The organism is Ferrovibrio sp., assembly GCF_046297895.1.
Lineage (GTDB): Bacteria > Pseudomonadota > Alphaproteobacteria > Ferrovibrionales > Ferrovibrionaceae > Ferrovibrio.
Genome location: NZ_JBKBHC010000011.1, coordinates 1 through 56,460, shown reverse-complemented (window position 1 = coordinate 56,460; position 56,460 = coordinate 1). Strand labels below are relative to the sequence as shown.

At 65.4% G+C, this 56,460-nt stretch carries 53 protein-coding genes (1 of these 53 only partly in view); 26 read left to right on the top strand and 27 right to left on the bottom strand.

All coding sequences use genetic code 11. From position 1 onward, the window contains the following. On the bottom strand, positions 1-597 hold the 5' end (the start) of the coding sequence (locus ACK4FK_RS17895) for a UbiH/UbiF/VisC/COQ6 family ubiquinone biosynthesis hydroxylase (RefSeq protein WP_409746736.1). Its footprint begins 651 nt before the window's first position; the window shows 597 of its 1,248 coding nt (coding positions 1-597); it begins with the start codon at positions 595-597; its stop codon lies off the left edge, out of view. 102 nt (positions 598-699) lie between these two features. Between ACK4FK_RS17895 and ACK4FK_RS17890 the strand changes: the two genes are divergently transcribed. From ACK4FK_RS17890 to ACK4FK_RS17870, 5 genes are all read left to right on the top strand, one after another. Beyond that, a complete protein-coding gene (locus ACK4FK_RS17890; RefSeq protein WP_409746733.1) occupies positions 700-1,551 on the top strand; it encodes a DUF1194 domain-containing protein in 852 nt (283 codons plus the stop codon). 131 nt (positions 1,552-1,682) lie between these two features. Next, positions 1,683-2,642, top strand: a complete 960-nt coding sequence (glpX, locus tag ACK4FK_RS17885; RefSeq protein ID WP_409746731.1) for a class II fructose-bisphosphatase — start codon at positions 1,683-1,685, stop codon at positions 2,640-2,642. 19 nt (positions 2,643-2,661) lie between these two features. Next, the gene (locus ACK4FK_RS17880; RefSeq protein ID WP_409746728.1) at positions 2,662-4,299 is read left to right on the top strand and encodes an alpha-D-glucose phosphate-specific phosphoglucomutase; all 1,638 of its coding nucleotides are present in this window, start codon (positions 2,662-2,664) and stop codon (positions 4,297-4,299) included. Between the two features lie 25 nt (positions 4,300-4,324). Next, entirely contained in the window at positions 4,325-5,980 is a 1,656-nt protein-coding gene (gene pgi / locus ACK4FK_RS17875) for a glucose-6-phosphate isomerase (RefSeq protein WP_409746725.1), read from the top strand. Between the two features lie 66 nt (positions 5,981-6,046). Next, complete coding sequence (locus ACK4FK_RS17870; protein WP_409746722.1) at positions 6,047-7,201, top strand: hypothetical protein; 1,155 nt, start codon at positions 6,047-6,049, stop codon at positions 7,199-7,201. 11 nt (positions 7,202-7,212) lie between these two features. Here ACK4FK_RS17870 and ACK4FK_RS17865 read toward each other — a convergent pair whose 3' ends face one another. From ACK4FK_RS17865 to ACK4FK_RS17855, 3 genes are all read right to left on the bottom strand, one after another. Continuing rightward, complete coding sequence (locus ACK4FK_RS17865) at positions 7,213-8,628, bottom strand: hypothetical protein (protein ID WP_409746719.1); 1,416 nt, start codon at positions 8,626-8,628, stop codon at positions 7,213-7,215. Beyond that, positions 8,625-9,734, bottom strand: a complete 1,110-nt coding sequence (locus ACK4FK_RS17860) for a hypothetical protein (RefSeq protein WP_409746716.1) — start codon at positions 9,732-9,734, stop codon at positions 8,625-8,627. The genes ACK4FK_RS17865 and ACK4FK_RS17860 overlap by 4 nt, the downstream gene beginning before the upstream one ends. 82 nt (positions 9,735-9,816) lie before the next feature. Further along, the gene (locus ACK4FK_RS17855; protein WP_409746713.1) at positions 9,817-10,245 is read right to left on the bottom strand and encodes an NUDIX hydrolase; all 429 of its coding nucleotides are present in this window, start codon (positions 10,243-10,245) and stop codon (positions 9,817-9,819) included. Between the two features lie 72 nt (positions 10,246-10,317). Here ACK4FK_RS17855 and ACK4FK_RS17850 point away from each other — a divergent pair, with 72 nt between their 5' ends. After that, the gene (locus ACK4FK_RS17850; protein ID WP_409746710.1) at positions 10,318-11,541 is read left to right on the top strand and encodes a cytochrome P450; all 1,224 of its coding nucleotides are present in this window, start codon (positions 10,318-10,320) and stop codon (positions 11,539-11,541) included. Here ACK4FK_RS17850 and ACK4FK_RS17845 read toward each other — a convergent pair. From ACK4FK_RS17845 to ACK4FK_RS17820, 6 genes are all read right to left on the bottom strand, one after another. Then, positions 11,526-13,859, bottom strand: a complete 2,334-nt coding sequence (locus tag ACK4FK_RS17845) for a xanthine dehydrogenase family protein molybdopterin-binding subunit (RefSeq protein WP_409746707.1) — start codon at positions 13,857-13,859, stop codon at positions 11,526-11,528. The genes ACK4FK_RS17850 and ACK4FK_RS17845 overlap by 16 nt on opposite strands. Positions 13,860-14,009: 150 nt before the next feature. Further along, positions 14,010-15,260, bottom strand: coding sequence for an MFS transporter (locus ACK4FK_RS17840; protein ID WP_409746704.1), 1,251 nt, complete (start codon positions 15,258-15,260; stop codon positions 14,010-14,012). 3 nt (positions 15,261-15,263) lie between these two features. After that, a complete protein-coding gene (locus tag ACK4FK_RS17835; protein WP_409746701.1) occupies positions 15,264-16,424 on the bottom strand; it encodes an acyl-CoA dehydrogenase family protein in 1,161 nt (386 codons plus the stop codon). Positions 16,425-16,489: 65 nt separating this feature from the next. Then, positions 16,490-17,266: a TIGR02186 family protein gene (locus ACK4FK_RS17830; protein ID WP_409746698.1), complete on the bottom strand. Its 777-nt coding sequence runs from the start codon at positions 17,264-17,266 to the stop codon at positions 16,490-16,492. Then, on the bottom strand, positions 17,263-18,189 hold the full coding sequence (locus ACK4FK_RS17825) for a sulfite exporter TauE/SafE family protein (RefSeq protein WP_409746695.1): 927 nt from the start codon (positions 18,187-18,189) through the stop codon (positions 17,263-17,265). Before ACK4FK_RS17825 ends, ACK4FK_RS17830 begins: the two co-directional genes overlap by 4 nt. A gap of 150 nt (positions 18,190-18,339) precedes the next feature. Beyond that, positions 18,340-18,774: an Mpo1-like protein gene (locus ACK4FK_RS17820; protein ID WP_409746692.1), complete on the bottom strand. Its 435-nt coding sequence runs from the start codon at positions 18,772-18,774 to the stop codon at positions 18,340-18,342. Between the two features lie 165 nt (positions 18,775-18,939). Here ACK4FK_RS17820 and ACK4FK_RS17815 point away from each other — a divergent pair, with 165 nt between their 5' ends. The 13 genes from ACK4FK_RS17815 (at position 18,940) to ACK4FK_RS17755 (ending at position 35,310) form a co-directional block, all read left to right on the top strand. Continuing rightward, positions 18,940-19,404, top strand: a complete 465-nt coding sequence (locus ACK4FK_RS17815) for a MerR family transcriptional regulator (RefSeq protein WP_409746689.1) — start codon at positions 18,940-18,942, stop codon at positions 19,402-19,404. 112 nt (positions 19,405-19,516) lie between these two features. Then, positions 19,517-20,653: a thiolase family protein gene (locus tag ACK4FK_RS17810; protein ID WP_409746686.1), complete on the top strand. Its 1,137-nt coding sequence runs from the start codon at positions 19,517-19,519 to the stop codon at positions 20,651-20,653. Positions 20,654-20,672: 19 nt separating this feature from the next. Continuing rightward, positions 20,673-22,991 (top strand): 3-hydroxyacyl-CoA dehydrogenase/enoyl-CoA hydratase family protein, encoded by a 2,319-nt coding sequence (locus tag ACK4FK_RS17805; protein WP_409746683.1) that lies wholly within the window; start codon positions 20,673-20,675, stop codon positions 22,989-22,991. Positions 22,992-23,030: 39 nt separating this feature from the next. Further along, positions 23,031-24,824 (top strand): acyl-CoA dehydrogenase C-terminal domain-containing protein, encoded by a 1,794-nt coding sequence (locus ACK4FK_RS17800; RefSeq protein WP_409746680.1) that lies wholly within the window; start codon positions 23,031-23,033, stop codon positions 24,822-24,824. Positions 24,825-24,875: 51 nt separating this feature from the next. Beyond that, positions 24,876-26,024 carry an acyl-CoA dehydrogenase family protein gene (locus ACK4FK_RS17795; protein ID WP_409746677.1) on the top strand — a complete coding sequence of 383 codons (1,149 nt, stop codon included), beginning with the start codon at positions 24,876-24,878 and terminating at the stop codon, positions 26,022-26,024. A gap of 43 nt (positions 26,025-26,067) precedes the next feature. Further along, positions 26,068-27,276 (top strand): acetyl-CoA C-acetyltransferase, encoded by a 1,209-nt coding sequence (locus tag ACK4FK_RS17790; RefSeq protein WP_409746674.1) that lies wholly within the window; start codon positions 26,068-26,070, stop codon positions 27,274-27,276. Positions 27,277-27,306: 30 nt separating this feature from the next. Beyond that, complete coding sequence (locus ACK4FK_RS17785) at positions 27,307-29,436, top strand: 3-hydroxyacyl-CoA dehydrogenase NAD-binding domain-containing protein (protein WP_409746671.1); 2,130 nt, start codon at positions 27,307-27,309, stop codon at positions 29,434-29,436. 288 nt (positions 29,437-29,724) lie between these two features. Next, positions 29,725-30,879, top strand: a complete 1,155-nt coding sequence (locus tag ACK4FK_RS17780) for a TRAP transporter substrate-binding protein (RefSeq protein WP_409746668.1) — start codon at positions 29,725-29,727, stop codon at positions 30,877-30,879. A gap of 105 nt (positions 30,880-30,984) precedes the next feature. Continuing rightward, a complete protein-coding gene (locus ACK4FK_RS17775) occupies positions 30,985-31,593 on the top strand; it encodes a TRAP transporter small permease subunit (protein ID WP_409746665.1) in 609 nt (202 codons plus the stop codon). 3 nt (positions 31,594-31,596) lie between these two features. After that, positions 31,597-32,952 (top strand): TRAP transporter large permease subunit, encoded by a 1,356-nt coding sequence (locus ACK4FK_RS17770; RefSeq protein ID WP_409746662.1) that lies wholly within the window; start codon positions 31,597-31,599, stop codon positions 32,950-32,952. A 20-nt stretch (positions 32,953-32,972) separates the two neighbouring features. Beyond that, positions 32,973-34,316 (top strand): amidase, encoded by a 1,344-nt coding sequence (locus tag ACK4FK_RS17765; protein WP_409746660.1) that lies wholly within the window; start codon positions 32,973-32,975, stop codon positions 34,314-34,316. Between the two features lie 17 nt (positions 34,317-34,333). Continuing rightward, a complete protein-coding gene (locus tag ACK4FK_RS17760; protein ID WP_409746658.1) occupies positions 34,334-34,516 on the top strand; it encodes a hypothetical protein in 183 nt (60 codons plus the stop codon). Between the two features lie 14 nt (positions 34,517-34,530). Next, positions 34,531-35,310, top strand: coding sequence for a class II aldolase/adducin family protein (locus tag ACK4FK_RS17755; protein ID WP_409746656.1), 780 nt, complete (start codon positions 34,531-34,533; stop codon positions 35,308-35,310). Here the strand turns inward: ACK4FK_RS17755 and ACK4FK_RS17750 are convergent. Continuing rightward, the gene (locus ACK4FK_RS17750) at positions 35,298-36,443 is read right to left on the bottom strand and encodes an aminotransferase class V-fold PLP-dependent enzyme (protein WP_409746654.1); all 1,146 of its coding nucleotides are present in this window, start codon (positions 36,441-36,443) and stop codon (positions 35,298-35,300) included. The two genes, ACK4FK_RS17755 and ACK4FK_RS17750, sit on opposite strands and share 13 nt — an antisense overlap. Positions 36,444-36,519: 76 nt before the next feature. On the opposite strand from ACK4FK_RS17750, the gene kynA reads away from it, so the two are divergent. Beyond that, positions 36,520-37,338 (top strand): tryptophan 2,3-dioxygenase, encoded by an 819-nt coding sequence (gene kynA / locus ACK4FK_RS17745; RefSeq protein WP_409746652.1) that lies wholly within the window; start codon positions 36,520-36,522, stop codon positions 37,336-37,338. 10 nt (positions 37,339-37,348) lie between these two features. Here kynA and ACK4FK_RS17740 read toward each other — a convergent pair whose 3' ends face one another. From ACK4FK_RS17740 to ACK4FK_RS17700, 9 genes are all read right to left on the bottom strand, one after another. Beyond that, positions 37,349-38,287: an AEC family transporter gene (locus ACK4FK_RS17740; RefSeq protein ID WP_409746650.1), complete on the bottom strand. Its 939-nt coding sequence runs from the start codon at positions 38,285-38,287 to the stop codon at positions 37,349-37,351. 25 nt (positions 38,288-38,312) lie between these two features. Further along, positions 38,313-39,677 (bottom strand): acyl-CoA thioesterase, encoded by a 1,365-nt coding sequence (locus tag ACK4FK_RS17735; protein WP_409746648.1) that lies wholly within the window; start codon positions 39,675-39,677, stop codon positions 38,313-38,315. Between the two features lie 51 nt (positions 39,678-39,728). Further along, positions 39,729-40,394 carry a TetR/AcrR family transcriptional regulator gene (locus ACK4FK_RS17730; RefSeq protein ID WP_409746646.1) on the bottom strand — a complete coding sequence of 222 codons (666 nt, stop codon included), beginning with the start codon at positions 40,392-40,394 and terminating at the stop codon, positions 39,729-39,731. Continuing rightward, entirely contained in the window at positions 40,384-41,235 is an 852-nt protein-coding gene (locus tag ACK4FK_RS17725; RefSeq protein ID WP_409746644.1) for a crotonase/enoyl-CoA hydratase family protein, read from the bottom strand. The genes ACK4FK_RS17730 and ACK4FK_RS17725 overlap by 11 nt, the downstream gene beginning before the upstream one ends. Before the next feature lie 54 nt (positions 41,236-41,289). Then, positions 41,290-41,775, bottom strand: coding sequence for a GNAT family N-acetyltransferase (locus ACK4FK_RS17720; protein ID WP_409746642.1), 486 nt, complete (start codon positions 41,773-41,775; stop codon positions 41,290-41,292). 136 nt (positions 41,776-41,911) lie between these two features. Beyond that, positions 41,912-42,703 carry a PhzF family phenazine biosynthesis protein gene (locus ACK4FK_RS17715; protein ID WP_409746640.1) on the bottom strand — a complete coding sequence of 264 codons (792 nt, stop codon included), beginning with the start codon at positions 42,701-42,703 and terminating at the stop codon, positions 41,912-41,914. Positions 42,704-42,713: 10 nt separating this feature from the next. Next, on the bottom strand, positions 42,714-43,322 hold the full coding sequence (locus ACK4FK_RS17710) for a LysE family translocator (RefSeq protein ID WP_409746638.1): 609 nt from the start codon (positions 43,320-43,322) through the stop codon (positions 42,714-42,716). Then, positions 43,319-43,675: a cupin domain-containing protein gene (locus tag ACK4FK_RS17705; protein WP_409746636.1), complete on the bottom strand. Its 357-nt coding sequence runs from the start codon at positions 43,673-43,675 to the stop codon at positions 43,319-43,321. Before ACK4FK_RS17705 ends, ACK4FK_RS17710 begins: the two co-directional genes overlap by 4 nt. Before the next feature lie 90 nt (positions 43,676-43,765). Further along, complete coding sequence (locus tag ACK4FK_RS17700) at positions 43,766-44,032, bottom strand: DUF1127 domain-containing protein (protein ID WP_409746634.1); 267 nt, start codon at positions 44,030-44,032, stop codon at positions 43,766-43,768. Between the two features lie 106 nt (positions 44,033-44,138). On the opposite strand from ACK4FK_RS17700, the gene ACK4FK_RS17695 reads away from it, so the two are divergent. Beyond that, complete coding sequence (locus ACK4FK_RS17695; RefSeq protein WP_409746632.1) at positions 44,139-45,563, top strand: PLP-dependent aminotransferase family protein; 1,425 nt, start codon at positions 44,139-44,141, stop codon at positions 45,561-45,563. Here ACK4FK_RS17695 and thiD read toward each other — a convergent pair. The 3 genes from thiD to folP form a co-directional block, all read right to left on the bottom strand. Further along, positions 45,560-46,378 (bottom strand): bifunctional hydroxymethylpyrimidine kinase/phosphomethylpyrimidine kinase, encoded by an 819-nt coding sequence (gene thiD / locus ACK4FK_RS17690; protein WP_409746630.1) that lies wholly within the window; start codon positions 46,376-46,378, stop codon positions 45,560-45,562. The genes ACK4FK_RS17695 and thiD overlap by 4 nt on opposite strands. Then, complete coding sequence (glmM, locus tag ACK4FK_RS17685) at positions 46,375-47,727, bottom strand: phosphoglucosamine mutase (protein ID WP_409746809.1); 1,353 nt, start codon at positions 47,725-47,727, stop codon at positions 46,375-46,377. The genes thiD and glmM overlap by 4 nt, the downstream gene beginning before the upstream one ends. A gap of 80 nt (positions 47,728-47,807) precedes the next feature. Further along, a complete protein-coding gene (gene folP, locus ACK4FK_RS17680; protein WP_409746628.1) occupies positions 47,808-48,608 on the bottom strand; it encodes a dihydropteroate synthase in 801 nt (266 codons plus the stop codon). Between the two features lie 315 nt (positions 48,609-48,923). Between folP and ACK4FK_RS17675 the strand changes: the two genes are divergently transcribed. The 5 genes from ACK4FK_RS17675 to ACK4FK_RS17655 all read left to right on the top strand — a co-directional run bounded on the left by ACK4FK_RS17675 (position 48,924) and on the right by ACK4FK_RS17655 (position 51,486). Further along, positions 48,924-49,139, top strand: a complete 216-nt coding sequence (locus ACK4FK_RS17675; protein WP_409746626.1) for a type II toxin-antitoxin system RelE/ParE family toxin — start codon at positions 48,924-48,926, stop codon at positions 49,137-49,139. Between the two features lie 143 nt (positions 49,140-49,282). Continuing rightward, on the top strand, positions 49,283-49,636 hold the full coding sequence (locus tag ACK4FK_RS17670) for an XRE family transcriptional regulator (RefSeq protein WP_409746624.1): 354 nt from the start codon (positions 49,283-49,285) through the stop codon (positions 49,634-49,636). A 22-nt stretch (positions 49,637-49,658) separates the two neighbouring features. Beyond that, positions 49,659-50,294 carry a LysE family translocator gene (locus ACK4FK_RS17665; protein ID WP_409746622.1) on the top strand — a complete coding sequence of 212 codons (636 nt, stop codon included), beginning with the start codon at positions 49,659-49,661 and terminating at the stop codon, positions 50,292-50,294. After that, complete coding sequence (locus ACK4FK_RS17660; RefSeq protein ID WP_409746620.1) at positions 50,294-50,758, top strand: hypothetical protein; 465 nt, start codon at positions 50,294-50,296, stop codon at positions 50,756-50,758. Before ACK4FK_RS17665 ends, ACK4FK_RS17660 begins: the two co-directional genes overlap by 1 nt. Positions 50,759-50,781: 23 nt before the next feature. Further along, positions 50,782-51,486 carry a type 1 glutamine amidotransferase gene (locus ACK4FK_RS17655; RefSeq protein WP_409746618.1) on the top strand — a complete coding sequence of 235 codons (705 nt, stop codon included), beginning with the start codon at positions 50,782-50,784 and terminating at the stop codon, positions 51,484-51,486. 190 nt (positions 51,487-51,676) lie between these two features. Here the strand turns inward: ACK4FK_RS17655 and ACK4FK_RS17650 are convergent, their stop codons facing one another. From ACK4FK_RS17650 to ybgF, 4 genes are all read right to left on the bottom strand, one after another. Continuing rightward, positions 51,677-52,342: a glutathione S-transferase family protein gene (locus tag ACK4FK_RS17650; protein ID WP_409746616.1), complete on the bottom strand. Its 666-nt coding sequence runs from the start codon at positions 52,340-52,342 to the stop codon at positions 51,677-51,679. Between the two features lie 339 nt (positions 52,343-52,681). Next, on the bottom strand, positions 52,682-54,610 hold the full coding sequence (gene ftsH / locus ACK4FK_RS17645; RefSeq protein WP_409746614.1) for an ATP-dependent zinc metalloprotease FtsH: 1,929 nt from the start codon (positions 54,608-54,610) through the stop codon (positions 52,682-52,684). A 157-nt stretch (positions 54,611-54,767) separates the two neighbouring features. Further along, on the bottom strand, positions 54,768-56,036 hold the full coding sequence (tilS, locus tag ACK4FK_RS17640; protein WP_409746611.1) for a tRNA lysidine(34) synthetase TilS: 1,269 nt from the start codon (positions 56,034-56,036) through the stop codon (positions 54,768-54,770). A gap of 10 nt (positions 56,037-56,046) precedes the next feature. Next, positions 56,047-56,460 (bottom strand): tol-pal system protein YbgF (gene ybgF / locus ACK4FK_RS17635; RefSeq protein ID WP_409746609.1); only part of this gene is annotated, 414 nt, incomplete at its 5' end.

The following is a 56,460-nucleotide window of genomic DNA, read 5'->3' as shown; positions in this document are numbered from 1 at the left end:
GTGCCCCACGGTGCAGACGATGCCGGTCTGCTCGTACGACCAGTTCAGCGTGCGGATGCCGGCCTGCTGCCGGATCGCCGACGGCCGACCATCGGCGCCGATCACCAGCCGCGCCTCGATCAGTCGGCCATCGGCCAGAGCGAGCCGGGCCGGCGCGCCGGAACCGGCCGCACCGTATTCGATCTGCGTCGCCGTCATCGGCGCCATCAGGTGCAGGTCGGGCAACTCGGCAATGGCGCCCTGCTGGGCGTGCCGCATCACGCGGTTCTCGACCAAGTAGCCAAACGGCCGGTCGCCCAGTTCTCGATGGTCGTAATGCACGAAGAGCAGCGAGTCGCCATCGGAGACGCGGATGTCCCACATCGGCTGGGACTCGGAAACATGCGCCCACAGGCCGATCGCCTCCAGCATCCGCTGGGATGCCAGCGCGATGGCCGAGACCCGGCCGTCGAAACCGGCGCCGAGCGCCCGCGCCGGGTCTTCGCGGTCGATCACAGCCACCGAAAGACCGTGCCGCGCCAAGGCGATAGCCTGGGTCAGGCCGGCCAGGCCGCCGCCGACCACGGCTACATCATAGAGGCGGGTAACGCTGTTCATGGCCGTAACATCGGCAGGTGCGGCCGGCTTGTCCAGCCCCGGACGCCGACCGGTCCGCAGTCTGCGATGGACGCGATGTCGCAGCCGTACTAGCCTCGCCCCATGCAGTTCAGGCTCCCGGTCCTTCTGGTGCTGGCGTGGCTTGCGGGTTTGGGTCCGGCGGTGACGGCGTCGAATGCCGGTGCAGCGGACAAGATCCCGGTCGATCTGGAATTGCTTCTGGCCGTCGACATCTCGGGCAGCATCGACCCCGACGAGGCGCGGCTGCAGCGCGACGGCTATGCCAGGGCGATCATGCATCCGAGCGTCGTGAAGGCGATCCGCGGCGGCATCCACGGCAAGATCGCGCTGGCCTACTTCGAATGGGCCGACAGCACCACCCAGGGCGACATCCTCGACTGGACGCTGGTTTCCGACCAGGCCAGCGCCGAGGCGGTGGCGCGGCGGCTGCTGGACCATCCGATCCGCACTGCACGGCGCACCAGCATCACCGGCGCCATCCTCCATGCCATTCCGCGCTTCGGCAGCGGCCCCTACAAGGGCATGCGGCAGGTGCTGGACATCTCGGGCGACGGGCCGAACAACGATGGCGGGCCGGTGGACCTGGCGCGCGACCGCGCGCTTGCCGCCGGCATCGTAATCAACGGCCTGCCGATCATGAACGGGAAGCAGAATACCTGGGGCTTTCCCGTGCTGGAGGACCTGGACCGCTATTACGAGGGCTGCGTGATCGGCGGCCCCGGTTCCTTCGTGGTGGTGGCGGAAAGCTTCGACACGTTCGGCGAGGCGGTCCGGCGCAAGCTGATCCTGGAGATCGCCCAGAAGCCGACCCCGAGAACCAATCCTGCGCCGGTCATGACGCAGAAGGTCCAGTCGGGCTACCGATACCCGAAGGGCTGCGACGTGGGCGAACGACAGAGCCAGGAATTCTGGCGCCGGCGCTTCGACCAATAAGCGGCCGATTCAGAGCGAAAAACACCCGCTCCGCCTTGGCCTCGCCCGGTTTTTGCCGTATTTCCAAGGAATAAACTGGCTGGACGAACCGGCCCTGTCTGCCGCCTATCTCTGCCTCGGAGTTTCCACCCATGTCCACCCGTCCCGGTCCCTTCGACCGCGCCGATTTTCCGTTCGCTCTCCGCCTGGTAACCGAGGCCGCCGCGCTGGCCGCCTATGAGTGGGTCGGCCGCAGCAAGAAGGAGGAAGGCGACGGCGCCGCCGTGGATGCCATGCGCAAGGCGCTGGGGCAGATCAACATCAACGCCGTGGTGATGATCGGCGAGGGCGAGAAGGATCACGCTCCGCTGCTGTATCGCGGCGAACGCATTGGTAGTGGTGAGCCCGAGATCGAGATCGCCGTCGATCCCATCGAGGGCACGACCAACATGGCCAATGGCGTCGACAATTCGATGGCCGTATTTGCGCTCGCGCCGCGCGGCGCCATGTTCGACCTGGGCCCAAGCTTCTACATGGACAAGCTGGTGGTGCCGGCTGCCGCCAAGGGCAAGATCGATCCGACCTGGCCGGTGAAGAAGAAGCTGGAAGCCCTGTCGGCCGCTCTGAACAAGCCGGTTTCCGAACTGCGCATTTTCGTGCTGAACCGCAAGCGGCATCACGCGATGATCAAGGACATCCACGATGCCGGCGCCCGCACCATGCTGCAGGAAAACGGCGACGTGGCCGGCGCCTTCATGGCGCTGCAGAAAGGCCACAACGTCGACGCCCTGTTCGGCACCGGCGGTTCGCCCGAAGGCATCATCACCGCGATCTTCACCAAGGCGCTGGGCGGTGAGTTCTTCGGCCGCGTCGATCCCCAGGGCGAGGAGGAGGCCGCCAAGGTGAAAGCTTTCGGCCTCGACAGCGGCAAATGGATGAGCGGCAGCGAGCTGGTGAAAAGCGACGATGCCATCTTCGTGGCATCGGGCATCAATTCCGGTCCGCTGTGCCGCGGCGTGATCATCGAAAAGGGTTTCGCCCGCCTGCATACCGTGATCCTGATGGCCAAGACCGGCGCGCGCTACGACCTGGTCAGTCGCCTGCCGCGCTGAGACAAGCGAGTTTTTGCCGATGAGTGCGCGCGAGGTCGCCATCACGCCCTTCGAGGGTCAGAAACCCGGCACGTCGGGGCTGCGCAAGAAGGTGAATGTGTTCCGGCAGCCGGGCTATCTGGAAGCCTTCGTGCAGTCGGTGTTCGACACGCAGGCCGAGCTGCGCGGCGGCACGCTGGTGCTGGGCGGCGACGGCCGCTTCTTCAACCGCCAGGCCATTCAGGTGATCCTGCGCATGGCTGCCGCCAACGGCATCGCCCGCGCCCTGGTCGGCCGCGCCGGCATCCTCTCCACCCCGGCGGCCAGCGCGGTGATCCGCCGCCACGGCGCCCAGGGCGGCCTGGTCCTGTCGGCCAGCCATAACCCCGGCGGGCCCGACGGCGATTTCGGCATCAAGTACAATATCGGCAATGGCGGCCCTGCGCCCGAGGGGGTGACCGAGGCGATCTACCGGCGCACCACGCAGATTGACCGCTATCGCGTGTTCGACCACCAGGATCTCGACCTGGACCATGTCAGCCTGCAGCATATCAATGGCATGGCGGTGGAGGTGATCGATCCGGTGGACGATTACGCGGCCCTGCTGGAAACCCTGTTCGATTTCGACGCCATCCGCACGCTGATCCGGCGGCCGGATTTCCGCTTCCGCTTCGATGCCATGCATGCGGTGACCGGGCCATATGCCAAGCGCCTGCTGGTCGAGATGCTGGGCGCGCCGAAGGATGCGGTGATCAATGCCGAACCGAAGGAGGATTTCGGCGGCGGCCATCCCGACCCCAACCCCGCACATGCGGAGGAACTGTTCCGCGAAACCGTGCTGGAGAAGCGACTGGATTTCGCCGCCGCATCCGATGGCGACGGCGACCGCAATATGATCCTCGGCAAGGGCATTGCCGTGTCGCCCAGCGACAGCCTGGCCCTGCTGGCTGCCAATGCATCCCTGGTACCCGGTTACGCCAAGGGCATCGCCGGCGTGGCGCGCTCCATGCCGACCAGCCGCGCTGCCGATGCGGTGGCCGCCGGCCTGGGGCTGGCCTGCTTCGAGACGCCGACCGGCTGGAAGTTCTTCGGCAACCTGCTGGATGCCGGCCGCATCACGCTGTGCGGCGAGGAAAGCTACGGCACCTCGTCGGCGCATGTGCGCGAGAAGGACGGCCTGTGGGCCGTGCTGTTCTGGCTCAATCTTCTGGCTGCGAAGCCCGACGAGACCGTCGCCTCGCTGCTCTCCGCCCACTGGCGCCGCTTTGGCCGCCATTACTACAGCCGCCACGACTACGAGGCCGTCGACTCCACCATCGCCGCCGAGGCCCTGCAGCGCCTGCGCGACGCCCTGCCATCCCTGCCCGGCAGCCGCATCGGCGACATGACGATCACGGCAGCCGACGATTTCGCCTACACCGATCCGATCGACCATTCGGTCAGCCGGCGCCAGGGCCTGCGCGTGATCTGCGGCGAAGACGCCCGCGTGATCGCGCGCCTGTCGGGCACCGGCACCGAAGGCGCCACGGTAAGGCTGTATTTCGAATTGTTCGAGCGCGATCCGGCGCGTCAGCATGACGACGTGCAGGCGCGCATCGCCCCGCTGGCGGAATTCGCCGAGCGCGTCACCGGCCTGCGCCGGAGCAGCGGCCGCAGCGGCGCGGATGTGATAACATAAGCTTCAGCCAGACGACGGAGGAGAGATGACGCTACCGCCGCCGATCGACCAGACCGCCGCCTGGCGCGCCCTTGCGGCGCATGCCACGGCAACCCGCAACCGCCATCTGCGCGACCTGTTCGCCGCCGATCCGGAACGGTTTGCCAGGTTCTCGTTCCGCTGCGGCGATCTGCTGCTCGACCTGTCGCGCCAGCGCATCGAGGCCGAGACGCTGGAACTGCTGCTGGATCTGGCGCGCGAAGCGCAGGTGGAAGCCTGGCGCGACCGCATGCTGCGCGGCGAGCGCATCAATATCACCGAGGACCGCGCGGTGCTGCATACCGCGCTGCGCCTGCCGCCCGATGCGGCGCTGACCGTGGACGGCATCGACATCGTCGCCCAGGTGCAGCGCGAGCTGGATCGCATGGCCGAGATCATCGACGCGATACGCAACGGCACCTGGCGGGGCATAACGGAAAAACCGTTCCGTCACGTGGTCTGCCTTGGCATCGGCGGCTCGGATCTCGGCCCGCGCATGGCGCAGGAAGCGCTGAACGCCGACCGCACCAGCGACATCGCCATTCATTTCGTCAGCAACGTGGACGGCACCGACATCGCCCGCACGCTGGAGAAATGCGAAGCCGAGACCACGCTGTTCGTGGTGGCCTCGAAAACCTTCACCACCCAGGAAACCATGGCCAATGCCGAAACGGCACGGACCTGGCTGCAGGACAGGCTCGGCCCCGGCATCATCGACTGGCCCCGGCATTTCATGGGCATCTCGGCCAATACCGCCGTACCCGGCAAGTTCGGCATTCCGCCCAACCAGGTGCTGCAATTCTGGGACTGGGTCGGCGGCCGCTATTCGCTGTGGTCGGCGATCGGTTTTCCCATCGCGCTGGGCATCGGCATGGAGAATTTCCGCAGCCTGCTGGCCGGCGCCCATGCCATGGACCGTCATTTCGCCACCGCACCCCTGCGCGAGAACCTGCCGGTGCTGATGGCGCTGGCTGGCGTGTGGAACATCAACTTCCTCGGCCTCACCAGCCTGGCCGTGCTGCCCTATGACCAGAGCCTGTGCAAGCTGGCGCCCTATCTGCAGCAGGCCGATATGGAGAGCAACGGCAAGAGCGTCGACCGCTGGGGCCGGCCGCTCGGCTATGCCACCGGTCCGATCGTGTTCGGCGAGCCCGGCACCAACGGCCAGCATGCCTTCTATCAACTTCTGCATCAGGGGCCGCAGCCGGTGCCCGCCGATTTCATCGTGCCGCTGAAGACGCGCTACCCGCTGGGCCGCCATCACGACATGCTGCTGGCCAATGCCTTCGCCCAGAGCGAGGCCCTGATGCGCGGCCGCACCCGCGCGGAAGCCGAGACCGAACTGCGCGAGGCCGGCCTGAGCGAGGAGCAGATCGCCCGGCTTGCGCCGCACAAGGTGTTTTCCGGCAACCGGCCCAGCACCACCATCGTTCTGACCGGGCTCGACCCTTACCACTTTGGCATGCTGGTCGCCCTCTACGAGCACAAGATCTTCGTGCAGGGTATCCTCTGGGGCGTGAATTCCTTCGACCAGTGGGGCGTCGAGCTTGGCAAGCAACTGGCCAAGCCGATTCTGGAGGAACTGGGCGGCAGTGCGCAGCATTCGCATGATGCGGCGACCAGCACGCTGATCGGTCTGGCGCGCGGCATGCCGCACCCGTAAGATGGCCGCCACCGAACGCGGCGCCGGCTGAGCGACCGCATCGGGGGGGGGAATGAGGCGGCCGCCATGAGCGAGTCGGATGCGGTGCGCCAGGGCCTGCGGGAAATCGATTTCGTCCTGCATTCATCCTGGCGTCTGGGAAAGACCATCGTCGCGGGCTGGACCTATCAGGGCAGCCGCATCAGCTTCTGCTTTTCCGAACCCTACAACGTGCTGGGCCGCGCCGCCGGCCTGCCGCGCCTGATCCGCGGCAAGCGGATGATGGGCGCGCGTACCTTCGCCGACACCTGCAAGGCCCTGCGCGCCCGGCCGGTGCAGATGGACCTGCCTTTTTCCGTGGGCGGCGCCAAGGGCGAGGTCAACCCGCTGCTGATCGAGAACCTGGTCAAGCGCTACGCGGTGATGGAAACCGCCAGCCGCGCCGTGATCCTGTTCGATATCGTCGGTTTTTCGAAACACACGCCGTTGGAGCAGGTGGCCCAGCTTTCATCGCTGGAATACTCGATCAACAGCGCGGTGAAGCGCATGAACACCGCCGGCCTGCGCACCGAACTGGCGCGCTCCACGGTGGGCGACGGCTTCTATGTCTGGAATCGCGCCAAGGGCGCGGAGGCCGACCTGCGCTGCTGGCTCGCCCTGCTGCTGATCCTGGCCGACAATACCCTGGCGCGGCAGAAGGGCGATGCCCGCCTGGTGCCAACGCTGCGCGCCGCCTTTTCGGTCGGCAGTCATTTTTCCTATCACCAGGTCGAGGGCACCCAGCCGCGCGGCTTCGAATATATCGTCGGCGACGTGACGATCACGCTGGCACGGATCATCGCCAAGGCCCTGCCCGGCCAGATCCTGGCCGGCGCCTTTCGGCGCGAGCTGCCAGGCAATGCCCGGAGCGGGGTGAAGGATCCGACGCTGGACACGCCCGCCTTTCTGGCCCATGCCTCGGCGATGGCGGAGAAGCTGAACGATATCGAGATCGGCCGCCTGCCGCTGCTGGGCATGCGCGCGGCGCCGACGGGGCCGGCAGTATCGCGGCAGGCCGGCACCCTGCTCTACCGCATCGGCGACAAGCACGGCTATGTGCACCAGGCCTTCAACATCCGCGCCGCGATCGAACGCGAGGGCAGCGACGGCCTGATGCTAGGCCTGGCGGCGGATCAGTTGGACGGTTTTGCCGCCGAGGCGGTGGCTTACGAGGCGAAAGGCGCGGCGAAGGCCAAGGTCTAGAAGGCCAGGACCTAGCCCGGCATCTTCTCGATGGCGGCCAGGCCATCCTTCATCAGCCGGGCGGCGGCATTGGGGCCGCTCACCAGTTCGAGCATGCGCACGGCGCCGAATAGCTGCTGCTTGGCGGCATCCTTGCCCAAGCCGTTCAGCTTGCCGGCCTTGATATCGGCGATCAGGGCGCTGCCGCCCTGCTCGATCTGCGAACTCAGGGTTTTCAGCGTATTGCCGACATCCTTGTCGGCGCCGATCTCGCCAGCGACCCTTGCCACCTTCTGGATGGCATAGACGCGGCTTTCCGCCGCCACCTTGGCATCGAAGATCGCCTGCTTGATGGCGGCCTCCTGCCCCGGCTCGATCGCGCCCGGGGTCTCCAGCGCGGTGAGGATGGCGCCGTCGGCGCCGTCCAGCACACCAACCTTTACCATGTCGCGCAGCTTGGCGCCGGCGGCCTCCATCTCGGGCTGCGGCCCCTCGGCCATGCCGTCGGCCTTCAGACGGCCGATCATGCTGACGAAATCATCCACCATGCCGGCGATGTTGCCGGCTTCCATGGCGCCGGCATCGGCGCGGCCGATGGACTTGAAGAAGCGCTTGCTGTCACCCGCGATCATGCGGCGGGCGTATTTGCCGGGCTTCAGCCCCTCGACGCCGGTGGGGGCATCGCCCAGGCCGTCGAAGATCGGCAGCGCCTGGAACGGGTTGCTCATGCGGGCCAGCGTGAAGGCGATCATGTAGCCGGGCAGACCGGCGCCGCTGGCCGCCAGCGCGGCATAATGCTCCTTGATCGCCTCCACCTGCTCGTCCAGCAGCTTGCCGACCGGCTTGGGCGACAGTTCCTCGCGCAGTTCCTCCAGCGGGCCGGCGATTTCCAGCATCCCCATCATGTCGACGAGGTCGAGAAACGCGGTTTCGCCGCCGAGTTTGGCCGTCAGCTCGGCGCGATAAGCCGGCTCGCTCTCGGCACGGCTGATTTCCTCGCGCAGGCGCCGGGCGGCAATGCCCCACAGCGTGGCGCCAAGCTTGGGGATGCGCGGATCGGCAGTGGCGCCGATGGCCGGCGCGGGCGAGGCGCGCAGGCTGGCCTCCAGTTCCTTCACCGCCGCCTGGTCCAGGCATTGCAGCATGAATTCCCAGCAGGGCGCCAGCGATGTGCGCGAGATGCGGCCGAACTGCTTGTCGCCATCCTCCGGCAGAACCAGCAGGTCCTCGAAGGGATGGCAGAAGATGCGCTGCAGCGTCAGATGCCGGGGCGGCCGGGTCTTGGCCAGACGCGGACGCAGGGTGCCCAGCGCGGCATCGGCCATCGCGGCCGACAGCACGACAGCGCGCGAGCGTTCGATCAGCAGGGTGAGCTGGGCGACCTTTTCGTCGGGGATCTCGAACAGCTTGCGTTCGATGTCCCGCAGTTCGGAAGCAAGATCGCTCATATCCGCCTCCGTTTCATGCTTTCGACGCGGCGTATCATCTCGATATCCAGCACCCCGGAATTCCACCCCTCAAGCGCGCGGACCTGCATGCGCGTGCTGTCCTGCATCGCCTTCATGTTCGGCCGATCCATCGCTTCCTTTTCAGGGATGATCGGCAGAACTCGATAAATTTCCGTTACCGCCGCGCGCTGGCTGTCGCGGTCGCGGTCCTCGACATCCTTCCACAGCAGGATAATGAATTCCCAACCATCGACCGTCCACCACAAACGTTCGATATCGCGCTGGAAATTGGAGATCGCCTTGTCCCAGTTGGCCAGCACGCGATCGGCATATTCGACTGGGCGCACGGCCGCCGAGGCCAGGTCGCGGGCGAAATCATCCGTGAACAGGGCCACTCTGGCGACCCCGCGCGCCAGATAGGCGGCCTCCGACTTGTCGCTGTCGGCCCACTGGTTGAGGCTGTCGGCCAGTTGGGCGATGGCGCCGATCAGCCGGCGCACCCGGCACTGCTTCTGCATCCCCGGCATGCCGAGCGGGGACAGATAGCCGCCCCAGCGCTCCAGCCGTTCGTACAGCTCGTTCGCCGTCATGCCGAGACGCTGGGCGATTCCGGCCAGGCCGCTCTTGATGCGGTCGCGGCCGGCAGACGTGGTGAAGTCGGAAACGTTCAGCTTCATCTCGCCGCCAGACAGCTTCTCCAGCGCCGATTTGAACAGATAGTAGCGCGTGAGCAGAACCTCGTTCTCTTCCTCGGTCAGGGTCTCTTCCGCCGCGCGCTGCGCCTCGGGTCCGGCCAGGCCGGTCCTGGCGGTCTCCAGCGTGGCGGCGCGGATGTCGGCCGGCAGGCAGGAATTGCGCGACAGGATGGCTTCCTGCAGCGCACGATCATGCATGGTGAGAGAGAAGATTTCGGGCACATCCTTCCAGCGGATGACGTAATTGCCCTTCACGCCGGAAAAGGCGGAAACAGTGAGTTCGAGATTGTCGCGGCTGTCCATGCGCACGCGCGCCTGGCTGAGCGCGGGTGTGGTGAAGGCCACAGCGGTGCCGCGCTCCTCGAACTTCGTGGGCTGGAATTGCGACCCAGCGCCTTTCGGAAAATTCATCCCCCACGCCCGACGGTAGAATAGTCGAAACCCCGTACCCACTTAAGCACAAGGCGGGGCGGGCGCAAAGAACCAGACCGGCTCAGGCGAGCCAAAGACGCGATTTTTCGATGACCCTGATGGTCTCGTCCCAAAGCTCCAGCCTGTGCAGGTCGGCGGGCTCGACCCAGGCCACCGCGGCAGCATCGTCGCCGGCCACGGCCTCGCCGGCGATCCAGCGGGCGGCATAATCGACGATTGTGTAATGGTACAAGATACGGCCGTCCGGCGCGGTCTGCACGGAGTCGATCACGTCGACCAGACCGAGCAGTTCGATCTGCACCCCGGTTTCCTCGGCTATCTCGCGGTGGATGCCCTGGGCAACCGTCTCGCCCAGATGCTGCGCACCGCCCGGCAGACTCCAGATGCCGGCGCGCGGCGGTTTGCCGCGCTGCACCATCAGCACCCTGCCGTCCTTCCAGACGATGGCACCCAGGCCGACCAGCGGTTGCATGGGGTATTCACGGGCCATCGTTTCATCTCCATACTGGCCAGCGGAATCGCGTGCCGCGCCAGAATAACAAAAAACGCCGGAGGATACGCCGTGACGGTTCAGTTCGATGCGCATAATGCCGCTGTGATCGCCGATCCCTATCCGGCGCTGGCCCGCCTGCGGCAGGACGACCCGGTGCACTGGAGCGATCGGCTGGGCGGCTGGATGCTGACCCGGCATGACGACATCCGGGCCTCCCTGCGCGATCCCCGCCTGTCGTCGGATCGTATGAGGCCATTCTTCGCCCACCTGCCCGATGAAACCCGCACCGGCCTGGCTGACCTGGATGCGCATATGGCGCTGTGGGCCGTGTTCAACGATCCGCCGGTGCATACGCGGCTGCGGGGCCTGATGAACCGGGCCTTCACATCATCCGCCGTCGCCGCCCTGCGGCCGCAGATCGCCACCATCGTGCACGGACTGGTTGACGATCTGCTGCAGCGACGCGAGGCGGATTTCATCCAGGCCTTCGCCTATCCCCTGCCCGCCACGGTGATCGCCGCCTTGCTGGGTGTGCCGCAGCAGGATGTGGAACTTCTCAAACGCTGGTCCGACGACCTGGGCAGCTTCGTGCTGACCTCGCGGCTTTCGCCCGACAAATACGCCCGCGCCAACGCCGCCATCGCCGAGATGAACGCCTATTTCGGCGAACTGGTGGAGGAGCGCCGCAGGACGCCGCGCGAGGATGTCGCCACCGGACTGGTGATGGCCGCCGAGCGCGGCGACTTCCTCAGTCGCGACGAATTGGTGGCGGCCTGCGTGTTGCTGCTGTTTGCCGGGCACGAAACGACCACGCATCTGCTGGGCAACGGCTTGCTTGCGCTGCTGCGGCACCCCGACCAGATGCAGATGCTGCGCGACCGGCGCGACGACTCCGCCCTGGTTGCCAACGCGGTGGAGGAGATGCTGCGCTGGGATGGTCCGTCGCTGGCCCAGGTGCGCGTTGCGGCCGACGATTACGAATTGCGCGGCAAGGTGATGCGCAAGGGGGCCCGGGTGTTCCAGATGCTGGCCGGCGCCAACCGCGATCCGGAGGTGTTTGCCGATCCGGATCGTTTCGACATCACACGGGCGGACAGCAGCCGCCACGTCACCTTCGGCTTTGGCATCCATTTCTGCATCGGAACGCCGCTGGCCCGGCTGGAGGGCCAGGTCGCCTTCCCCATCCTGATGGAACGGCTGGGCGACATCGCCCTGGCCGCCCCGCCGGACTGGAGCGATTCGATCGTGGTGCGCGGCCTGAACCGCCTGCAGATCGCCTATTCGGCGGCCTGAGACAGTCCGTCGTTCAGGATCTGCCACAGCTTCTGCGGCGTGGCCGGCATGTCGACATGCTTTATGCCCAGATCGGCCAGCGCATCGACGATGGCGTTGATCGTTGCCGGCGCCGAACCCACTGCACCCGCCTCGCCGGCACCCTTCACGCCCAGCGGATTGGTCTTGCACGGTACCTCGCAGAGGATCACCTCGATGTCGGGGAAATTGTCGGCGCGCGGCAGGCAGTAGTCGGTGAAGCTGCCGGTCAGGAGCTGGCCGTCGGCATCGTAGACGACGTTTTCATACAGCGCCTGGCCCACGCCCTGCACCACGCCGCCATGGATCTGGCCCTTGACGATGGTGGGGTTGATCACTTTGCCCATGTCGTCGGCCACCACGTAGCGCACCACGTCGGCCACGCCGGTGGCTTCGTCGATTTCGACCTCGCAGACATGGCAGCCATTGGGGAAGGTGATCGCCTGGACCTGCCAGTCGGCGGCGGTATCGAGCCCGGCCGCCTCGCCAGCCTTGGCGTTGCTGCGCTTGCGGGCTTCGCGCGCCACCTCGACGATGCCGACATCGCGGTCGGTGCCGGCGACGCGGAAACGGCCGGCGGCGAATTCGATGTCGCTGGCGGCCGTCTCCAGCATGTCGGCCGCCACCACCTTGCCCTTCTCGACCACGCCGTCCTTGGCTTTCAGGATCGCGCCGCCCTCGGAATAGAGCGAGCGCGCGCCGCCGGTGCCGCCGCCGGTGGGGATGGCGTCGGAATCGCCCTGCAGGATGCGGATCCTGTCGAAATCGACGCCGAGCTGTTCGGCCACGATCTGGGTATAGGCGGTCTCATGCCCCTGGCCGGTCGACTGCGTGCCGACATAGACCTCGACGAAACCATCCTCGGCGAAGCGGATTTCGGCGCGTTCGGTGGGTGCGCCGCCCGTGGCCTCCAGATAATAGGCCATGCCGATGCCGCGACGCTTGCCGCGCTTCTTCGCTTCCGCACGGCGAGACTCGAAACCGGCCCAGTCGATGGCTTTCAGGGCGGTATTCGAGGTGTTTTCGAATTCGCCCGAGTCATAGGTGAGGCCCATGGCGCTGGTCCACGGGAAAGCGGTGGGCGGGATATAGTTCTTGCGGCGCAGCTCGGCGCGGTCGATACCCAGTTCGCGGGCCGCCACGTCGATCAGGCGCTCCATGATGTAATTCGATTCCGGGCGGCCGGCGCCGCGATAGGCATCCACCGGCACGGTGTTGGTGAACACGCCCTCGACGCGCGAATACACGCCCTGGAAGCGATAGACCGAGGACAGCACCTTGGTGCCGGCCATGGTGGGAATCATCGGCGCATAGGTGGACAGATACGCGCCCATATCGGCGATATTGTGGATGCGCAGGGCCAGGAAGTTGTGGTCCTTGTCCAGCGCCATCTCGGCATGGGTCAGGTTGGCACGGCCATGGGTGTCGGTCAGGAAAGCCTCGCCGCGATCCGAGGTCCATTTCACCGGCCGGCCCAGCGCGCGCGACGCAAACAGCGTCATCACCTGCTCGGGGTAGATGAAAATCTTCATGCCGAAGCCGCCGCCAACATCGCCGGTGACGACATGGAACTTGTCTTCCGGCAGGCCGAGAATCTTGGCCAGCAGCTTCTTCTGCACCCACACGCCCTGGGTGGGCGTGTAGAGGGTGAAACGGCCGCTCTCCTTGTCGAAGGCGGCCAGCGCCACGCGGGCTTCCATCGACGCCACCACGATGCGGTTGTTTTCCAGCGTCAGCTTCACCGTCTTGGCGGCGGAAGCAAACAGCGCGTCGATCTTGGCCTTGTCGCCGATCTCCCAGTCGAAGGCGCGGTTGTTCGGCGCCTGCGGCCAGATCTGCGGCTGGCCCGGCTCCATCGCGGTGGCCATGTCGGCAGCGGCCGGCAGAGCATCGTAATCCACCTCGATCATCTCAGCCGCATCACGCGCCTGGGCGGCGGTTTCCGCCACCACGAAGGCGACCGGATCGCCGACATGGCGCACCATGCCATCGGCCAATGCCGGGCGCGGCGGATCGGCACGCATGGAGCCATCGCGGTTTTTGAGCGGAATCGTGCAGGGCAGGTCGCCGACATTGGCGGCCTTCAGGTCGGCATGGGTATAGACCGCCAGCACGCCCGGGGCGGCCTGGGCGGCGGCCGTGTCGATCTTGAGAATCCTGGCATGGGCATGCGGCGACCGCAGCATCACGCCATAGACCTGGCCGGGCAGGTTGATGTCGTCGGTATAGCGCCCCTTGCCGGTGATGAAACGCTGGTCTTCGACGCGGCGAACCGGCTGACTCTGGCCGAACTTGCTCATCGGAACGTCCTTTCGGGGCGGAAAGTAAGGGGGTAAGGCCGGAAAACTTTGGGCGAAATGATAGGGATTCCCGACTGCCTTTCAACCCGTCCGGTTACGCATCATTGCCGGGGTGCAATTCCCGCGCCGGCCGCGCGGGGAGCCAACGTGTCAGGGGCCATGGCGGCGCAGCGAGCGGTAGGTCCAGAATGGCAGGGCGCCGTTCACGATGCAGAAGGCGGCAAACAGGAATACCGCCGTGTAGCCGCCGGTCATGTCGTGCAGCTTGGCCCCGATCAGGGTGCCCGACGACACGCCCAGCCCCGAGCCCACCATGATGGTGCCGAAGATCATGCCAAAGCGCCGGCCCTGGAAGATGCGGGCCGCCGTCGCCCCCACCATCGGACCGCGGGCCCCGAAGGACAGGCCGACCAGCAGGACGAAGGCCCAGAGCAGCGCCGGCGAGCGCCAGCCTTCCAGCGCCCAGAGCGCGGCCAGACCAACCAGGCTGAAGGCATAAGACAGCGCCGCCGAGGCATGGCGGCCGATCCGGCCATCAAGCCAGGCGAAACCGACGATGCCGACCGGGGTGAGCACGCCGACCAGGCCGTAGATTGAGGCGGCCTGCAGCGGCGCATAGCCCAGTTCGACCAGATAGGCCACGGCCTGCACCATCACCGAGAACATGCCGGCAGAGGTGAAAAAGAAAACCGAAGCCAGGCCCCAGAAGGCGGTGGTGCGCAGCGCCTTGCCCAGGGTCCAGTCATCGCCGGATACGGCGCCGGGCACCGCATCGGCGCCGGGTGGCGGCAGCCGGACGCGGCCGGCCTGCACAGTGGGCCAATGCTGCAGCAGCAGGACCGGCAGGGCCAGCAGCGCGATGCCGGCCAGGGTGAGATAGGCGATGCGCCAGCCCCAGGTCTCGATCACGAACTGCGCCAGCGGCACCAGCATCAGCGCGCCGATGCCAAGGGCCGCATAGACCACGCTCATGGCGCGCGAGAGCTGCGCGCCCTCGAACCAGCGCGCCAGCAGGGCCGAATGCGGCGCGTTGCCCAGCGAGGCGGCGGAGGCGCCGACGCCAATCCCGATGAAGAGATAAAGCTGCCAGAGCTGGCTGGCGAAGGAGGCCAGCACAAGGCCGGCCACCAGCATGGCCAGGCCGGCGATATAGAGCCGCAGCGGACCGAAGCGATCGAAGCAATAGCCGGCCAGCGGCGCCGTGCAGCCGGCCAGCAGCATCTGCAGCGAATAGATCGCCGCCACATCGGCGCGGTTGGCCTGGAATTCCTCGGTCAGGGCGAGCAGGAAGGTGGTGAAGGTCTCGCCCGTGCCACGCGACAACGCGTTCAGGAAAAAACAGGTGCCGACAAGGATGATTGCAGTCTTGGCCGCGCTGCGACTGGGTCCGTCTTCCGGCACGGCTCAGCCCTCGACGCCAGATTCGGCCTGGCGCAGCATCTGCCGGGCGATGACGATCTGCTGGATCTGGCTGGTGCCCTCGTAGAGGCGGAACAGCCGCACATCCCGATAGAAGCGCTCGACGGCGTATTCCTGCATGTAGCCGGCGCCGCCATGGATCTGCACCGCGCGGTCGGCGACCCGCCCCACCATCTCGGAGGCGTAGTATTTGCAGCAGGACGCCTCCATCGAGACATTCTCGCCGGCGGCATAGCGCGCGGCGGCCTCGCGGATCATGCAGCGTGCGGCATAGGCCTCGGTGCGGCTGTCGGCCAGCATGGCCTGCACGAGCTGGAATTCGGCGATCGACTGGCCGAACTGCTTGCGCTCGCGGGCATAGGCCACCGATTCATGGATCAGGCGTTCGGCGGCGCCGACGCACAGCGCCGCGATATGCAGGCGGCCGCGATCGAGCACCTTCATCGCGGTCTTGAAGCCCTGGCCTTCCCGGCCGCCGATCACGTTCTCGGCCGGCACTTTCACATTGTCGAAAATCACGTCGGCGGTATGCGCGCCGCGCTGGCCCATCTTCTTGTCGGGTTTGCCGACGCTCAGGCCCGGCGCATTGGCCTCGACGATGAAGGCCGTGATGCCGCCGGCCCCCTTGTTGCTGGGGTCGGTGCGCGCCATCAGCGTGAAGATGCCGGCCTGGGGCGCGTTGGTGATATAGCGCTTGGCGCCGTTGATCACGTAATGGTCGCCCTGGCGTTCGGCGCGCGTGCGCAGGCCGGCCGCATCAGAACCGGCATCGGGCTCGGTGAGCGCAAACGAGGCAATCACTTCGCCGCTGGCCAGACGGGGCAGCCACTTCTGCTTCTGCTCGGGCGTGCCGTCGATCAGGATGCCCTGACTGCCGATGCCGACATTGCTGCCGAACATGCTGCGGAAGGCCGGCGAGGTCCAGCCCATCTCAAAGATCAGTTCGACCTCCTCGGCCAGGTCGAGGCCGAGGCCGCCATATTCCTCGGGGATCGAGATGCCGAACAGACCCATTTCGGCGAAGGCCCGGCGGATTTCGTCGGGGATTCTGTCCTCGTCGGCGACCTGCTTTTCCAGGGGAACCAGCCGCTCGCGAACGAAGCGGCGCAGCGTGAGCCTGGTCTGCTCAAGCGTATCCTTGTCCATGACGCATCACTCTTCCTGAACGGTCTGACGCAAGCTTGGCATAACTTCCGCCGGCCCGGAAGGGATTAGCCGCGACGGAAGGCCACCGCCGCGAGCCAGCCGGCGAACACCGCCAGCAGCACGGCGATCAGGCCATAGACGGCCGGTTCCTGCCGCGAGAAGTCGTAGACTTCCTGTTCGATGCCCTGCTTGTCGATGAACAGCGGCGTGGACTGCGCCGCGACGATGCGGTCGTCGCTCACCAGATAGATTTCGGTCTGATAGGTGCCGACCGGCACGGTGGCCGGAAAGCTGATCGCGGTGCGGAACAGCTTGGGGCCCAGGAAATCCACACTGCCGGTATTGTCCTGATAGAGCCCCTCGCGGGTTTTCTGCCGCACGATGGCGGCGCGGAATTCATTCACGTCCTCGGGGTTGCGCTTGCCGAGATAGCGGAAGCGCAGCGTATTGGCGCCGATCTGCAGGCGCTGCAGCAGGCTGGGCGGCGCGATCTCGACCAGCGGGCGCGTGCTGGCCACCGCGTAATAGGCCGGCACGCCATCGAAACTCTCCGAACGCCGCGTCAGCCAGAACCCGAAGGTCTGCCGCTTGCGCCGCACCACGGATGTCGTTGCCGGGCCGCGCACCACGACGATCACCTCGCCGGGCTCGTCGATGGCGCCGAACAGCAGCAGTTCGGTGCCGGTGAAGCTGGAGGTGATGGCAATCAGATGCGAGGACAGGTCGGTGATCAGCGGCGCATCGGCCGGCACCGGTCCGCGCGGGGCATTGCGCGCCGCCTGGGCATGCGCCTCGCCGGCCAAGCCGAGCAACAGCAGGCAGATCGCGGCCAGGCGGATCATCGCGGACCGCTTTCCAGGAAATACGGATCGTCCGGAGTCATCACCAGCTCGAAGGCCAGCGCGATCGCAACGACCAGAACCAGCGCCGCCAGCAGGCCGCGCACCTGCTCGCCGCGCAGACGCGCGCCATGCCGCACGCCGTATTGCGCACCGATCACCGATCCGACCAGCAGCAGCAGTGCCAGCGTCACATCCACCGTCTGCGTGGTGATCGCGTGCAGCATGGTAACGTTGGCGGTGACGAAGATGATCTGGAACAGCGAGGTGCCGACCACCACGGCGGTGGGCATGCCCAGCAGGTAGATCATGGCCGGCACCAGCAGGAAGCCGGCGCCCACGCCCATGATGGCGGCAAGGATACCGACCAGCACGCCGAGGCTGAGCGGCATCAGCGCGCTGATGTAGAGCTGCGACTTGCGGAATCGCATCTTGAACGGCAGCGCGCGGATCGCCGGGTGGTCGTGCAGCCGCTTGCGGCGGCGCAGCGGCTGGCCGTCGGTCGTCTTGCGGCGCAGCGCGCGAATGCTCTCGCCAAGCATCAGGCTGCCGATCAGGCCAAGGATGAGGACATAGGACAGCGCGATCACCGCATCGAGCTGGCCGATGCGCTTGAGCAGGCTGAACAGATAGGCGCCGAAGCTGGAGCCGATCAGGCCGCCAACCAGCAGGACGCCGCCCATCTTGAAATCGACATTGCTCTTGCGCCAGTGGGCATAGACCGCCGAGACGCTGGCCGCCACCACCTGGTTGGCCGATGTGGCCACGGCCACCGGCGGCGGCACGCCGATGAAGATCAGCAAGGGCGTCAGCAGGAAGCCGCCGCCGACGCCGAACAGGCCGGACAGATAGCCCACCGCCCCACCCAGACCGAGCAGCAGCCATACGCTGACGGACAGCTCGGCGATGGGAAGGTAGATCTGCATAATTGCTGGCGAATCCCGGAACGCGACTGCCCTGCCGCGGCAACCCCACCGCAGCAGCCAGGCCTTGCGGCCATCATCGATTGTTAAACTGGCACGTCAACCGTTGCGATTTCGTGACCAGCCCGATCCCGCCGCGCCTGTCGCGCCGTTCTATTGCCGCGCCGCCGCGGCATCCGCGGGCGGAACGGCAACGCCCGCCTTCGCCAGCTCGCGGCCGAGCGACCCGCTCAGGAAGGCGAAATACATGCGGAAGTCGGAGACGAACGACCACAGCGGGTAGCGGAAACTGGCCGGCTTGTTCTTCTCGAAGAAGAAATGGCCGATCCAGGCCGGCCCGTAGCCCGAGACCAGCCCGCCGAGCAGCCAGAGCAGGTTGCCGGTGGCGACGGCCGCGGCCAGACAGGCCAGGCCGATGGTAGTGCCCAGGTAATGCCAGGCCCGGGTGATCGGCCGGGCATGCTCGCGCAGGTAAAAGGGCCAGAATTCCGCGTAGGTCTGGATCCGGCCAGGCCGGTCCTGGTCGCCGGGCCCGGGCTGATCGTTTGCATGCCCCCGGACATCCGGTTGAATCCGATTGTCGGACATTGTTGTTTCCTCCCGATTGGGTTCTGGATAGAATATACCAATTTTCCCGGATTACCAGTGATTTTTGTCATCAACCCGTGAGCCGGAAGATTCGATTTGACGTTTACGTAAACGTAAACTAAGACTCCCTGCCGACTCACAAAACAAGCCCATGGGAGGCATACCGTGTCGGAGAAGACCTACACGATCACCGATCTGGCCCACGAATTCAAAGTGACGGCCCGTGCGATTCGGTTCTACGAGGACAAGGGCCTGCTGCATCCCTCCCGCCAGGGCATGATGCGGGTCTACACCAAGCGCGACCGCGCCCGCCTGCAGCTGATCCTGCGCGGCAAGCGCCTGGGCTTCAGCCTGGCCGAGATCCGCGAGATGATCGACCTCTACGACCTGGGCGATGGCCAGCTCGAGCAGCTGCGCCTGACGCTGAAGCGCTCGCGCGAGCGGCTCAGCGCCCTGGAGCAGCAGCGCCGCGATATCGAGGCGGCCGTCGTCGAACTGAAGCACGACATCCGCACGATGGAGGAATTCCTCAAGACCCGCGAGCGCGACCGGCAGCCGGTGACGCTCAAGGAATTCGTGCAGAGCCACTCCGGCAGCCCCGCCGGCGCCCTGATCAGCGCCGCCGAATAAGCATTTCCGCGTTCCCCCTCGGGATTCTTTGCCGGAATGGATTCCGGAAGGCTTCCCGAGGGGCTTTCGACAACCAGATAAAAGTCCGTCCGCATTCCAAGGAGACATCGTCATGCGCAACGTGGTGATCGCCGGTTACGCCCGCTCGCCCTTCACGCTGGCCCGCAAGGGCGCCCTCACCAAGGTTCGCCCTGACGATCTGACCGCGCAGGTGGTCAAGGCCCTGGTCGAGCGCACCGGCATCGACCCGAAGGCCATCGAGGACGTGATCGTCGGCTGCGCCTTCCCCGAGGGCGAGCAGGGCCTGAACGTTGCCCGGCTGATCAGCTTCCTGGCCGGCATCCCGATGGAAGCCGCCGGCACCACGGTGAACCGGTTCTGCGGCTCGTCGATGCAGAGCATCCACCAGGCCGCCGGCGCGATCCAGATGAATGCCGGCGAGGCCTTCATCTGCGCTGGCGTGGAAAGCATGACCCGCGTGCCGATGGGCGGCTTCAACACCCTGCCGAACCCCAAGCTGCTGCAGGATTATCCGCAGGCCTATGTCTCGATGGGCATCACCGCCGAGAACCTGGCCAAGAAATACGGCATCGACCGCAAGGCGCAGGAGCAGATGGCCGTCGAAAGCCATGCCAAGGCCGCCGCGGCGCAGAAGGCCGGCAAGCTGAAGGACGAGATCGTGCCGATCGTGGACGGCAACAACCGCGTGGAGCTGGATGGCTGCATTCGCCCGGACACCTCGGCCGAGGGCCTGGCCGGCCTGAATCCGGCCTTCGATGCCGCCGGCACCGTCACCGCCGGCACGTCGTCGCCGCTGACCGACGGCGCCTCGGCCACGCTGGTCTGCTCGGAAGACTTCGCCAAGGCCCATGGCCTGAAGCCGCTGGCCCGCATCAAGTCGATCGCCGTGGCGGGCTGCGCGCCCGAGATCATGGGCATCGGCCCGGTGCCGGCGACCGAAAAGGCGCTGAAGCGCGCCGGCCTGTCGCTGAAGGACATCGACATCATCGAGCTGAACGAGGCCTTTGCCGCCCAGGCGCTGGCCTGCGTGAAACAGGCCAATTACGACATGAGCAAGGTGAACCTGGACGGCGGCGCCATCGCGCTGGGCCATCCGATGGGCGCCACCGGCGCCCGCATCACCGGCAAGGCCGCGTCGCTGCTCAAGCGCGAAGGCAAGCAGTTCGCGCTGGCCACCCAGTGCATCGGCGGCGGGCAGGGCATCGCCACCGTTCTGGAAGCCGTGTAAGCGCCGGAGTCACCTGACCATGAGCGAGATCAAGAAAGTCGCCGTGATCGGCGCCGGCGTGATGGGATCGGGCATCGCCGCCCATGTCGCCAATGCCGGCATCCCCGTGGTGCTGCTGGACATCGTGCCGGCTGGCGCCAACGACCGCAGCGCGCTGGCCAAGGGCGCCATCGAGAAGATGCTGAAGACCAAGCCGGCGCCGTTCATGCACCCGCGCGTCGCTAAGCTGGTCACCCCCGGCAACCTGGAGGACGACCTCGACAAGCTGGCCGACGTGGACTGGATCTGCGAGGCGATCATCGAGAATGTCGAACTGAAGCGGAAGCTCTATGCCACGCTGGAGCAGAAGCGCAAGAAAGGCTCGATCGTCACCTCGAACACCTCGACGATTCCGCTCGACCTGCTGACCGACGGCCTGCCCGAGAGCTTCGCGCAGGATTTCGCCGTCACCCACTTCTTCAATCCCCCGCGCTACATGCGCCTGTTCGAGTTGGTGAAGGGACCCAAGACCCGCCCCGACGCCATCGAGGCGCTGCGCCGCTTCGGCGACGTCAAGCTGGGCAAGGAGGTGGTGGACTGCAAGGACCGCCCGGGCTTCATCGCCAACCGCATCGGCATCTACTGGTCCACGGTGGCCACCGCGCTGGCCTATGACCTGGGCCTGACCGTGGAAGAGGCCGACAGCATCGTCGGCAAGCCGATGGGCGTGCCCAAGACCGGCATCTTCGGCCTGGCCGACCTGACTGGCATCGACCTCGGCCCCTATGTGGTCGGCTCGATGCTCAAGACCCTGCCCAAGACCGATGCCCTGCACCAGTTCTACAAGGCGGATCATCCGCTGAACGCTCTGATGCAGAAGATGATCAAGGACGGCTATACCGGCCGCAAGGGCAAGGGCGGCTTCTACCGCGCCCGCGGCAAGGAAGTGCTGGATCTCAAGACCGGCGAATACCGCCCGCTGCAGCGTGCCAACCTGGAATCGGCCAAGGTCGCCCGCAAGGGCCTGCGCGCCCTGGTCGAGCATGGCGACAAGGGTGGCCAGTATGCCTGGGGCGTGCTGAGCCGCGTGCTGAGCTATGCCGCCGACCTGGTGCCCGAGATCGTCGACGACATCGCCGCGGTCGATACGGCGATGAAGACCGGCTATGCCTGGAAATACGGTCCCTACCAGCAAATCGACCAGCTCGGCACGGGCTGGTTCGCCGAGAAGCTCAAGGCTTCCGGCATGCCGGTGCCGAAGATGGTGGAGATCGCCGCCGGCCGCCCCTTCTACAAGGAAGAGAACGGCAAGGCTTATCGCCTGACGCCGAAGGGCGACTACGCCGAGATCGTGGTCGAACCCGATGCCTGGACGCTGGCCGACATGAAGCGCGGCAAGCAGCCGATCCTGTCGAACAAGGGCGCCAGCATCTGGGACGTGGGCGACGGCGTCGCCTGCCTGGAACTGCACACCAAGATGAACGCGGTGGACGCCGACATCATCGCGATGGTCAAGGAAGCCGGCAAGATCGACAAGAAGGGCTTCAAGGCGCTGATCATCGGCAGCGATTCCGACAACTTCTCGGTCGGCGCCAATGTGGGCATCGCACTGTTCCAGGCCAACATCGCCATGTGGCCGGCGATCGAGCAGGGCATCTCGGAAGGCCAGGATGCCTACATGAAGCTGAAATACGCGCCCTTCCCCGTCGTGGCCGCCGTGGGCGGCATGGCGCTGGGCGGCGGCTGCGAATTGGCGATGCATTCCTCGGCCATCCAGGCCCATGCCGAAAGCTATATGGGCCTGGTAGAAGTGGGCGTCGGCGTGATTCCGGGCTGGGGCGGCTGCAAGGAGCTGGTCACCCGCGCGATCACCAACAAGCGGCGGCCCGGCGGCCCGATGCCGGCGCTGGCCCAGGTGTTCGAGGCGATCTCGACCGCCAAGGTGGCGACCTCGGCCATGGAAGCCCGCGACATGCTGATCCTGCGCGAGAGCGACGGCATCACGATGAACCGGCGCCGTCTGCTGGCCGACGCCAAGAAAAAGGCGCTGGAACTGGCCAAGGACTACAAGCCGCCGGTGCCGGTGGAAATCAGCCTGCCGGGCCCGAGCGCCAAGGCGGCCATGAGCCTGGCCGTGGAAGGCTTCTTCCAGCAGGGCAAGGCCACCAAGCACGACGTGGTGGTGTCGGGCGCGCTGGCCAACGTGGTGTCGGGCGGCAAGACCGACATCACCGAGGTGATCACCGAGAAGAAGCTGCTCGAGCTTGAACGCGAGAACTTCATGACGCTGATCAAGACCAGCGCCACGCTGGACCGCATCGAACACATGCTCACCAAGGGCAAGCCCCTTCGGAACTAATTGGGCGCAATTAAGCAGCGAGTTGTAGGGAGACAGGCCATGCCGAGCTATACCGCCCCGATCAAGGACTTCCAGTTCGTGCTGCACGACGTGCTGCAGATGGAAAAGATGAGCAACCTGCTGGGCTTCACCGATGCCAGCCGCGACGTGATCGACGCCGTGCTGGAAGAAGGCGGCAAGTTCATGAGCGAGGTCACCGCGCCGCTGAACCGCGTCGGCGACCTGGAAGGCTGCAAGTGGGATAACGGCGTGGTCACCACGCCGACCGGCTTCAAGGAAGCCTACAAGCAGTATTGCGAAGCCGGCTGGGGCGCGCTGACCGCGGAGGAGAAATACGGCGGCCAGGGCCTGCCCCATGTGCTGGGCATCGCCATGGCGGAAATCCAGTCCTCGGCCAACATGGCATTTGCCATGTATCCCGGCCTGACCCATGGCGCCTACGAGGCGTTGCTGCGGCATGGCTCGGAAGAGCAGAAGAACATGTATCTGCCGAACATGGCGTCGGGCAAATGGACCGGCACCATGAATCTGACCGAACCGCATTGCGGTACGGATCTCGGCCTGATGCGCACCAAGGCCGAGCCGCAGGATGACGGCAGCTACCTGATCACCGGCACCAAGATCTTCATCTCGGCCGGCGAGCACGACATGGCCGAGAACATCATCCACCTGGTACTGGCCAAGATTCCGGGCGGCCCGGAAGGCATCAAGGGCGTCAGCCTGTTCCTGGTGCCGAAATTCCTGGTCAATCCGGACGGTTCGCTGGGTGCGCGCAATGGCGTCTCCTGCGGCTCGATCGAACACAAGATGGGCATCCACGGCAATTCGACCTGCGTGCTGAACTACGACAATGCCAAGGGCTGGCTGGTCGGCCAGAAGCACAAGGGCATGCAGGCGATGTTCGTGATGATGAACGCCGCGCGCCTCGGCGTCGGCGTGCAGGGCCTGTCGCAGGCCGAGGTCGCCTACCAGAACGCCCTGACCTATGCCAACGACCGCCTGCAGGGCCGCGCGATCACCGGCACGAAGAACCCCGACAAACCAGCCGACCCAATCATCGTGCACCCGGATATCCGGCGCATGCTGCTGACCATCAAGGCCTTCGTCGAGGGTAGCCGCGCGCTGGCGCTGTGGACCGGCATCGAACTGGACATCGCCGCCAAGCACCCCGACGCCGAGCGCCGCCAGGAAGCCGACGATCTGGTCGCCTTCCTCACGCCGATGGTGAAGGCCTACATGACCGATTTCGGCTACCAGTGCTGCACCATGGCCCAGCAGGTCTATGGCGGCCACGGCTATATCGCCGAATGGGGCATGGAACAGTTCGTGCGCGACGCCCGCATCGCCATGATCTACGAGGGCGCCAACGGCATCCAGGCGCTGGATCTGGTTGGCCGCAAGCTGCCCACGGGCATCGGCCGGCTGGCGCGCCGCTTCTTCCACCCGGTCTCGGCCTTCATCGAGGAAAAGATGATGAGCCCCGAGATCGGCAAGGATTACGTGATGCCGCTGGCCAAGGCCTTCGCCCGCCTGCAGACCGCCACCGCGCTGATCAGCGAACGCGGCCTGAAGAACCCGGACGAAGCCGGCGCCGCCTCGTGGGACTACCTGAACATGTTCGCCCTGGTGGCGCTGGGCTACATGTGGGCCCGCATGGCCGAGGTGGCCAAGCAGAAGCTGGCCGAGGGCGAAGGCGACAAGGACTTCTACGAGACCAAGCTGGTCACGGCGCGCTTCTTCATGGAGCGTATGCTGCCCGACACCGCCGCCCAGCTCGCCAAGATCCAGGCCGGCTCTGAAAGCACCATGATGCTGAAGGCCGCCAATTTCTGATCACGAAAGGCCGTGCAAGGCACGGCGAGTCTAGGAGAGGAAACGAAGAGAATGACCGAATACGGCATCCCGCGCAGCATCTACACTGAAGACCACCAGATGTTCCGCGAGGCGGCGCGCAAGTTCTTCGAGCGCGAAGTCGTGCCCCATCACGCCAAGTGGGAAGAGGATGGCGTGGTGCCGAAAGAGGTCTGGCGCAAGGCCGGCGAGGCCGGCTTCCTCTGCGCCACCATGCCGGAGGAATACGGCGGCTCGGGCGTCGACCGCCGTTACTCGGCCATCCTGATGGAAGAGCAGGCCTATACCGGCTGCACCGGTCCGGGCTTTTCGCTGCATTCCGACATCGTCGCCCCCTACATCCTCGCCTACGGCTCGGAGGAGCAGAAGAAGAAGTGGCTGCCGAAGATGGCCTCCGGCGAGGTGATCGGGGCCATCGCCATGACCGAGCCGAGCGGCGGTTCCGACCTGCAGGCGGTGAAGACCACCGCCATCCGCGACGGCAACGAGTTCGTCATCAACGGCCAGAAAACCTTCATCACCAACGGCCAGAATGCCGACCTGGTGATCGTGGTGACCAAGACCGATCCCAAGCAGGGCGCCAAGGGCACCACGCTGTTCCTGGTGGAAGCCGGCCGCGAAGGCTTCACCAAGGGCCGCAATCTCGAAAAACTGGGCATGAAGGCGCAGGATACCTCCGAGCTGTTTTTCTCCGACGTGCGCGTGCCGCCCGAGAACATGCTGGGCGGCGAGGGCCAGGGTTTCTTCTACCTGATGCAGGAACTGGCCTGGGAGCGCCTGCAGATCGCCATCATGGCCGTGGCCGGCTGCGAGGCCGCACTGAAATGGACCGTGGATTACACCCGAGAGCGCAAGGCCTTCGGCAAATCGGTGCTGGATTTCCAGAACACCAAGTTCGAGCTGGCCGAGATGAAGACCGAGACGCAGATCGCCCGCGTCTTCGTCGACAAGTGCATCGAGATGGTGGCCGAACACAAGCTGGACGTCGCCACCGCCGCGATGGCGAAATACTGGTGCAGCGACCTGCAGTGCAAGATCCTCGACCGCTGCCTGCAGCTGTTCGGCGGCTATGGCTTCATGTGGGAATATCCGATCACCCGCGCCTATGCCGATGCCCGCGTGCAGCGCATCTATGGCGGCACCAACGAAATCATGAAGGAACTGATCAGCCGTACACTCTAATCCGGGAATCCGGCGCAACCGCATAATCACTAGGGAGAGAAAAATGACCGAAGCCTTCATCTACGACGCCGTGCGCACGCCGCGCGGCAAGGGCCGCGCCAGCGGCGCCCTGCATGAAGTCACCCCGATGCGCCTGGCCACCACCGTTCTGGAGGCCGTGCGCGACCGCAACGAACTCGACACCTCCCTCGTCGACGACGTGGTGCTGGGCTGCGTGATGCCGGTGGGCGAACAGGGTTCCGACATCGCCCGCGTCGCCGTGATCCAGGCCGGCTATGCCGAGACCACCGCCGGCGTGCAGATCAATCGTTTCTGCGCCTCGGGCCTGGAAGCCTGCAACATGGCGGCCGCCCAGGTGATGTCGGGCCAGAGCCAGATGGCGATCGGCGGCGGCGTGGAGAGCATGAGCCGCGTGCCGATGGGCTCCGATGGCGGCGCCTGGGCCACCGATCCGGCCGTGGCCCTGCCGACCTATTTCGTGCCGCAGGGCATCTCGGCCGACCTGATCGCGACCAAATACGGCTTCAGCCGCGCCGACGTCGATTCCTACGCCGTGGAAAGCCAGAAGCGCGCCAAGCGCTCGTGGGACGAGGGCCGGTTCAAGAAGTCCATCGTGGCGGTGAAGGATATCAACAACCTGACCATTCTGGACCGCGACGAGCATCTGCGGCCCGACACCACCATGCAGACCCTGGCCTCGCTGGATCCATCCTTCACCATGATGGGCGAGCAGTTCGGCTTTGATTCGGTGGCCATGCAGCGCTACCCGGAAGTCGAGCGCATCGAGCATGTGCACCATGCCGGCAATTCCTCGGGCATCGTCGATGGCGCCGCCGCCGTGCTGATCGGCAATGCCGAGGCCGGCAAGAAGACCGGCCTGAAGCCGCGTGCCCGCATCCGCAGTTTCGCCTCGATCGGCTCGGAGCCGACCATCATGCTGACCGGCCCGTCCTTCGCAGCCGAAAAAGCGCTGAAGATCGCCGGCATGACGCCGTCCGACATCGACCTGTGGGAGCTGAACGAGGCCTTCGCCTCGGTGGTGCTGCGCTTCATGCAGGCGCTGAACATCCCGCATGACAAGATCAACGTGAATGGCGGCGCCATCGCGCTGGGCCATCCGCTGGGTGCCACCGGCGCGATGATCCTGGGCACCATGGTCGACGAGCTGGAGCGCAGCGGCAAGAGCACCGCGCTGGTGACGCTCTGCGTCGGCGCCGGCATGGGCACCGCCACCATCATCGAGCGCGTCTAAGCGCCATCACGTTAATTCAGGGACGAAACAATGATCGAATACAGCATCGACGGCGACGGCGTTGCCGCCATCGTCTGGAACATGGCCGACCGGCCGATGAACGTAATGAACGGCGACAGCCTCGCCGCCTTCCGCGAGGCCGTCTACAAGGCGATCGGCGACAAGGCCGTGAAGGGCGTGATCGTCACCTCGGCGAAGAACGACTTCGTCGCCGGCGCCGACCTGGTGAACCTGCTGAAGGAAAGCCAGGACGCCGCCAAGGCCCTGCAGAACAGCTTTGCCCTGCAGAAGCTGTTCCGCGATATCGAAAAGGCCGGCAAGCCCTTTGTGGCCGCCATCAACGGCACCGCTCTGGGCGGCGGCTATGAAATCTGCCTGGCCTGCCATCGCCGCATCGCCGCCGACAACCCCAAGGCCCTGATCGGCCTGCCCGAGGCCAGCATCGGGCTGCTGCCCGGCGCCGGCGGCACCCAGCGCCTGCCGCGCATGATCGGCGTGTCCAAGGCCCTGCCGATGATCCTGGAAAGCAAGAAGGTCGATCCCAAGGCCGCGCTAGCGCTCGGGATGGTCGACGAGGTGGTGGCGCCGGGCGAGCTGCTGATCCGCGCCAAGACCTGGCTGCTGGCCGAGGGCCAGACCAGCCATGTGAAGCCCTGGGACCAGAAGGGCTTCCGCGTGCCGGAAGCGGCCAATACGCCGAAGGGCGCCCAGGTCTTCACCGCCGGCAACGCCATGCTGCGTGCCAAGACCATGGGGAATTACCCCAACGCGCAGTACATCATGTCCTGCGTCTACGAGGGCATGCTGGTGGATATCGACACCGGCCTGAAGATCGAAAGCCGCTACTTCGTCGCCTGCACCCAGTCGAAGGAAGCTCGCAACATGATCCGCTCGCTGTTCTTCTCGATCGGCGAGGCCAACAAGCTGGCCAACCGCCCCAAGGGCGTGCCCACCCAGACCTATACCAAGGTGGGCATCCTGGGTGCCGGCATGATGGGCGCGGGCATTGCCTGGGCCGCGTCGTCCGCCGGCCTGCAGGTCGTGCTGCTGGATTCCACCCAGGAAGCCGCCGAGAAAGGCAAGGCCTATACCGCCGGCCTGCTCGACAAGCGGGTGAAGGCGAAGAAGGCCAGCGAAGCCGACAAGGAGAAGCAGCTCGGCCTGATCAAGGCCACCACGTCCTACGACGACCTCAAGGGCTGCGAACTGGTGATCGAGGCCGTGTTCGAGGATCGCACGATCAAGGCCGACGTGACCAAGAAGGCCGAGGCGCAGCTTGAGCCGACCGCGATCTTCGCCTCCAATACCTCGACCCTGCCGATCACCGGCCTGGCCGAGGCGAGCAGCCGCCCGGCGAATTTCATCGGCCTGCATTTCTTCTCGCCCGTCGACAAGATGCCGCTGGTGGAAATCATCCGTGGCAAGCAGACTTCGGACGAGACGCTGGCGCGCGCCATGGACTTCGTGAAGAAGATCCGCAAGACGCCGATCGTGGTGAACGACAGCCGCGGCTTCTACACCAGCCGCGTCTTCGCCACCTACGTCACCGAGGGCCTGACCATGCTGGCCGAGGGCGTCGCCCCGGCGATCATCGAGAATGCCGGCAAGATGGCCGGCATGCCGGTGGGGCCGCTGGCGCTGGCCGACGAGGTGTCGCTGGAACTGATGCACCGCGTGCGCAGCCAGACCAAGAAGGACCTGGGCGACGCCTATAAGGCCGATGGCTCGGAACCGGTGCTGCAGGCCATGGTGGAAAAGCTCGGCCGCATCGGCAAGAAAGCCGGCAAGGGCTTCTACGACTATCCCGCCGACGGCAAGAAAAAGCTGTGGAGCGACCTGGGCAAGCATTTCCCGGTGAAGGCCGAGCAGCCCGATCTCAAAGATGTGATCAGGCGCCTGGTCTACATCCAGTCGGTCGAGACCGCGCGCTGCCTGGAGGAAAAGGTGGTGATCGACGTGCGCGACGCCGATGTGGGCTCGATCATGGGCTGGGGTTTTCCGCCCTTCCGCGGCGGCACGGTCAGCAATATCGACATGGTGGGCGTGAAGCCCTTCGTGGCCGAATGCGACCAGCTTGCGCAAAAGTACGGCGCCCGCTTCACGCCGCCGAAACTGCTGCGCGACATGGCCGACCAGGGCAAGGCCTTCTACGCCGCCTGAGCCTAGCAACGCATCAGAACGAAAGGGCCGGCATGAGCCGGCCCTTTTTGTTTGTGTATATCCAACTTGCTGCGGCGCAAAATTGGTTCATGTCGTGGTTCGCGCCGCTGCTTCAATGCGGCATTGACCCATCTGCGCCCGCAACCTAGTTTGGTCCCAATCAAAAAGAACAGCCTCCCATCGTACCGAATTCGCCATCACCTGCCCGTCCCGCCAGAGCGGCCGGTCGGCAGGCGAGCGGTGACGAGATTGTCGCGTAAAGAATCGACAACGAATGGGAGGACGATAATGACCGATCAGATCATCACCAAAACCGAGACTGCGCCGGTGAAGTCAAGCCGACGCAAATTCCTCAAGGCTGGCGGCCTGGCCGCTGGCGCGGCGGCCGTCGGCACCTTCGCGATGCCGAACGTGTCGCGCGCGCAGACCGTAACCCTGAAGATGCAGAGTTCCTGGACCGCATCCGACATCTTCCAGGAAATGGCGGCCGATTACTGCACGCGCGTGAACGAGATGGCCGGTGGCCGCCTGAAGATCGACCTGCTGGTCGGCGGCGCGGTGGTGCATCCCTTCAGCGTGCAGGATGCCGTGCATACCGGCGTGCTGGATGCCTGCCATACCGTCACGGTGTACTGGTACGGCAAGCACAAGGCGGCCTCGCTGTTCGGCACCGGCCCCGTCTTTGGCTTCAATGCCGAGCAGGGCCTGGGCTGGATTTACAACGGCGGCGGCAAGGAATTGTATGCCGAGCTGGTCAACGACATCCTGAAGCTCAACATCGTCAGCTTCTTCGCCATGCCGATGCCGACCCAGCCGCTTGGCTGGTTCAAGCGGCCGCTGAGGAGCGCAGCCGACATCAAGGGCCTGAAATACCGCACGGTGGGCCTGGCGGCCGACCTGATGCAATCCATGGGCATGGCGGTGGCGCAGTTGCCGGGCGGCGAAATCGTGCCGGCAATGGAACGCGGCGTGATCGATGCCTTCGAGTTCAACAACCCCACCTCTGACCGCCGCTTTGGCGCCCAGAACGTGGCCAAGAACTACATGCTCGGCAGCTATCACCAGGCCACCGAGTATTTCGAGATCATGTACAACAAGCAGAAATTCGCCACCCTGCCGAAGGAACACCAGGCGATCCTGCAATACGCCGCCGAGGCCGCGTCTTCGGCCAACTACTGGAAGGCCATGGATATCTATTCCAAGGACCTGCAGGAGTTGAAAGAGAAGGACAAGGTCAACATCATCCGCACCCCGAAGGATGTGTTCGAGGCCCAGATCAAGGCCTGGGATGGCATCATCGAACAGCTCGCCAAGGATCCATACATGAAGAAGGTGATGGATTCGCAGAAGGCCTGGGTGAAGCGGGTGGTCTATTACGAAACCCTGAACGCCGCCGACTACGTAACGGCCTACGAGCATCATTTCGGCAAGATGCAGGGCTGATCGGAGCGATCCGACCAAGCCTCGATTTCAACCACGGGCGGCGCCGCAAGGCGCCGCCCTCTTCATCCTCCCCAGGGCTTTCCGTTTCGGGGTTAGAAACAGCCAATGACAAGATTTCTGCTTTTCATCGACCTGCTCAGCGCCTGGATCGGCAAAGCTTTCGGCTGGCTTATCCTGATTCTCACGCTCGGTGTCAGCTACGAAGTGTTCATGCGCTATCTGCTCGGCGCGCCGACAACATGGGCCTTCGACATCAGCTACATCATGTATGGCGCGATGTTCCTGATGGCCGGCGCCTACACACTGTCGCGCAACGGCCATGTGCGCGCCGATATCTTCTATCGGCTTTGGCCGCCGCGGGTTCAGGCGACAGTAGACCTGGTGCTGTATGGCATTTTCTTTTTTCCGGCGGTGATCGCCTTCATCTGGGCCGGCTGGAACTTCGCCAAGATGTCGGTGATGTTCAAGGAATTGAGCATCTTCAGCCCGGCGGGCATTCCGGTGTTTCCGCTCAAGACCCTTATCCCGGTGACCGGCGTTCTGCTGTTCTTACAGGGGGCAGCCGACGTGACCCGCTGCATTCTCTGCATCCGCAACGGCGCATGGCCGCAACGTCTGCACGACGTTGAGGAGATGGAGTCCGCCATACTCGCCGAACAGCAGATGCTGCGCGAACAAGAAGAGAAAAATTCCGTTTCAGGCAAGGGGGCCTGACCGATGACCGATCCTCAAGTCGGCCTGCTGATGCTGGGCCTGTTCATCCTGATCGTCCTGCTTGGATTCCCGATTGCCTTCACCCTGGCGGCCATGGGTGTCGGGTTCGGGTATTACGCCTTTGCCGGACCGAACCAGTTGGACAACATCTTCGGTAACCGCATCTTCAGCCTGCTGGTGCAGAAGACCTTCGAGGTCACCTCCAGCGACGTGCTGACGGCAATCCCGCTTTTCCTGTTCATGGGCTACATGGTGGAAAGGGCGAACATCCTCGACCGATTATTCCATTCGGTGCAGATCGCCGCGAAGAACATCCCGGGTTCCCTGGCCGTCGCCACGCTGATCACCTGTGCGCTGTTTGCCACCGCCACCGGCATCGTCGGCGCCGTCGTCACCCTGATGGGCCTGCTGGCCTTCCCGGCGATGCTGCGCGCCGGCTACAGCACCAAGCTGGCAGGCGGCGTGGTTTGTGCGGGCGGCTGCCTCGGCATCCTGATCCCGCCCTCGATCCTGCTGATCGTCTATGCCGCCACCGCCGGCATCTCGGCGGTGAAGCTGTATGCCGCAGCCTTCTTCCCGGGCTTCCTGCTGGCCGGCCTTTACATCGTCTATGTCATTATCGTCGCGATGATCAAGCCGGAATGGGCACCCAAGCTGCCCAAGTCGATGACCGATGTTCCGTTGCGCCGGGTTTTCTGGGAACTGGCCACATCCTTCATGCCGTTGGCCCTGCTCATCCTGTCGGTTCTTGGCGCCATCCTGTTCGGCCTGGCAACACCGTCGGAAGCCGCCGGCGTGGGCGCCCTGGGCAGTATGGTCCTGGCCGCCGCCTATCGCCAGATCACCTTCGAGCGTGTCCGCGATTCCGTGTATCTCACCGCGCGGGCCACGGCCATGGTCTGCTATCTGTTCATCGGATCGTGGATCTTCTCCTCGGTTTTCGCCTATCTCGGCGGCCAGAAGGTGGTGGAGGATTTCTTCGTCGGCCTCAACCTCACCCCGATCGAATTCCTGATCCTGACCCAGCTGATCATCTTCCTGCTGGGCTGGCCGCTGGAATGGACCGAAATCACCATCATCTTCGTGCCGATCTTCCTGCCGCTGCTGAAGATATTCGAGATCGACCCGATCTTCTTCGGCATCCTGGTGGCGCTGAACATCCAGACATCGTTCAACACGCCACCGATCGCCATGGCCGCCTATTACCTGAAGGGCGTGGCACCGCCGCATGTGAAGCTGACCGACATTTTCAACGGGGCGCTGCCTTTCGTCTTCATCGTGTTCCTGTGCATGGTGCTGGTCTACGTCTTCCCCGGCATCGTGCTGTGGCTGCCGGAATACCTGTATGAAATCCGCTGAGTGGAGCGAGTGACGCAGCCATGACAGTGACGACCAGTGACGGGCTGGAATGGATGGCGGCTGCGGACGCGGCCGCCGCCATCGCCGATGGGCGCCTGACCTCGCGGGAACTGACCGAGGCCTGCCTTGACAGTATCGCGCGGCAGGAAGACACCGTTGGCGCCTGGACCTTCCTCGATCGCGACCTCGCCCTTTTGCAGGCCGACATGGCCGACGATGCCCATCGCGCCGGCAAGCCCCATGGCCCGCTGCACGGCGTGCCGGTCGGCGTGAAGGACATTTTCGACACCCATGACATGCCCACCGGCGACGGTTCGCCCCTGCATGCCGGCCGCACGCCGCGCCGGGATGCCGCCGCCGTGGCCATGCTGCGCCAGGCCGGCGCGGTGATCCTGGGCAAGACGGTGACCACCGAATTCGCCGTCTATCACCCGGGCAAGACGGCCAATCCGCTGGACCCGACCCGCACGCCGGGTGGTTCCTCCAGCGGTTCGGCCGCCGCCGTCGCCGCGGGCATGGTACCGCTGGCCATCGGCAGCCAGACCAACGGCTCGGTGATCCGCCCGGCCTCCTTCTGCGGCATCGTCGGCTACAAACCCAGCTTCGGCCTGATTCCGCGTACCGGCGCCCTGCGCCTGTCCCGCGCGCTGGATCATGTGGGCGTTTTTGCCCGCTCGGTCACCGATGCGGCCCTGATTGCCGAATGCATGATCGGATTTGACCCCGACGATCCGGCAACCCGGCCGCAGCGCATGCCGCTGCGCGAGATGGCGGCCGGCCTGCCGCCGGTGACGCCGCGGCTGGCTTTTGCGCCCTCGCCTCTGTGGGATCAGGCCAGCCCGGACACGCAGGAGGGCTTCGCCGAACTGGTCGCAGCCCTGGGCTCGGCCGTCGAGCGCATCGACCTGCCCTCGGCCTTCGGCGATGCCGTCGGCTGGCACAAGACGGTGATGGAAACCGATCTGGCGGTAAACCTGGCCCGCGAATACGACGACTCGCCCGAGCAGATCAGTACGGTCCTGCGCGAGATGATCGCACGCGGACGCGCCGGCTACAGCAGTTTCGACTATGCCCGCGCCATCGAGGCCATCGAACGCCTGAGCGCCGCATTGGAAGATACCCTATTCGCCTACGACGCCATCATCACCCCGGCCGCGCCGGGCGTGGCGCCGCAGGGTCTGCACGCAACCGGCAGTCCGGTTTTCTGCACGGTCTGGACCTTCTGCGGCATGCCTGCGGTAAGCATTCCCCTGCTGCAGGGCGAGAACGGCATGCCGATCGGCGTGCAACTGGTGGGCTCGCGCGGCAGCGACGCGAAGCTGCTGCGCACCGCCAACTGGCTTTTCAACTACGATTTCAACTGACCGGACGGGAGACCGCCATGTTCAAATCCAATCTGCTGGCCGGCATCATCGCCATCACCATGCTCTGCACGTTCCTCGGCTTTCTGATGGCCTGGATCAAGGCTGTGCCGCTGATCGCCATCATGGTCTTCGTGATCGGCCTGATGATCTACGACTTCATCAAGACCATGCGGGAAATCCGCGACAATGCCGGCAACTGAGCCCGGAGGCCGCCATGACTCCGTCCGCCATGCCGCTGCAGGCCGTATCCGAGATCCGCACCGGCGTCACGCCCGAGGAATGGCAGGTGCGCGTCGACCTGGCCGCCGCCTATCGCCTGGTGGCGCATTACGGCTGGGACGACCTGATTTTCACCCATATCTCCGCCCGCGTGCCGGGACCGCAGGAGCATTTCCTGATCAATCCCTATGGCTGGATGTTCCACGAGATCACGGCCTCCTCGCTGGTGAAGGTGGATCTGGACGGCAATATCGTTTCGCCCACCGACCACATCATCAATCCGGCCGGCTTCACCATCCATTCCGCCGTGCATGCCGCGCGCCACGATGTGGGCTGCGTGCTGCACCTGCATACCGGCGACGGCATCGCGGTCTCGGCCATGGCCGAGGGCCTGCTGCCGCTCAGCCAGACCGCCATGGTCGCGCTCAGCACCCTCAGCTACCACGAGTTTGAAGGCATTGCCCTCAATCTCGATGAACGCGAGCGGCTGGTGGCCGATCTGGGCATGAACAACCTGATGATCCTGCGCAATCACGGCACGCTGGCCTGCGGCCGGACGGTGGCCCAGGCCTTCCTCAACATCCACCTGCTGGAACGCGCCTGCCAGGCCCAGGTGCGGGCGCTGGCCGGCGGCCGGCCGATGCATCTGCCGCCGGCGGCCGTGCAGGAAGTGGTGAAGGCGCAGGTCCGCGGGATGAAAATCGATGTCAGCGGCCTGGCCTGGGCCGGCCTGCTGCGCATGCTGGACGCGAAGGATCCCAGCTACAAGCTCTGAAGCCGCCGCAGCAGCTCGTCGACATCAGCCTGGGTCTGGTGCAGGCCGAAGCCGAAGCGCAGGCGCCGGCCGCGCAGATCGGTGACGATGCGGGCATCCGCCAGCCGCCTGTGCACCGTCTCGGCGTCGTCGAGGTCGAAGGTAAGGAAATTGCCGCGTGCCGGGTTGGCCGGCGGCACCACGAGTCGTTCCACCGGTAGAAAACCGGGCAGGCCCGCGATGAAGCGCCGCTGCAGGGCCAGGGCATGCTCGTGGATCGCTGCCACCGTAATGCCCTGCGCCAGCAGCCAGTCCTGCACGGCATTGAAGCGATACAGTCCCGAAGCATCGAAGGTGGCGCCCATGAAGCGCCAGCCGTTTTCCGCATAGGCCACGCGGCTGTCATTGGCCCGGCTCAGGGCGCCGAAGGCGGCATACCAGCCGGTATCGCGCGGACGCGGCGCCCAGCCCGGCGGACAATGCATGAAGCAGACCCCCTCGCCCGCCATGGCGTATTTGTAGCCCCCGGCCAGATAGAAGGCCCGCCCTTCCAGACCCGACCAGTCGACCGGGCGCGCCATGAAGGCGTGGTAGCCGTCCACCGCCAGCAGCGCCGCGCCGGCGGCGGCCGCGATGGCATCGAGGTCCGACACCGCAAAACCGGAATTGAAAAAAACCTGGCTGAGATAGATCAGGTCGAATCCGGCGCTGGCGGCATCGACGAACCGCGCCGCGAAACTGTCGAACGGCTCGGCCGCCACGCGGCATACCTGCACCAGGCCGTCTTCCTCCAGGCGCGCGATCTGACGGGTGAAGGAATGGAACTCGCTGTCGCTGGTCAGCACCCGCACCGGCCGGTCCACCGGGCAGCAGGAGAGCAGCCGCATCAGCAGTTCGTGGGTGTTCGGCGCAAAAACCACGCTCGTGGGATCGCTCAGGCCCAGTTGCCGCCCGATATGCCGCTGCGCCGCGGGCAGCACTTCGCCCAGGATCCGCTCCCATTTGCCATCGATCAGGCAGGCCGCATCGTCCCAGGCGCGCATATGCGCCTCGCGGCTGACATCGGGCCAGGGATGATGGCTGTGGGCGGCGAAATGCAATCGTTGCGGGTCGCTGCTGGAGAAACGGCTGAAATGGGATTTCAGGTCGAGCATGGCAGTCTTCCCGCTTTTCGCCCTATGCGCGCCGGGCACAATATTTTAAGCTTAAAATTATTTGCGGAGCAAGCCCATGACCACCGACGGCATCCAGACCGATTTCTCCGACCGCATGAGCTATGGCGACTACCTGAAGCTCGACACCCTTCTGTCGGCTCAGGTGCCGCTCTCGGCCGAACATGACGAGCTGCTGTTCATCGTCATCCATCAGGTACAGGAATTGTGGATGAAGCTGCTGAACCACGAACTCGACACGGCGATGCGACATATCCGGGCCGACGAACTGGGCCCGTCGTTCAAATGCCTGTCGCGCGTTTCGCGCGTGCAGATGCAGCTAATCCAGGCCTGGGATGTGCTGGCCACCATGACGCCGGCCGATTACCTGCGTTTCCGTCCGGCATTGGGCTCTTCGTCGGGCTTTCAGTCCTGGCAGTATCGCCTGATCGAATTCAAGCTGGGCGCCAAGAACGCCCTGATGCTGAAGCCGCACCGTCACCGTCCCGACATCTTCGGCCGCCTGCAGGCCGCTTTCGAGGCGCCCAGCATCTACGACGAGGCCCTGCGCCTGCTGGCGCGCCGCGGCCTGCCCGTGCCGGCCGACATCCTGGAGCGCGACCTGACGAAGCCGCATGCGGCCGATCCGCGCATCGAGGCATTGTGGCAGACGGTCTACCGCGAATCCGAGACCCATTTTGATCTCTACGAGATGGCCGAGGAACTGGTGGACGTGGAAGACTGTTTCCAGCAATGGCGCTTCCGCCACATGAAGACGGTCGAGCGCATCATCGGCATGCGGCCCGGCACCGGCGGCAGCGCCGGCGTGGCCTATCTGCGCCAGGCGCTGGAGCGCAGCTTCTTCCCCGAACTGTGGTCGGTGCGCACCAAGCTCTAGCGCCTGCGCCCTAATAGGCCGTGAACAGCACCATGAAGGCCGAGACGGTGATCGTGGCGATCATCGTCGTCACCAGGATGGTGCTGGAGGTGCGCTGCACATAGGTATTGGTGGCGGTGGCGAGGATATAGACATTCGCCGCCGTGGGCATCGAGGCCTGGATCACCGCCACGGCGGTGAGGAAGGCGTCGAGCTTCAGCACATAGGCCGCCAGAATCCAGACCAGCAGCGGATGGATCGCCAGCTTGCCGATGGCGGTCAGCGTCACCTGCTCCAGCCCTTCGGAAATCGGCCTGCCCACCAGCGTCAGGCCCAGCGCGAACAGCGCACAGGGCGCCGAGGCATCCGACAGCAGCTTGAGCAGCGCATGCAGCGGCACCGGCAGGGACCAGCCGGTCAGCCCCCAGATCAGGCCGGCGAAGGTGGAGAGGATCAGCGGATTGCGGCTCATACCGACCGCCACCTTGCGGAAGATCGCGGCCAGCGAGGCATGGCCGCCGCCAGTGCCCTCGATGATCGCGGTGGTGAGCGGGATCAGCAGGATATGATCGAACACGATCACCAGCACGGCTGGTAGTACGGCGGCATCGCCAAACAGCGTGACCAGGATCGGCAGTCCCATGAAACCGACATTGCCGAAGCTTGCGCCCATGCCCTGCACGGCCCGTTCGCCCCATTTCATCGGGAACAGCAGACGGCTGAGGCCCACCACCAGGCCATAGGCCAGCAGCCCACCGCCGGTATAGGCGGCGACGAATTTCGGATCGAATGCCTCGAAGACCGGCGCTTCCGACATTTTCAGGAACAGCATCGAAGGCAGGGCGAACCAGATCACGAAGGCATTCAGGCCCAGATAGGCCTGCGCCGTGATCAACCGGGTATAGCCGGCGGCATAGCCGGTGAAGATCAGGCCGAAAAAAGGCAGCGAGACGTTGAGCAGGGTTTCCATGTCGCGCCGCCCGTCCTTCCCTGCCCTATTCCGCCGGCTGCGGCGTCACCAGACGCCGGGAGAACGACTGCCGCACATGCTCGGGCATCACGATGGATTTCCGCGCCTTCAGATCGAACAGGACGGCGATGATCTCGGCGCGGGCCAATGGCTGACGCGTGTTGCTGTCGAGCAGGAAATGACAGAAGCGCCAGGTCTTCTCGCGCAATTCCAGGATACCGGTTCGGGTGTAATAGGCGTCGCCCACATTCAGCGGCCGGAAATAGTCGATGGTGTAATCCAGCGCCGCCGATCCCAGGCCCTGCTGGCGCATCTGCTCGGCCGTCAGGTCGCCGCCGGCCAGCATGTTGCCGGCGGCTTCCGAGAACCGCGCCATATAGAAACGCGTGGCCATGCGACCGGTCTCTTCCGCCTCCCAGCGATCGACCGCGCCACGGCAGGTTTCGAACATGCCATCCACTGGCGTCGATGGAACGGGCAGGCTGCCGGTCGGGCCGGGCAGCGGTGGCGCCACGAGCTGTGCGGCGAATGCCTCCGCCGCCTGCCGCATGTCGGCCGGCAGGGGCAGCGCGCCGCTGCCATCCAGCGCATCGAGGATCACGGTCGCCTCGCAGGTGGCCGACAATGTACCGGACTCGTCCTCGTAGAGCTCGTGATACAGATGCAGGCGGTCGGCTTCCACGGCACGAATACCGCTGCGCAGGCGCAGCACCGCACCCTCGTGGTTTTCGCGCTTGAACTGGATGCGATGCTTCAGCGGCCGCACGGCAGCGCTGTCGGCGCGGCGGCGCGTGGGACCATAACCCAGCGCGAGCAGCACCTGCTTCTCGGCTGCGGCGAAATGCGACAGGTAGAACTGCACATTCATGTGGCCCATGCGGTCGCATTCCCAGGCCTGCACCAGCGTACGGCCGCTGGGCAGGAAGCCGTGTTCAACCGGCGGCAGCGCCATGGCAACGGGCGGTTCGTCGGCCCGCACCAGCACGCGCTGGAACCCGGCTTCGATATCGGCCGGCAGGGTGACGGATTTGCGCGACTCCAGATCGAGGCATAATCCGAACACATCGGCGGTCATGCAGAGCTGCCCGCTTTCGGCATTGTAAAGCCGATGGTGAAACCGCAGCTTCTTGCCCTCGGCCATCGTGACGCCGCTTTCCATGCGGATCAGGTCGCCGGCATGCAGTTCGGCCAGGTATTTCAGTTCCGACTGCACGGCGGCGATGCCGAGCCGCTGCTCGACGAAAGCCTTGCGGCCGAAACCGGCCGCCAGCAGCACGCTGGCCGCGGCATCGCTGAAGCGTGCGGTATAGAACTGCACGTTCATGTGGCCATACTGGTCGCATTCCCAGGCGGCGACGCCACCGCGGTAGCTTTCGATAAAATTGCTCACGGAAACTCTCTCGGGTCGGGCTTGTTTTTTAATTCCGCCCATGTTCGCCCGTCAGGGCTGGCGGCGCAACTCCTTGGTCAGACCGTCCACAAGGGTCTGCACGGCACGGCGCACCACGGCTTCGCCGCCATCCCCCAGCACCTTCAGCCGGCCGGTTCCCTCCAGCATAAGAGCGCCGGTGATGGCGGCGGCCAGCGATACCGTCTCCGCCTTCAGCGCCTCGGGGGCCAGCGGCGCCAGCCGGCGGATGCCCTCGCCCAGCACGCCATAGCACTGGATCAGCCGCCCGTTCAGCAGGCGGTCGAGTTCCGGATTGAGGCTCACGGGTTTGAGGCCCTGGGCAAGATAAAGGCCGAGATAGAGATCGTCCGGCCGGGCGCGATAGAAGCCGTAAAACGCCAGGGCGGCGGCGAGCAGGTGACCCTCGGCCGAGGCCTTCGCCACGGCCTCGCGCAGATGCCTCAGCAGGTCGGCCAGCGAGCCGGCCAGCATGTCGGCATACAGGGCTTCCTTGCCGGGATAATGCAGGTACACCGTACCCACGGCCACGCCGGCCTCGGCGGCGATGGCGCGCAGGGTGGCGCCGTCCAGCCCGTCGCGGGCGAAGATGGTGCGCGCCGCCTGCAGGATGGCCTCGCGCTTGAACGCCTTCACCGCACCGCGGCGCTTGAGCTTCGCGGTGTCGGTGTCTGCGGCGGCTGCGGTTTTAGCGGGCATTCTTCCAGGCCAGCGGATCGCCGCCGTCGCGTTCCTTCACGGCGGCCTTGAAACCGATCTGCTCGCAACGCTGCTTGAAGGCCACGCCCTCGGGCGAATGCCGCGTGATGCCGTCGAACAGAGTGGCCAGTGTCTGGGTCGAGTTCAGACCCATATTGTCGTATGCTTGGTTCACCATCATTTTCTGCATCATCAACTGGTTCTTCGGCACGCTGGCAATGCGGGCCAGCAGGGCTTCGACGTGATCGTCAAGCTGGTCCTCCGGCACGGCGTCGATCACCAGGCCATAGTCCTTGGCCGTTTTGCCGTCGATCAGGTCGCCGGTCAGCAGCATGCGCTTGGCCTTTTCGGCACCCAGGCGATAGACCCACATCGCCGTGGTCGGGCAGCCCCAGATGCGTGCCGGCGGATAGCCGATCTTCGCATCTTCCGCCATCACCACCAGATCGCAGCACAGGGCGATGTCGCTGCCGCCGGCCACGGCGAAGCCGCGGATCTTGGCTACTACGGGTTTCAGCGACCGCCACAGGCTGAAAAAGCAGTCGGTGGCATGCCGCATCCACTGGTAATCGACCAGCGGGTCCCAGGGCATGTCCTGGCTGCCCTTCACCGGGCGCGGCGCCTCGGCATAGGCCTTGAGGTCGTAGCCCGAGCAGAAGGCCCGCCCTGCGCCGGTCAGCGCGATCACATGCACATCGTCATCCCGGTTGGCGCGTTCCACGGCGGCCCGCAGCAGGTCGGGCGTGTCTTCGTGGATGGCGTTCAGATGCTCGGGCCGGTTCAGCGTGATGCGGGCGATGCGGCCGTCGCGCTCGTACAGAACAATGGGGTCTGTGCTCATGGTTTCCTCCGTTTATGAGGAAACCGTATCATCGTTCATAAAAATGAACAATGTTCATAATTTCAGTTCGCGATACCGAACGTCATCCATCGGGTTGTCGTAATAGGGCGGAATATCGCGGAATTCCAGCGCATCGTAAATCCGGTTGGCGGCCACCATGCGGCGCAGGGTATCCAACCGCATCAGGCGGTAGCCCAGCCGGCTGGCCTCGGCGATCACCGCATCGGCCAGCAGTCGGCCAAGATTGTGGCCCCGTCCTTCCGGCGCGACATAGAGCCGCTTCATCTCGCAGATGCCGTCCCCGAGATCGCGCAGGCCGACCACGCCGCGCGCCACCCCGTTCACCTTGCCCAGCAGCAACGCGCCTTTCTGGGACGGATCGTATTTGCCTGGCATTTCGGCCAGTTCCTTGTCGAAGCCCTGAAAGCACAGGCTGAAATCCAGCGACTGGGCATAGGCCAGGAACAGCGCCTTGGCGGCGGCAAGGTCGTCAGACGTGCTGACGAGTTCGATGGTGATGGTCGGTTTCGAGTCGGTCATGGCATCCATCATGCGGCGCGGCGCGGAAAAGAAAAGGGCGCGGTGCCTAACAGGGGAAGGCACCGCGCCCGGCCGGGTTTGGGCACCGGCCACCGGCGGCCATCGGGGCGACCGCCGAGATTCGAATCCTTGAACATCACACCGTGATGCTGCCCTCCAGATACGGCACGCAGCTGCCGGCCATGCGCACGCGTTCGCCCTCATCGCGGCAATACAGCACGCCGCCGCGCGCCGAGGCCTGATAGGCGGTGATCTCGCTTTTGCCCAGGCGTTTGGCCCAGTAAGGCACGATGGAGCAATGTGCCGAGCCGGTGACCGGATCTTCCGGGATGCCCTTGGCCGGCGCGAAGAACCGCGACACGCAATCGATGCCCGGCTTGTCGCCCGGCGCGGTGACGATCACGGCGAATTTGTCGATCTGCATCAGGCCGTTCATGTCGGGCCTCAGGTTCCGCACGATGGCGGCATCGTCATAGACCAGGAAGTAATCCCGGCCGGCCATGACTTCGCGGGGCTGGACGCCGATGGCTTCGATCAGGCCCGCGCAGGGTTGCGCCGTTTGCGGCATGCGGCTGGGGAAATTCAGCGCCAGCCGGCCACTTTCGCCATCCGGCGTCACGGTCAGGATGCCGCTCTTGGTCGAGAAGTCGATGCGCTTGCGGCTGCCATCCAGCTTGTTGAAGATGACCCAGGCACTGGCCAGGGTGGCATGGCCACAGAGATCGACTTCCACTTCCGGCGTGAACCAGCGCAGGCCGAAACCATCACCTTCCGGCACGAAGAAAGCCGTCTCGGCCAGATTGTTCTCTGCCGCGATGGCCTGCATCGTTACGTCAGGCAGCCATTTCTCCAGCGGCACGATGGCGGCCGGATTGCCCCGGAACACCATCTCGGCAAAAGCATCGACCTGATAGATCGGCAGTTTCATGTCGTCTCCGTCACAGGAACAGCAGCAGCGCCGACAGCACGGTCAGTCCTGCCATCACAAGATTGAAAGTCAGCCGCTGCCGGGCATCATGCAGGAAGCGGCCGATGCCCACGCCAAACAGCGCCCAGAGCGAAACGCAGGGCAGGTTGACAAGCGTGAAGATCACGGCGACCAGAGCCAGTTCGAGGGCGTAGTCGCCACCCGGCGTGGTGAAAGCGGCAATCGCGCCGACCGCCATCATCCAGGCCTTGGGATTCACATACTGGAACAGCGCGGCCTCGTGAAACCGCATCGGCCGCGCCTTCGTCGCGGTTTCGATGGCGCCGGCCCGCGCCAGTTGCCAGGCCAGCCACAGCAGATAGGCGGTGCCGAGCAGCTTCAGCCCCTGATGCAGCAGGGGGCTGGCCAGAATGACAGCGCCCACGCCCATGCCGCTGACGATGATCAGCGACAGGAAACCCGCGCTGATACCAAGCATATGCGGCAATGTCCGGCGAAAGCCGAAATTGGCGCCCGAGGCGGTCAACAGGATGTTGTTCGGGCCGGGCGTGATCGATGTCACCACCGCAAACAGCACCAGCGGCAGCAACAGGAAGCCCGAGAGACCCGCGGCCGTCATCGCGCCGCTCCCGCCATGCCGCCCTTCGGCCCGTAGAACATCACCCATACCGCCATGTCGTCGCCGAAATCCTCGAAGCGATGCGACATGCCAGCCGGCACGAACAGGAAATCGCCGGGACGGAACGGTACGGTTTCGCCGCCCATCACGAAGCGCCCCTCGCCGCGCACCACGACATAGCATTCGTCACGATCATGCGGCTGCTGGTGATCGATCTGCTGGGGGGCATAGAACTCGGCCTGCAATTCGCCGCGTTCCAGCGCGATGGCAAACCGCTGGCCGCCCTGCGCCGGCAGGCGGGCCTGCATCTCGGCGGCGGTAAAACGGAAGGCGCGGTTGGGATCAGGTATCATCTGGCATCTCGCACCGGCTTGACCGGCGTCGCTGGCGGATACGGAACGCATCGCGCGACGCCGGCAGCCGGGGGGCTTAACGATTCGGCCCTAGCGCAGCCAGGTGGATTTGTGGGTGACCGCTTCGATATCGGCGCGGCTGAGGCCAACGTCTTTCAGAATATCGTCAGGCAAAGCGGCCAGATGCGCCCGTTCCCGGGCCCGGCGCTGCCAGTCGAGCAGCATCAGCACGGCGGCCGTCGCGCCCTGGGCGCTGACAGCGACCACACGGTCGATTACCCGGCCGATCGTGCTGCCCGCGCGTTCGACCGGGCCGCTACCGTAGGGCCGGTCGATTGTATCGATACAATTTGTCATCTTGCCCCTCCATTTCCGGGCGGTTTGTGTAGATTGAACCCGATCAATTCGGGCAATTCAGATACAATATTGACTCTTTGATCGCGTCAATGCCAATATTGTCACCATGACAATGTGGATCCCAAAACTCGATCTCTTCCCCGGCCCGCGCTACCAGGCGCTGGCTGCCGCCATCGAAGCCGCCGTGCAGGCCGGCGAATTGCCGCCCGGCGCGAAGTTGCCGCCGCAGCGCAATCTCGCCTGGAAGCTTGGTGTCACAGTCGGCACCGTCAGCCGCGGCTACATGCTGGCCGAGCAGAAGGGTTTGCTATCGGGTGAGGTCGGCCGGGGCACCTTCGTGAAGACCGGCGCGAACGGAAACTTCTCGAACGACAGCAGCCACGCGATCAGCCTGGATGGCGCCGAGATTCCGCGGCTGGCCACGCCGGGCGTGATCGAACTGTCGCGCAACGAGCCCACGCTGCCCGATTACGACGAGATCCTGCGCCGCTCGCTGCAGAAGCTGTCGCAGCGGCGCGGACTGCAGAACCTGCTCGGCTACAGCCAGACGCTGGGCGATCCGGCCCATCGCGCGGCGGCTGCGCAGTGGATCGCCCGCACCGGTCTGGAAGTCGCGCCCGAGCAGATCATCGCCACCGCCGGCGCGCAGCAGGCGCTGGCCGTGGTGATCACCGCGATGACCATGCCGAACGAAACCATGCTGGTGGAATCGCTCACCTATGGCGGCGTGCACGAGAATGCGCAGCAACGGCCGCTGAAGCTGGAAGCCGTGGCGATGGACGACGAGGGCATGCGGCCCGACGCGCTGGCCGAGGCGGCGAAGCGCACCGGCAGCCGGCTGGTGCTGATCCAGCCGACCATCCACAATCCAACCACGGTGATGATGAGCGAGGAGCGCCGCGCCGACATCGTGGCGGTGGCGCGCAAATTCGACCTCACCATCATCGAGGACGACGTCTACGGCTTCCTGGTGCGCGAACGGCCGACGCCGCTGGCCGCCCTGGCGCCGGAGCGCACCGTCAACATCACCAGCGCGTCGAAATGCATGGCGCCGGGCCTGCGCGTGGGCTGGATCGCCGCGCCGCTGGCGCTGATCGAGCGTTTCGCCGACGCGCTGCATGCCTATGCCGTGAACAATCCGCGCCTGAACCAGGAGATCGTGCGCCAGTGGATCGAGGATGGCACGGCCGCCAGCCTGGTGGAGCGCCTGCGCGCCGAATCGGAGGCGCGCAACGCCATCGCGCGGGAAGCCTTCGACGGCCTGACGCTGAAATCGCACCCGGCCAGCCTGCATTGTTATCTGGAACTGCCGAGCCCCTGGCGGCCGAACGATTTCACCAACCAGGCGCTGGGCCAGGGCGTGCGCATCGCGAGCTGCACGTCGTTCGTGCCCGACAACCGGCCCAACCCGCCGCCCTGGGTGCGCATCTCGCTGGCGCCTTCGCCCGACCGCGCGGAAGTGGTGGAGGGCCTGCGCCGCCTGCGCTGCCTGATCGAGCGCGGCCCGGAAGCGCGCCGCGCCGTCGTCTAATTCCGGCGCACCGTATGCGCGTGGTTGAGCGGACCATGGCCCTGGCCGAAGCCAGGCGCGGTCTCGATCGCCTTGCGCACATAGGCGCGCGCCTGCGCCACGGCCTTCTGCAGCGGCAGGCCAAAGGCCAGTCCGGTGGCAATCGCCGAAGCCAGCGTGCAGCCGGTGCCGTGCGTCGAGCTGGTATGCAGCCTGGCCGAGGCAAAGCTTTCGCTGCCGCGCGCATCGCATAACAGATCCACCAGCGTCTCGCCCGGCAGATGCCCGCCCTTGAGCAGCACGGCCTGCGGCCCGAGCCCGAGCAGGGCCTGCGCCGCCGCCGGCATGGCCGCGGCATCGGGAATCATCAGGCCGCACAAGGCCTCGGCCTCGGGCAGGTTGGGCGTGATGAGGGTGGCGCGCGGAATCAGCAACTCGCGCAAAGCCGCCTCGGCCTCGGCCTGCAGCAGCCGCGCACCGCCCTTGGCCACCATCACCGGATCGACCACCAGCGGCACATCGGGCGCATAGCGCTGCAGCGCATCGGCGACGGCCGCGATGATGTCGGCGCGATGCAGCATGCCGGTCTTGACCGCATCGGCGCCGATATCCTGCAGCACCACGCGCATCTGCAGCGCGATGAATTCCGCCGGCACGTCATGGATCGCATGCACCGTGACGGTATCCTGCGCGGTGAGCGCGGTGATCGCCGTGGCGGCATAGCCGCCGAGCGCCGTGACCGCCTTGATATCGGCCTGGATGCCGGCGCCGCCGCCAGAATCCGACCCCGCCACGATCAGAACGCGACCGCGCCCTTTCGCATCCGGCAGGCTCATGCCGCCGCCTGCTCCAGCGCGGTGACGATATCGGCCACCACCGTCTCGACCAGTTTCTGGTCCTCGCCTTCCGCCATCACGCGGATCAGCGGCTCGGTGCCGCTGGGGCGGATCACCACGCGGCCCGCCTTGCCCAATTTCTTCTCGGCCGTGTCGATGGCCTGCCGCACGGCGGGCAGCTCCAGCGGCTGGCCGCCGCCATGGCGCACGTTGCGCAGCAGTTGCGGATAGGGCGTGAAGCGGCGGCAGAAGTCGCTGGCCTTCTTGCCCGACTCGCGCAACGCGGCCAGCACCTGCAGGCCGGCCACCAGGCCATCGCCCGTGGTGGCGAAGTCGGACAGGATGATGTGGCCCGACTGCTCGCCGCCCAGATTGATGCCCTGCTCGCGCATCGCCTCCAGCACGTAGCGATCGCCCACCTTGGTGCGCAGCAATTCGATGCCCAGCCCGTTGACGAAGCGTTCGAGCCCCAGATTCGACATCACGGTGGCGACCAGGCCGCCCTTGGCCAGCCGGCCCTGGGCCAGCCAGCTTTCGGCAATCACCGCCATGAGCTGGTCGCCGTCGATCACGCTGCCGCGTTCATCCACCATCACCAGGCGGTCGGCGTCGCCATCCAGCGCGATGCCGACATGGGCGCCATGGGCCACCACGGCCTCCTGCAGGGCCTTGGGATGCGTCGAGCCGCAATCGCGGTTGATGTTGAAGCCATCGGGATTGACGCCGATGGAGATCACCTCGGCCTCCAGTTCCCACAACACCGCCGGCGCCACCTTGTAGGCCGCGCCATTGGCGCAATCGACCACGATCTTGAGGCCGGAGAGCTTCTGCCCCTTGGGCAGGGTGGCCTTGGCGAATTCGATATAGCGGCCATCGGCATCGTCCAGCCGCTTGGCGCGGCCGAGCCTGGTGGCCTCGGCCATCTTGGGCTGCTTCTCGCCCAGGATCATCGCCTCGATCTCGCGCTCGGCGGCATCCGAAAGCTTGTAGCCATCGGGGCCGAACAGCTTGATGCCGTTGTCGTGGAAGGGATTGTGCGAGGCCGAGATCATCACGCCGAGATCGCAGCGCAGCGCGCGGGTGAGCATCGCCACCGCCGGCGTGGGCATCGGGCCGACCAGGAACACATCCATGCCCACGGCAGTGAAGCCGGCGACCAGGGCGGGTTCGAGCATGTAGCCCGAGAGGCGGGTATCCTTGCCGATCAGCACGCGATGGCGATGGTCGCCGTTGGTGAAATAGGCGCCGGCCGCCATGCCGACGCGCAACGCCGTGGCGGGCGTCATCGGTTCGGTATTGGCGAGGCCGCGGATGCCGTCGGTGCCGAAGAATTTGCGGGTCATGCGAATCGGGTCCCGGATACGTGTACTGGCGGCGGACTATGCCACAGGAGGTGCAAAAAAGTCAGTCCCGATGCGGGTTTTACCCATCACCAGACGTTACGATCCGTAACAGGCGCAGCCCCGATGCCGCGCCAGATTTTAACCGCCTGCACCGTCTCGGGAACATCGTGCACCCGCAGGATATTCGCCCCCTGCGACAGGGCCCACAGCCCGGCCGCCAATGAGCCGGGCAGGCGGCGGGTGGGGTCGGTCTCGCCGCTCACCGCGCCAATGAAACTCTTGCGCGACACGCCGACCAGCAGGGCGCAGCCCAGGTCACGGAACTTCGCCGTGGCGCGCAGCAGGCTGAGGTTATGCGCGGGCGTCTTGCCGAAGCCGATGCCGGGATCGAGGATGATTTTCGCACGCGGAATGCCGGCGGCTTCGCAGGCCTCGATCCTGCGCCGCAGATAATCGAACACCTCGGCCACCACATCGGCGTAATGCGGCGCCTGCTGCATGCTGCCCGGTTCGCCCTGCATGTGCATCAGCACCACGGGCAGGCCGCTTTCGGCGGCCGCAGCCAAGCTGCCCGCGCCTTCCAGCGCGGAAATGTCGTTGATCAGCGCGGCGCCGGCTTTTGCTGCCACGCGCATGGTGGCGGCATGGCGCGTATCGACCGAGAGCGGAACCGCCAGGTCTTTCAGGCCCTCGATCACCGGCAGCAGGCGGGCGATTTCCTGTTCGGGGCTGACCGGCGCGGCGCCGGGCCGGGTGGATTCAGCGCCCAGGTCGATGATGTCGGCGCCCTGCGCGGCCATCTGGCGCGCCCGGGCGATGGCCGCGGCCGTGTCGCCCTTCAGGCCATCGCCCGAGAAACTGTCGTCGGTGACATTCACGATGCCCATGACCCAGCAGCCGGTCTGCGGGGGCCGCGACCAGTCAAAACCCATGAGGGGGGCAGGCGGGGAAAGCGTCATGCCGGTTCGTTCAAGTCCGTTTCGGTTCGTTGCGGTTCGTTTCGAACCATTCGGGTCCGTTTTGAACCGTTCAGGCCCGTTTGCATACCGTTCGGGTTCGTCTGGGTTCATTCCGGTTCGTGTTAATCAATTTTTCTACTCCTGGTATACGGTGGGATTCTCCCTTGATAAAATGTTCCTATCATGTTCTCATAGCAAAAGCAATACCGCCTCTCATAATTCCATCTATGGAATATTCCTTCCATGGCATATATTGTCGAATACACCGACGAGTTCGGCGAGGTCTGGGCGAGCCTGACCGAAACCCAGCAGGAGGATGTCGCCGCGATGGTGACCCTGCTGGAGGAACGTGGGCCGCACCTGCCCTTCCCCTACTCGTCGGGCGTGGCCGGATCGCGGCATGGCCATATGCGGGAATTGCGGGTGCAGTCGGGCGGCCGGCCGATCCGCATCTTCTAAGCCTTCGATCCCCGGCGGGCGGCGATCCTGCTGATCGGCGGCGACAAGACCGGCAACGACCGATTCTACGAGATTTATGTGCCGGTTGCCGACCGGCTGTATGACGAGCATCTGCTAGAGCTGAAACGCGAAGGACTGATCCCATGAGTGGACGCAAGAGTTTCGATGAACTGCGCGCCGGCATGACCCCGGCCTCGCGCGCCCGCGCCGAGGCCCGGGCTGTCGAGCTGCGCGCCGAGATGCCGCTGCAGGAACTGCGCGCGGCCCTGCGGCTGTCCCAGACACAACTGGGCGAGATGCTGCAGGTGGAACAGCCCGCCATCGCCAAGCTGGAAAAGAGAACCGATATGTATGTCAGCACCCTGCGGCGGGTGATCGAGGCTATGGGCGGACGCCTGCATATCGTGGCAGAATTCCCCGAAGGCCGCGTCGAGATATCCAATTTCGCCGGGGCCGGAACCGGAGCCGCCGAACAGCCGGCAATAACCACCCTGTAAATAACGCCTGGAACCGCACCCCATGACCTCTGCCATGACCCTCGATTTCCTGATCATCGCCCTGATCGTGGTGGCCACGCCGGGCACGGGCGTGCTCTACACCCTGGCCGCCGGGCTTTCGCGCGGGGCGAAGGCCAGCGCGGTGGCGGCCTTTGGCTGCACCCTGGGGATCGTGCCGCATATGCTGGCCGCCATCACCGGCCTGGCCGCCCTGCTGCATGCCAGCGCCCTGGCCTTTGACATCATCCGCTATGCCGGCGTGGCGTATCTCTTGTGGATGGCGTGGCAGACCTGGCGCGACCGCGGCGCGCTCTCGCTGGGCAATGCAGCCAATGGCATGGGCGCGGGCAAAACGGCGCGGCAGGTGACGGTCGAAGCCATCCTACTCAACCTGCTCAATCCAAAACTCTCGATCTTCTTCTTCGCCTTCCTGCCGCAATTCGTGCGCGCCGACGCGGACGACGCACTGGCGCAGATGCTTAGCTTAAGCGCCGTGTTCATGGCGCTCACCTTCGGCGTGTTTGTGCTCTATGGCATCTTTGCCGCCGCCGTGCGCGACCACGTGCTCAGCCGCCCGGCCATCCTGCTCTGGCTGCGCCGGACTTTTGCAGCGGCTTTCGTGGCACTGGGGGCGAAGCTGGCGCTGGCGGAGCGGTGATGACTGGCGTCTTTGATTTTAGCGACGCAAAGGATTTTTACAATTCTATAAGAAATTCCTATCTTCGCTATCAGAAAGGGCCAACTCGCGCGACAGAAGATTTGCTGTATGTCGTCATGGGTTTAAATCATTTACGAGAATGGATAGCCCCAGACTTTGATTCAAATTCAAAACACTGGAGCATCCCAAGAAACGCTGAACAAATATTCTCAAAAAAGATATTTAGTCACCCTGCTCACGCCGTAATACGCCAACTTTGCAATCACACAAAACATTCCAATAGAACCATGAATACTTACACTGAGCACGGCGCCCCAATCGATGACTGGCCTGATTTTGATGCAGTTCAAAGCACAGACTTAGGCCCTCCGATCAATCATTTCGTAGATGGCAAACCAATTTCTGAATTTATTGAAACGCTAATAGCCGAATATGAAACTTGGTTTGTTAGTCAATCGTCATAAATGAAAAATTGAATCGCACATCCATGAAAATCGGTATCATCGAATGCGGGCCGGTGCCCGAGGCGTTACGCAGCACCTATATCAGCTATCCCGCGATGTTCCGCGCGCAGCTTGCGCCCCTGCTGCCCTCTGCCACGTTCGAGACCATATCGGTGGTGCATGGCGAAACGCTGCCCGCGCCAGACTCCCGCGATGCCTGGCTGCTGACCGGGTCGCGCCATGGCGTCTATGACGACCTGCCCTGGATCGAACCGCTGAAAGGCTTTATCCGAGCAGTAGCGGCAAAGCAGCGCCCCATGGTGGGCGTGTGTTTCGGCCACCAGATCATCGCCGAGGCGATGGGCGGCAAAGTGCAGAAGGCGGAGATCGGCTGGCGCGTGGGCCTGGAGACTTATGAGACGCGCTTTGATGGTGCGGCGCAGAGCGTGGCGATGCCGGCCTTCCATCAGGACCAGGTGATTGTGCCGCCGCCGGGCAGCGAGATTGTTGCGCAGAGCGATGCCTGCGCCTACGCCGCCCTACGCTATCGCGATGCGCCGGTGTTATCCGTGCAGTTCCATCCGGAATTCAGCCTGGCGTATCTGGCAGACCTGATCGCCTGCCTGGCGAAACACGATGCCGAACCCGGCCTGCCGCCGCAGGCCGAAACAGATGATGCGCTGGCCGATGCAGGGGGCGATACCGGCATGCGCTGGATCGCCGAGTTTCTGGCGGCGCCTCACTCTTAACCGTCACCCTCGGGCTTGTCCCGAGGGTCCACGTCTTTGCTTTTTCACCGGACAGAAAAGTCGTGGATGGCCGGGCCAAGCCCGGCCATGACGGATAGTGGGGTGGGAAGGGTCCGACGCACATCCATGCGATATCGGCCACAATAAAAAAGGCCGGCCATGACGATTGGGCGTGGGCAGGCGCCTTCCTTCAGTCGAGCAGCAGCGCCATGCCCGGATCGCCCTTTTCCATCGCGCGGCGATAGGCGGGCCGGGCGCCGATGCGCGCCAGATAGGCGCGGATATGGGGATAGGGCGCAAGGTCGTAAGGCAGGTAATGCCGCATGGTGGTGAGGCAGAAGACGGTCATGATGTCGGCCGCCGTGAAATCCTGCCCGGCCAGCCAGGGCACATCCGCCAGCCGCGCGTTCATCATGCCGAGGCAGAGCGCCATGCGGTCGCGGCCGATCTTGCTGGCCGGATGCGCGCCATCAGGGTCCACGCGGTTGCCGATCAGCACGCGCATCAGGGCGGGCTGCAGCGTGCCGTTGGCGAAATGGAACCAGTAGAGATAGGAGGCGAAATCCGGGTGGTCCTTCGTCAGGGCCAGACGGGCGCCGCCGTTTTCCGTGGTGCCGTATTTGGCGATGATGTAATCCACCACCGCGCCGGATTCGGCCAGCACGATGCCATCATCGGTGATCCCATCATCAGTGATCACTGGTGCCGAGCCGATGGGATGCAGCGCCTTGTAGTCGGCCGGCGCCATCACGGGCGCGCGTTTGTAAATCCTCAGCTCGTAGGGGATGCCCAGCTCCTCGCAGAGCCAGACGATGCGTTCGGACTGCGAGACGCCGAGATGATGAACGGTAAGCATGCCGACTCCCTGTGCATATGGCGCGGCAGCCTAGCATGAAAAAAGCCCGGCATGACTGCCGGGCTTTTGAATGGACCCCGGCTCAAGGCCGGGGTGACGGTTTGTGCGAATGGGCACGATCACGCAGATCGTCGTCGGCTTGGCCGCTTTCTCATAATTCGTCACCCTCGGGCTTGACCCGAGGGTCCACGACTTTTTGTCTGGCAAAAATAAAACGTGGATGGCCGGGCCAAGCCCGGCCATGACGATGAAAGACATTTTCAAACAGCAGCAACAAAAAACCCGGCATGACTGCCGGGTTTTTCGTATCGATCTGCGTGCGGGCGCTTCTTTTGGCGCTTACGCGCCGGGGACCGGTTCCAGGCCCGAGGGGCCGGGCTTGCCGCCACGAGAAGAGGTCGGCACGGCAGACCGGGGCCCGGCATCGCCCGAGGATGACGGCTTGTCGTCGGGGCGCACGATGGGTTCGCCGCGCAGCAGGGCCTTCACCTCGTCGCCCGACAGCGTTTCGTATTCCAGCAGCGCCTGCGCCACCTTGTCGAGGTCGTCGCGGTGTTCGGTCAGGATGCGGCGGGCGGCGGTTTCCGCCTCGTCGATGATGCGGCGGATTTCCTCGTCGATCAGCTTGGCGGTGGCATCCGAGACATTCTTGCGCTGCGTGACGGAATGGCCGAGGAAGACCTCTTCCTCGTTATCCGAGTAGCGCAGGCGGCCAAGCTTGTCGGACATGCCCCATTCCGTGACCATGCGGCGGGCAAGGCCGGTGGCCTGCTGGATGTCGTTGGATGCGCCGGTGGTGATGTTTTCCTTGCCGAACACCAGCTCTTCCGCCATGCGGCCGCCGAACATCATCGCCAGCCGCGATTCCAGTTCGAGCTGCGACATGCTGAGCCGGTCCTTTTCGGGCAGCGACATGGTGACGCCCAGCGCGCGGCCGCGCGGAATGATGGTCACCTTGTGCAGCGGATCGTGCTTGGGCATGAACAGGCCGACCAGGGCATGGCCCGCCTCGTGATAGGCGGTGAGGCGCTTTTCCTCCTCGCCCATCACCATCGAGCGGCGCTCGGCGCCCATCATCACCTTGTCCTTGGCGGCCTCGAAATCGGCCATGGTGACGACGCGGCGGTTGCGGCGCGCCGCCAGCAGGGCGGCCTCGTTCACCAGGTTGGCGAGGTCGGCGCCCGAGAAGCCGGGCGTGCCGCGGGCGATGATCTTGGGGTCGACGTCGGGCGCCAGCGGCACCTTGCGCATGTGCACGCGCAGGATCTGCTCGCGGCCGATGATGTCGGGATTGGGCACCACGATCTGGCGGTCGAAGCGGCCGGGGCGCAGCAGGGCCGGATCGAGCACGTCGGGGCGATTGGTGGCGGCGATCAGGATCACGCCCTCGGTGGCCTCGAAACCGTCCATCTCGACCAGCAGCTGGTTCAGCGTCTGCTCGCGCTCGTCGTTGCCGCCGCCCAGGCCGGCGCCGCGATGGCGGCCGACCGCGTCGATTTCGTCGATGAAGATGATGCAGGGCGCGTTCTTCTTGGCCTGCTCGAACATGTCGCGCACGCGGGAGGCGCCGACGCCGACGAACATCTCGACGAAGTCGGAACCGGAAATCGTGAAGAAGGGCACGTTCGCCTCGCCGGCGATGGCGCGCGCCAGCAGAGTCTTGCCGGTGCCGGGCGGACCGACGAGCAGGCAGCCCTTGGGGATCTTGCCGCCCAAGCGCTGGAACTTCTGCGGGTCGCGCAGGAATTCCACGATCTCTTCCAGCTCGCTCTTGGCTTCCTCGATGCCGGCGACGTCCTCGAAGGTGACGCGGCCATGCTTCTCGGTCAGCAGGCGGGCCTTGGACTTGCCGAAGCCCATGGCCTTGCCGCCGCCCGACTGCATCTGGCGCATGAAGAAGATCCACACGCCGATCAGCAGCAGCATCGGGAACCAGGAGACGAAGATGCTGAACAGCGGATTGCCTTCCTCGGGCGGGGTGGCGGTGACGCGCACGCCGCGCTCGGTCAGCTTGGAAACCAGCGTCGGGTCGTTGGGGATGTAGGTGGTGAAGGCGCGGCCGTCGCGGAAATGGCCGGTCACCGTGTTGCTGCCGGTCTGGATCGCCACGTCGGTGATCTGGCCGTTATTCACGTCGTTGAGGAAATCGGAATAGGCGATGGAAGCCGAGCCGGTGCGCGTGCTGGGCCCCTGGAACAGGTTGAACAGCGCCACGACCAGAAGGCCGATGATCACCCACAGCGCCAGATTACGACCGAACATGTTCACGGTTTTCTGATCCTTTTTCACCGGTCCGGGCCGGCGCAGATGCCTGCGGCCGGGCCCTTCGATACCCCTCGCGGAAACCTTAGCCGATTTCCCCGATACCAGACCATAGATATGACCCCCTCGCCGCTAAACAAGCGGTAACCGGGGCGGAATCGGTTCACCAGGGCTTTCCGAATGTTACAGACAGCCCGGGCGGCAGCCGGCCCCAGTCCAGGCCCGGCACCGCCAGCAGCTTTTCGCCGCGCCAGAATGCCGGCAGGGCCGGCCAGGCGGCGGCGGGAAGCGGGCGGGCCGGATCATCGGGACGATGGCGGCCGAGCGGAGCGAGCGTGAGGCCGCGCAGCCCCTGCGGCACGGTGATGGCGAAGCGGCCGTCCCACAGGAGGCGGCTGCCGGGGGCGAGACGCGTCGCCGCGGGCAGGTGGCGCGCCTCGCGGCAGACCAGAATGCGCGCCGCACCCCTGTCGGGCCGCAGCAGGCAGCGATGCAGCGTGGCGGCGACGGGTTCTGCGCCGCGCAGGGCGGCGAGCAGGCGTTCCAGCCGCTCCAGCCGCGCCGGCAGCGGATCGCCGCCGACGGTCCTGAGCAGCAGGCCGAGCGCACGCAGCGCGATCTCGTCGTCGGCCGCACGCAGCCGCGCCGGCTCCAGCCAGGCGATGCCGGCGGCCGGATCGAATGCCGCGACCGCGCGCAGCAGGGCATGCGCGGCGGCATCGAGAGCAAGGCGCGCGCGGGCCAGATTCTTCGCGGTGAGCGCTAGATGCGCCACCAGCTCGGCGCGCGAGCGGGCATCGCCGCCGGCCAGATCGTCCAGCGCGCGGCGCACGCGCACGCGGGCGAAAGCGGGGTTGGCGTTGCTCGGATCCTCGATCCAGTCCTGGCCGCGCCGGCGCAGCGTGGCGACTAGGTCGGCCTTGGCCACGTCGAGCAGCGGACGCAGCAGGATGAAATCCTCATCCAGCGCGCGCGCTGGCTGCATCGCCGCCAGTCCATCGACGCCCGAGCCGCGCAGGGCGCGCAGCAGCAGCGTCTCGGCCTGGTCCTCGCGATGATGCGCCAGCAGCAGATGCCTGATGCCGGCCGCCGCGCAGGCATCGCGCAGCAGGCCGTAGCGCGCCTCGCGGGCGGCTTCCTGGCGATTGGCGGCAGGCTTGGGCCCGCGCCAGGCCAGCACGCGGCAGGGAATGCCGGCGGCCTTCATCCAGCGTGCCACCTGGCGGGCTTCTTTTGCCGATTCAGCCCGCAGGCCATGATCGACGGTGAGCGCGAGGATGCGCAGACCGCGCTGCGCCGCCCAGTCGCGGGCGAGCAGGGCCAGCGCCATGCTGTCGGCGCCGCCGGAAACGGCGACGGCAAGGCCGCCGGCATCGCGCGGCAGCCATGGCCCGAGCCGGCGGCCGAAAGCGGCGACGCTCAGGACCGGCATGGCGAGACGGTCAGCGGCAGTTGAGCTTGCCGCGCTCGCGGGTGGCGGCGTCCTTCACATGCTGCGGCGCCTGCGGGAAATCCTTGGCAAGCTGTCCCAGCGCGGCGCAGGCTTCGGGGTTCTTCTTCAGCGCGGCCAGCGACATGCCCAGCTTCAGCAGGCTGTCGGGCGCCTTGGCACTCTTGCCGTAACCCTGGTAGCCCTGCAGGAAGGCCTGGGCGGCCTGCTCGTATTGCTGGCGCACGTAATAGGTCTCGCCCAGCCAGTATTGCGCATTGCCGGCCAGCGGATCCTGCGGATGCGCACCGAGGAATTCGCGGAAGGCGGCCTCGGCATCGGCATAGTCGCTCTGCACCAGCAGCTTGTAGGCGTAGTTGTAGCGCTCCTGCGTGCTGCCGGCCGGCAGCTTGGCCCGCGCCGAGGG

Excerpts from the sequence above, each read along its gene's own strand:
- ACK4FK_RS17880 (WP_409746728.1), top strand. The coding sequence starts at position 2,662 with ATGAGTGCGCGCGAGGTCGCCATCACGCCCTTCGAGGGTCAGAAACCC.
- kynA (WP_409746652.1), top strand. The coding sequence starts at position 36,520 with ATGACCACCGACGGCATCCAGACCGATTTCTCCGACCGCATGAGCTAT.
- ACK4FK_RS17760 (WP_409746658.1), top strand. The coding sequence starts at position 34,334 with ATGTTCAAATCCAATCTGCTGGCCGGCATCATCGCCATCACCATGCTC.
- ACK4FK_RS17835 (WP_409746701.1), bottom strand. The coding sequence starts at position 16,424 with ATGGACAAGGATACGCTTGAGCAGACCAGGCTCACGCTGCGCCGCTTC.
- ACK4FK_RS17655 (WP_409746618.1), top strand. The coding sequence starts at position 50,782 with ATGAAAATCGGTATCATCGAATGCGGGCCGGTGCCCGAGGCGTTACGC.
- ACK4FK_RS17755 (WP_409746656.1), top strand. The coding sequence starts at position 34,531 with ATGACTCCGTCCGCCATGCCGCTGCAGGCCGTATCCGAGATCCGCACC.
- pgi (WP_409746725.1), top strand. The coding sequence starts at position 4,325 with ATGACGCTACCGCCGCCGATCGACCAGACCGCCGCCTGGCGCGCCCTT.
- ACK4FK_RS17780 (WP_409746668.1), top strand. The coding sequence starts at position 29,725 with ATGACCGATCAGATCATCACCAAAACCGAGACTGCGCCGGTGAAGTCA.
- ACK4FK_RS17825 (WP_409746695.1), bottom strand. The coding sequence starts at position 18,189 with ATGCAGATCTACCTTCCCATCGCCGAGCTGTCCGTCAGCGTATGGCTG.
- ACK4FK_RS17790 (WP_409746674.1), top strand. The coding sequence starts at position 26,068 with ATGACCGAAGCCTTCATCTACGACGCCGTGCGCACGCCGCGCGGCAAG.
- ACK4FK_RS17725 (WP_409746644.1), bottom strand. The coding sequence starts at position 41,235 with ATGAGCACAGACCCCATTGTTCTGTACGAGCGCGACGGCCGCATCGCC.
- ACK4FK_RS17870 (WP_409746722.1), top strand. The coding sequence starts at position 6,047 with ATGAGCGAGTCGGATGCGGTGCGCCAGGGCCTGCGGGAAATCGATTTC.
- folP (WP_409746628.1), bottom strand. The coding sequence starts at position 48,608 with ATGGGCATCGTGAATGTCACCGACGACAGTTTCTCGGGCGATGGCCTG.
- glpX (WP_409746731.1), top strand. The coding sequence starts at position 1,683 with ATGTCCACCCGTCCCGGTCCCTTCGACCGCGCCGATTTTCCGTTCGCT.
- ACK4FK_RS17740 (WP_409746650.1), bottom strand. The coding sequence starts at position 38,287 with ATGGAAACCCTGCTCAACGTCTCGCTGCCTTTTTTCGGCCTGATCTTC.
- ACK4FK_RS17820 (WP_409746692.1), bottom strand. The coding sequence starts at position 18,774 with ATGTCCGACAATCGGATTCAACCGGATGTCCGGGGGCATGCAAACGAT.
- ACK4FK_RS17750 (WP_409746654.1), bottom strand. The coding sequence starts at position 36,443 with ATGCTCGACCTGAAATCCCATTTCAGCCGTTTCTCCAGCAGCGACCCG.
- ACK4FK_RS17710 (WP_409746638.1), bottom strand. The coding sequence starts at position 43,322 with ATGACGGCCGCGGGTCTCTCGGGCTTCCTGTTGCTGCCGCTGGTGCTG.
- ACK4FK_RS17730 (WP_409746646.1), bottom strand. The coding sequence starts at position 40,394 with ATGCCCGCTAAAACCGCAGCCGCCGCAGACACCGACACCGCGAAGCTC.
- ACK4FK_RS17665 (WP_409746622.1), top strand. The coding sequence starts at position 49,659 with ATGACCTCTGCCATGACCCTCGATTTCCTGATCATCGCCCTGATCGTG.
- ACK4FK_RS17715 (WP_409746640.1), bottom strand. The coding sequence starts at position 42,703 with ATGAAACTGCCGATCTATCAGGTCGATGCTTTTGCCGAGATGGTGTTC.
- ACK4FK_RS17890 (WP_409746733.1), top strand. The coding sequence starts at position 700 with ATGCAGTTCAGGCTCCCGGTCCTTCTGGTGCTGGCGTGGCTTGCGGGT.
- ACK4FK_RS17650 (WP_409746616.1), bottom strand. The coding sequence starts at position 52,342 with ATGCTTACCGTTCATCATCTCGGCGTCTCGCAGTCCGAACGCATCGTC.
- ACK4FK_RS17700 (WP_409746634.1), bottom strand. The coding sequence starts at position 44,032 with ATGACAAATTGTATCGATACAATCGACCGGCCCTACGGTAGCGGCCCG.
- ACK4FK_RS17785 (WP_409746671.1), top strand. The coding sequence starts at position 27,307 with ATGATCGAATACAGCATCGACGGCGACGGCGTTGCCGCCATCGTCTGG.
- ACK4FK_RS17705 (WP_409746636.1), bottom strand. The coding sequence starts at position 43,675 with ATGATACCTGATCCCAACCGCGCCTTCCGTTTTACCGCCGCCGAGATG.
- ACK4FK_RS17720 (WP_409746642.1), bottom strand. The coding sequence starts at position 41,775 with ATGACCGACTCGAAACCGACCATCACCATCGAACTCGTCAGCACGTCT.
- ACK4FK_RS17670 (WP_409746624.1), top strand. The coding sequence starts at position 49,283 with ATGAGTGGACGCAAGAGTTTCGATGAACTGCGCGCCGGCATGACCCCG.
- ACK4FK_RS17800 (WP_409746680.1), top strand. The coding sequence starts at position 23,031 with ATGCCGAGCTATACCGCCCCGATCAAGGACTTCCAGTTCGTGCTGCAC.
- ACK4FK_RS17855 (WP_409746713.1), bottom strand. The coding sequence starts at position 10,245 with ATGGCCCGTGAATACCCCATGCAACCGCTGGTCGGCCTGGGTGCCATC.
- ACK4FK_RS17830 (WP_409746698.1), bottom strand. The coding sequence starts at position 17,266 with ATGATCCGCCTGGCCGCGATCTGCCTGCTGTTGCTCGGCTTGGCCGGC.
- ACK4FK_RS17810 (WP_409746686.1), top strand. The coding sequence starts at position 19,517 with ATGCGCAACGTGGTGATCGCCGGTTACGCCCGCTCGCCCTTCACGCTG.
- ACK4FK_RS17770 (WP_409746662.1), top strand. The coding sequence starts at position 31,597 with ATGACCGATCCTCAAGTCGGCCTGCTGATGCTGGGCCTGTTCATCCTG.
- ACK4FK_RS17765 (WP_409746660.1), top strand. The coding sequence starts at position 32,973 with ATGACAGTGACGACCAGTGACGGGCTGGAATGGATGGCGGCTGCGGAC.
- ACK4FK_RS17805 (WP_409746683.1), top strand. The coding sequence starts at position 20,673 with ATGAGCGAGATCAAGAAAGTCGCCGTGATCGGCGCCGGCGTGATGGGA.
- ACK4FK_RS17675 (WP_409746626.1), top strand. The coding sequence starts at position 48,924 with ATGGCATATATTGTCGAATACACCGACGAGTTCGGCGAGGTCTGGGCG.
- tilS (WP_409746611.1), bottom strand. The coding sequence starts at position 56,036 with ATGCCGGTCCTGAGCGTCGCCGCTTTCGGCCGCCGGCTCGGGCCATGG.
- ACK4FK_RS17775 (WP_409746665.1), top strand. The coding sequence starts at position 30,985 with ATGACAAGATTTCTGCTTTTCATCGACCTGCTCAGCGCCTGGATCGGC.
- ACK4FK_RS17660 (WP_409746620.1), top strand. The coding sequence starts at position 50,294 with ATGACTGGCGTCTTTGATTTTAGCGACGCAAAGGATTTTTACAATTCT.
- ACK4FK_RS17695 (WP_409746632.1), top strand. The coding sequence starts at position 44,139 with ATGACAATGTGGATCCCAAAACTCGATCTCTTCCCCGGCCCGCGCTAC.
- thiD (WP_409746630.1), bottom strand. The coding sequence starts at position 46,378 with ATGAGCCTGCCGGATGCGAAAGGGCGCGGTCGCGTTCTGATCGTGGCG.
- ACK4FK_RS17845 (WP_409746707.1), bottom strand. The coding sequence starts at position 13,859 with ATGAGCAAGTTCGGCCAGAGTCAGCCGGTTCGCCGCGTCGAAGACCAG.
- ACK4FK_RS17795 (WP_409746677.1), top strand. The coding sequence starts at position 24,876 with ATGACCGAATACGGCATCCCGCGCAGCATCTACACTGAAGACCACCAG.
- ACK4FK_RS17860 (WP_409746716.1), bottom strand. The coding sequence starts at position 9,734 with ATGAATTTTCCGAAAGGCGCTGGGTCGCAATTCCAGCCCACGAAGTTC.
- ACK4FK_RS17865 (WP_409746719.1), bottom strand. The coding sequence starts at position 8,628 with ATGAGCGATCTTGCTTCCGAACTGCGGGACATCGAACGCAAGCTGTTC.